Here is a 57,671-nt window from a genome sequence, read left to right as displayed (position 1 = left end):
TGAAAAATTTTATGAAAGCAAAGTTGAAAAAGAAGTTTTTTTAGAATCCTATAATGCTTTCAAAAAGATTGTTCCCTCAAAAATGCAAGAAAAACAGCTTGGACGTGATTTTGAACTAAGCAGTGGTTACTCACTTTATCATGCAGTCAAGGAGGTAAAAGCTAGTGGAAAACGATTTGTCAGTGCTGACAAGGCTTGAATTAGCTAAAGATTGGGTAAGAGATGCTGGAAATTTCTTAAAAGAAAATATAGCTGCTCCGTTGGAAATTACTGAAAAGACTCGCTATGATGACTTAGTGACAAATTTTGACAAAGAAGTCCAAGAGCAAATAGTAGCCAATATTCTCCATCATTTCCCGGAAGATAAAATTTTAGCCGAAGAAGACGAAGAAAAAATAAAGTTCGATTCAGAAATTCCGCATCTATGGGTCTTAGACCCCATTGATGGAACAACAAATTTTATTGTTCAAAAAGATAATTTTGCCGTGATGCTTGCTTATTATGAGTATGGTGTTGGTAAATTTGGTCTGATACTAGATGTAATGAAGGATAAACTTTATTGGTGTGATAGCCACAAAGCCTTTTGTAATCAAAAAGAATTGGAACTCAAAGAAAGACCTTTGGCTCAAAGTTTGCTTGGAGTGAATAGTTATATGTATAGATCCAATAGTGGAGGCTTGTTAGATTTAAGCCATCAAACTTTAGGAGTTCGTATCATTGGTAGTGCAGGTATCAGCTATGGTCAGCTTCTGGAAGGAAAGATAATTAGCTATTTCAGTAATCTTCAACCGTGGGATTATGCAGCTGGAAGTATTATTGCTGAAAGAATTGGCTATGTTACATTGACCATATCGGGTGAAAGTCCCCATTTTAACTGTAGAGAGCGAGTATTCACTGCTCCCTCATACTTAATTTTGCAAATACAAAAATACATCAAAAAATAAACAGAGTGAAATATTTCAGAAAAATGGAAGGTGCTTTTGTGTTATAATCTAAAAATATAAAATAAAATTTAGAGGAAAAATAGGATTTAAATGATGGATAAAATAATTGTAAAAGGTGGGCAAACAAAACTTCAAGGTGAAGTTGAAATTGAAGGAGCAAAGAACGCTGTTCTTCCTCTTCTTGCAGCGACATTACTCGCTAGTGAGGGTGAAGTTGTACTTACTAATGTCCCTATTTTAAGTGACGTTTTTATGATGAATAATTTGGTAAATCATCTTGGGACTGCGATTAGCTTTGACCAAGAAGCAAAGAAAATTATTGCTAAATCAAATTCAGAAATAAAAACAACTGCACCATATGAGTATGTCAGCAAAATGCGTGCCTCAATCGTTGTTATGGGACCAATCTTAGCCCGCAACGGACAAGCACGCGTATCAATGCCAGGTGGATGTTCCATTGGGTCTCGACCAATTGATTTACATTTACGCGGTTTTGAACAAATGGGAGCAACGATTACTCAAAACGCTGGTTATATTGAAGCTAAGGCTGATAAATTAAAAGGAGCTCATATTTATCTTGATTTTCCATCAGTAGGAGCTACTCAAAATCTTATTCTTGCTGCGACACTAGCTGACGGGACAACAACACTTGAAAATGCAGCACGTGAACCAGAAATTGTTGACTTAGCAAACCTCCTAAATAAAATGGGAGCAAATGTTAAGGGAGCCGGAACAGATACAATAATTATTAAAGGTGTTGAAAAAATGCGTGGGGCAAACCATTCAGTTGTTCAAGACCGAATTGAAGCAGGAACTTTCATGGTTGCGGCCGCAATGACACAAGGTGATGTTTTAATCAAAGATGCGATTGCTGAACATAACCGTCCATTGATTTCAAAACTTAGCGAAATGGGTGTTAATTTTACCCAAGAAGAATCTGGACTTCGAGTTGTTGGGCCTGAAAAACTAAAAGCAACAAGCGTTAAGACTTTACCACACCCAGGATTTCCTACAGATATGCAATCACAAATGACAGCTGCTCAGGCCGTTGCCGTGGGAGAATCAGTGATGGTAGAGACAGTATTTGAAAATCGTTTCCAACATTTGGAAGAAATGCGTCGTATGGGATTGGAAGTTGACATTACTAGAAATACAGCGCTTATTCAAGGAAATTCAAATTTACAAGGTGCTGCGGTAAAATCAACAGATTTACGTGCAAGTGCCGCATTGATTCTTTTGGGATTGGTTGCCAAAGGGCAAACAACTGTTAGAAGATTAAGTCATTTAGACCGAGGCTACTATAAATTCCATGAAAAATTAAAAGCTCTGGGAGCTGATATTATTCGTGTAGAAGACGAAGACGGAGAAGGAGAAGGCTAATGTTTAAGAAAACCATAAAATTTTTAGGACTAAGACTCTCTATTATTATTTTTGTTATAGTTCTACTAGTTCTTGCCGCCGTTTTAGGACTTATGGTTGGTTATGGTTTTCTAGGTGGAGGAAATCCCTCCAACGTTTTCAACCATAATTTATGGAAAGAAGTTATGGATAAACTTAGCCCTGCAAAATAATAAAAGACTTGATTCGGAAGAATCAGGCCTTTTGTTTTGTTAAAAAAATACGATTTATAAGTCAAAAAAGCTAGTCTTTCTTGAAATATAGCCGATTTTATGCTATTCTTGAAAGGTATGAATTTCTGAGCTCAGGCTCAAAATAAGGAGAAAAAAATGACTGTAAGTTTTGAAAAAACTAGTGATACTAAAGGTACACTCTCATTTTCAATTGACCAAGAAACAATTAAAACTGGGCTTGACAAAGCCTTTAATAAAGTAAAAGCTAACATTAGCGTTCCTGGTTTCCGTAAAGGTAAAATCAGCCGTCAAATGTTTAATAAAATGTACGGTGAAGAAGCACTTTTTGAAGAAGCTTTAAACGCTGTTCTTCCAACTGCTTATGATGCAGCTGTAAAAGAAGCTGGTATCGAACCAGTTGCACAACCAAAAATTGATGTTGCAAAAATGGAAAAAGGTTCTGACTGGGAATTGACTGCAGAAGTTGTTGTAAAACCAACAGTTTCACTTGGTGACTACAAAGACCTTACAGTTGAAGTAGAAGCAACAAAAGAAGTTTCTGACGAAGAAGTTGAAACACGCTTGACTAACTCTCAAAACAATTTAGCTGAACTTGTAGTAAAAGAAACTGCTGCTGAAAATGGTGATACTGTTGTTATTGACTTCGTTGGTTCAGTTGATGGTGTTGAATTTGAAGGTGGGAAAGGTTCTAACCACAGTCTTGAACTTGGCTCAGGTCAATTTATTCCAGGATTTGAAGAACAACTTGTTGGAACTAAAGCTGGTGAAACTGTAGAAGTTAAAGTTACATTCCCAGAAAACTATCAAGCTGAAGACCTTGCTGGTAAAGAAGCACTCTTTGTTACAACTGTTAATGAAGTAAAAGCAAAAGAATTACCAGAACTTGATGATGAACTTGCTAAAGATATTGACGAAGAAGTTGAAACTTTGGATGAGCTTAAAGCTAAATTCCGTAAAGAACTTGAAGAATCAAAAGCAGAAGCTTATAATGATGCTGTAGAAACTGCTGCAATCGAAGCTGCTGTTGCAAATGCTGAAATCAAAGAAATTCCAGAAGAAATGATTCACGAAGAAGTTCATCGCGCTATGAACGAATTTCTTGGTGGAATGCAACAACAAGGAATCTCTCCAGAAATGTACTTCCAAATTACTGGAACTTCTGAAGATGATCTTCATAAACAATATGAAGCAGACGCTGATAAACGCGTGCGTACAAACTTGGTAATCGAAGCAATCGCTGCTGCTGAAAACTTTACAACTTCAGATGAAGAAGTAAAAGCAGAAATTGAAGATCTTGCTGGTCAATACAACATGCCTGTTGAACAAGTTGAAAAACTTCTTCCAGTTGATATGCTTAAACACGATATTGCAATGAAAAAAGCAGTAGAAGTTATTGCTACAACTGCAAAAGTAAAATAATTTCATATAATAATGATAAAAAAATAAGTGTCAGTAACTACTGGTACTTATTTTTTTATCATTAATTCAAATTTTGAGTGAGATTTAGTTCATGGATTTATCATAATAAGTGAAAAATCGATCAAATTATGAATATAAGTTATAAAAACTGTACATCAGAGAACATGACAACCGTGGGGTTTTCCGGATGTAAGATAAAAAAAGTCGTAAAAGTCACAGTTAATTCTTGACAAGTTTAGTTAGGTTTGATAGAATATAATAGTTGTCGCAAGAGACGAGAGTCTTGAAGCGATAAGCTAGACCATTGAAAACTGAATAAAGAAGAATGACTCATGTGATGTAGTAAGATACATCAAAAATCTGTCAATCAATAATGAAAGACAAGCCAGTCACTAAGGTGACTTAAATACTTTATTTGAGAGTTTGATCCTGGCTCAGGACGAACGCTGGCGGCGTGCCTAATACATGCAAGTTGAGCGCTGAAGGTTGGTACTTGTACCGACTGGATGAGCAGCGAACGGGTGAGTAACGCGTGGGGAATCTGCCTTTGAGCGGGGGACAACATTTGGAAACGAATGCTAATACCGCATAAAAACTTTAAACACAAGTTTTAAGTTTGAAAGATGCAATTGCATCACTCAAAGATGATCCCGCGTTGTATTAGCTAGTTGGTGAGGTAAAGGCTCACCAAGGCGATGATACATAGCCGACCTGAGAGGGTGATCGGCCACATTGGGACTGAGACACGGCCCAAACTCCTACGGGAGGCAGCAGTAGGGAATCTTCGGCAATGGACGAAAGTCTGACCGAGCAACGCCGCGTGAGTGAAGAAGGTTTTCGGATCGTAAAACTCTGTTGGTAGAGAAGAACGTTGGTGAGAGTGGAAAGCTCATCAAGTGACGGTAACTACCCAGAAAGGGACGGCTAACTACGTGCCAGCAGCCGCGGTAATACGTAGGTCCCGAGCGTTGTCCGGATTTATTGGGCGTAAAGCGAGCGCAGGTGGTTTATTAAGTCTGGTGTAAAAGGCAGTGGCTCAACCATTGTATGCATTGGAAACTGGTAGACTTGAGTGCAGGAGAGGAGAGTGGAATTCCATGTGTAGCGGTGAAATGCGTAGATATATGGAGGAACACCGGTGGCGAAAGCGGCTCTCTGGCCTGTAACTGACACTGAGGCTCGAAAGCGTGGGGAGCAAACAGGATTAGATACCCTGGTAGTCCACGCCGTAAACGATGAGTGCTAGATGTAGGGAGCTATAAGTTCTCTGTATCGCAGCTAACGCAATAAGCACTCCGCCTGGGGAGTACGACCGCAAGGTTGAAACTCAAAGGAATTGACGGGGGCCCGCACAAGCGGTGGAGCATGTGGTTTAATTCGAAGCAACGCGAAGAACCTTACCAGGTCTTGACATACTCGTGCTATTCCTAGAGATAGGAAGTTCCTTCGGGACACGGGATACAGGTGGTGCATGGTTGTCGTCAGCTCGTGTCGTGAGATGTTGGGTTAAGTCCCGCAACGAGCGCAACCCCTATTGTTAGTTGCCATCATTAAGTTGGGCACTCTAACGAGACTGCCGGTGATAAACCGGAGGAAGGTGGGGATGACGTCAAATCATCATGCCCCTTATGACCTGGGCTACACACGTGCTACAATGGATGGTACAACGAGTCGCGAGACAGTGATGTTTAGCTAATCTCTTAAAACCATTCTCAGTTCGGATTGTAGGCTGCAACTCGCCTACATGAAGTCGGAATCGCTAGTAATCGCGGATCAGCACGCCGCGGTGAATACGTTCCCGGGCCTTGTACACACCGCCCGTCACACCACGGGAGTTGGGAGTACCCGAAGTAGGTTGCCTAACCGCAAGGAGGGCGCTTCCTAAGGTAAGACCGATGACTGGGGTGAAGTCGTAACAAGGTAGCCGTATCGGAAGGTGCGGCTGGATCACCTCCTTTCTAAGGAATATATACAAAGACGTGAGCATTCAACTTTATTCAGTTTTGAGGGGTTTAGTCATAAACCTAAGCAAGAATCAAATTCTTGATTGTGGGGCCTTAGCTCAGCTGGGAGAGCGCCTGCTTTGCACGCAGGAGGTCAGCGGTTCGATCCCGCTAGGCTCCATTGTCAGACAAGACGTTAAAATCACTTGAACATTGAAAACTAAATAACAATATCTAATAACGATAAATAAACCAAAAGCTGTGAATTTTAAAGAATTTACAAACTTATACTTGAAAAACGATGATTATAAATCATCATGGCAAAGTTAATAAGGGCGCACGGTGGATGCCTTGGCACTAAGAGCCGATGAAGGACGTGACTAACGACGATATTCTAGGGGGAGCAGTAAGTACGCATTGATCCCTAGGTCTCCGAATGGGGAAACCCAGCTGCTACTAGCAGTTATTCATGAGTGAATACATAGCTCATGTAAAGGTAACGCAGAGAACTGAAACATCTAAGTACCTGCAGGAAGAGAAAGTAAAAACGATTTCGTAAGTAGCGGCGAGCGAACGCGAAGAAGGGCAAACCAAGAAGCTTGCTTCTTGGGGTTGTAGGACTGCAACGTGGACTTAAGCATTATAGTCGAATAACCTGGGAAGGTTAATCAAAGAGGGTAATAATCCCGTAGACGAAATAGCGCTTATACCTAGCAGTATCCTGAGTAGGGCTGGACACGCGAAATCCAGTTTGAATCCGGGAGGACCATCTCCCAACCCTAAATACTCCTTAGTGACCGATAGTGAACCAGTACCGTGAGGGAAAGGTGAAAAGAACCCCGAGAGGGGAGTGAAATAGCACCTGAAACCGTGTGCCTACAAGAAGTTCGAGCCCGTTAATGGGTGAGAGCGTGCCTTTTGTAGAATGAACCGGCGAGTTACGTTATGATGCGAGGTTAAGTTGAAGAGACGGAGCCGTAGGGAAACCGAGTCTGAATAGGGCGACTTAGTATCATGATGTAGACCCGAAACCTAGTGACCTATCCATGAGCAGGGTGAAGGTGTGGTAAGACGCACTGGAGGCCCGAACCAGGACACGTTGAAAAGTGTTTGGATGACTTGTGGATAGCGGAGAAATTCCAAACGAACTGGGAGATAGCTGGTTCTCTCCGAAATAGCTTTAGGGCTAGCGTCGAAATGTAAGTGTATTGGAGGTAGAGCACTGTTTGGGTGAGGGGTCCGTCTAGGATTACCAATCTCAGATAAACTCCGAATGCTAATACACATGTTCGGCAGTCAGACTGCGAGTGCTAAGATCCGTAGTCGAAAGGGAAACAGCCCAGACCAACAGCTAAGGTCCCAAAATATATGTTAAGTGGAAAAGGATGTGGGGTTGCACAGACAACTAGGATGTTAGCTCAGAAGCAGCTATCATTCAAAGAGTGCGTAATAGCTCACTAGTCGAGTGACCCTGCGCCGAAAATGTACCGGGGCTAAACATATTACCGAAGCTTTGGATTTAATTTAATTAAATGGTAGGAGAGCGTTCTTAACCGCGATGAAGGTATACCGTGAGGAGTGCTGGAGCGTTAAGAAGTGAGAATGCCGGTATGAGTAGCGCAAGATAAGTGAGAATCTTATCCACCGTAAGACTAAGGTTTCCAGGGGAAGGCTCGTCCGCCCTGGGTTAGTCGGGACCTAAGGCGAGGCCGAAAGGCGTAGTCGATGGACAACTGGTTGATATTCCAGTACTAGATATGATCGTGATGGAGGGACGCAGTAGGCTAAGAGATGCCAGTTAATGGATTCTGGTCTAAGCAGTGAGGTGTGAGATGTGTCAAATGCATTTCTCTTTAACATTGAGCTGTGATGGGGAAGCAACTACGGTTGCGAACTCTCTGATGTCACACTGCCAAGAAAAGCTTCTAGCGTAAAGTCATATCTACCCGTACCGCAAACCGACACAGGTAGTCGAGGCGAGTAGCCTCAGGTGATCGAGAGAACTCTCGTTAAGGAACTCGGCAAAATAGCCCCGTAACTTCGGGAGAAGGGGTGCTGGTGTAAAAGCCAGCCGCAGTGAATAGGCCCAAGCAACTGTTTATCAAAAACACAGCTCTCTGCTAAACCGCAAGGTGATGTATAGGGGGTGACGCCTGCCCGGTGCTGGAAGGTTAAGAGGAGTGCTTAGACGTAAGTCGAAGGTATGAATTGAAGCCCCAGTAAACGGCGGCCGTAACTATAACGGTCCTAAGGTAGCGAAATTCCTTGTCGGGTAAGTTCCGACCCGCACGAAAGGCGTAATGATTTGGGCACTGTCTCAACGAGAGACTCGGTGAAATTTTAGTACCTGTGAAGATGCAGGTTACCCGCGACAGGACGGAAAGACCCCATGGAGCTTTACTGTAGTTTGATATTGAGTACCTGTAAGTCATGTACAGGATAGGTAGGAGCCATTGAAATAGGGACGCTAGTTTCTATTGAGGCGTTGTTGGGATACTACCCTTGACTTATGGTTACTCTAACCCGCTGGCATAATCGGCCAGGGAGACAGTGTCTGACGGACAGTTTGACTGGGGCGGTCGCCTCCTAAAGAGTAACGGAGGCGCTCAAAGGTTGGCTCAGATTGGTTGGAAATCAATCGTAGAGTGTAAAGGTAAAAGCCAGCTTGACTGCGAGAGCTACAACTCGAGCAGGTAGGAAACTAGGACTTAGTGATCCGGTGGTACCGCATGGAAGGGCCATCGCTCAACGGATAAAAGCTACCCTGGGGATAACAGGCTTATCTCCCCCAAGAGTTCACATCGACGGGGAGGTTTGGCACCTCGATGTCGGCTCGTCGCATCCTGGGGCTGTAGTCGGTCCCAAGGGTTGGGCTGTTCGCCCATTAAAGCGGCACGCGAGCTGGGTTCAGAACGTCGTGAGACAGTTCGGTCCCTATCCGTCGCGGGCGTAGGTAATTTGAGAGGATCTGTCCTTAGTACGAGAGGACCGGGATGGACTTACCGCTGGTGTACCAGTTGTTCCGCCAGGAGCACGGCTGGATAGCTATGTAGGGAAGGGATAAGCGCTGAAAGCATCTAAGTGCGAAGCCCACCTCAAGATGAGATTACCCATTCGTAAGAATTAAGAGCCCAGAGAGATGATCTGGTAGATAGGCTGGAAGTGGAAGAGTTGCGAGACTTGGAGCGGACCAGTACTAATCGCTCGAGGACTTTACCAAAAGAGTCAAATATAATATGCTTATGGTTTAAAAGTTAGAAGAATTGTTATTTAGTTTTGAATGTTCAAGGTAACATTTAATGATTTGGTCATCATTGCGATGGAGATACACCTGTTCCCATGTCGAACACAGAAGTTAAGTCCATCTACGGCGGAAGTACTTGGGGGTTGCCCCCTGGGAGATAGGCGAGTGGCCAAGTTTTGGGAGTTTAGCTCAGCTGGGAGAGCATCTGCCTTACAAGCAGAGGGTCAGCGGTTCGATCCCGTTAACTCCCATTGGTTGTTTCAGCCATTAAGTGAATAAAGGTTCTGTAGTGTAGCGGTTATCACGTCGCCCTGTCACGGCGAAGATCGCGGGTTCGATTCCCGTCAGAACCGTTAGTAGAAATACTAATGACTCGTTAGCTCAGTTGGTAGAGCATTTGACTTTTAATCAAAGGGTCGCTGGTTCGAGCCCAGCACGGGTCATAATCCTAGCGGATGTGGCGGAATTGGCAGACGCACTAGATTTAGGATCTAGCGCTTAACGGCGTGGGGGTTCAAGTCCCTTCATCCGCATACTAGGTATTAGCCGACTTAGCTCAGTTGGTAGAGCATCTGATTTGTAATCAGAGGGTCGCGTGTTCGAATCATGTAGTCGGCATTGTCGTAAGACACAAAGTTTAAGTGCGAACGTAGTTCAGGGGTAGAACACAACCTTGCCATGGTTGGGGTCGCGAGTTCGAATCTCGTCGTTCGCTTACTAGTATTATTACTAGTTATTTATAAAAATGTTATTTGCAGGCGTGGCTCAACTGGATAGAGTACCTGACTACGAATCAGGCGGTTGTAGGTTCGAATCCTACCGCTTGCATATAACGGGAAGTAGCTCAGCTTGGTAGAGTACTTGGTTTGGGACCAAGGTGTCGCAGGTTCGAATCCTGTCTTCCCGATTGATGTTTTTACATCAATTTGACTTATGTCAAAAATGGCGGTGTAGCTCAGCTGGCTAGAGCGTTCGGTTCATACCCGAGAGGTCGGGGGTTCGATCCCCTTCGCCGCTATATTTATCAGCTGGATCTTTAGCTCAGTTGGTTAGAGCTATCGGCTCATAACCGATCGGTCGCTGGTTCGAATCCAGCAAGATCCATATCTTTGGCTCGGTAGCTCAGTTGGTAGAGCAATGGATTGAAGCTCCATGTGTCGGCGGTTCGATTCCGTCTCGCGCCATTCTTTGTTAGCGGATGTAGTTTAATGGTAGAACCCCAGCCTTCCAAGCTGGCTACGCGAGTTCGATTCTCGTCATCCGCTTAGTTTTCAATTGAAAACAATAAATTGGGAGTTTAGCTCAGTTGGTTAGAGCACTGTGTTGATAACGCAGGGGTCCCAGGTTCGAATCCTGGAATTCCCATAATGGATATGTAAGGTATCTATTCATTGTTAATAAGCCTATGGGGGGTTACTCAAGAGGCTGAAGAGGACGGTTTGCTAAATCGTTAGGTCGGGAAACCGGCGCGAGGGTTCGAATCCCTTACCCCCCTTTGTTCGACGTCTATTCTTTAATAGGCGTCTTTTAGACTTTAAAGCCATAAAATCAGTAAGATTTCGTAAGTTATATTTATTTTAGAAAATGAATGATGATTAAGAACCTTTCTGAAGTGTTATACTTATTTTATGAGATTACTTTTATGATTAATCGTAGGGATGAAGGGGGAGATTATGGTTTCACTTGACACTGAGGTTGTTAATGATTTAAAGTCAAAAGTTAATATTGCTGATTTAATTTCACAGTATGTTGCTTTAAGTCGTACAGGTAAGAATTATATTGGTTTATGCCCTTTTCATGGTGAGAAAACTCCTTCCTTTAATGTAAATGCTGAAAAAGGTTTTTATCATTGTTTTGGTTGTGGGCGCTCTGGTGATGCGATTGAGTTTTTAAAAGAATACAATCAAGTTGGATTCGTTGATGCTGTTAAGGAACTGGCTGATTTTGCAGGAGTTACTCTTAACATTTCTGATGATAGAGAAGAAAAAAATAATCCAAATGCACCATTGTTTGAAATCAATAACCAGGCTGCTCGTTTATACAATATTCTATTGATGTCAACGGAGTTGGGTGAACGGGCTAGGAAATATCTTGAGGAGCGGGGGATTACTGATGATGTAATCAAGAGATTTAATATTGGTTTAGCTCCTGAAGAAAATGATTTTATTTTTAAAAATTTATCAAATAAGTTTGATGAAGAAATTATGGCAAAGTCTGGTTTATTTCATTTCTCAAATAATAAAGTTTTTGATGCTTTTACGAACCGAATCATGTTTCCAATCACCAACGAATATGGACAGACAATTGGTTTTTCTGGACGTAAATGGCAGGAAAATGATGATTCTAAAGCCAAATATATTAATACTTCAGCAACAACTATATTTGATAAATCTTATGAACTTTGGAATTTAGATAAAGCAAAACCAACAATTTCAAAGCAGCATGAAGTCTATTTAATGGAAGGTTTTATGGATGTTATTGCGTCTTATAAAGCTGGAATAAATAATGTTGTTGCCTCAATGGGGACGGCATTAACCGAAAAACACGTCCGCCGTTTGAAACAAATGGCAAAAAAATTCGTATTAGTTTATGATGGAGATTCTGCTGGGCAAAATGCAATTTATAAGGCCATTGATTTGATTGGTGAATCTGCTGTACAGATTGTAAAGGTTCCAGAAGGACTTGATCCAGATGAGTATTCTAAAAATTATGGTTTGAAGGGATTATCTGCCTTAATGGAAACGGGGCGTATTCAACCCATTGAATTTTTAATTGATTATTTGAGACCTGAAAACCTTGCTAATTTACAAACGCAACTTGATTTTATTGAACAGATTTCACCAATGATTGCAAAGCTTCCATCGATTACGGCTCAGGATGCCTATATAAGAAAATTAGTTGAGATTTTGCCTGATTTCGAGTATAATCAAGTGGAGCAGGCTGTAAATTTACGGCGTGAAAATATGAAAATTACTGACCATCCTGTCAGTAATTTAGATGCTTCAAGTTTGACCGAAAGTTTTACTGACGAAAATGATTATTCTAGTCTTGAATCGGTCATGCCTGTAGATTTTGAGGAGACTTATTATGAGAATAATGTTAAAACTCAACAAACTTACAGAAGAAGTGAATCGGCTCAAGTTGTTCAACCATCTGTTCAGGTTCCTAAGTTATCACGTTCGGAAAAAGCCGAAGAAATGCTACTCCATCGAATGATTTATCATTCATCAGTTTTGAAAAAATTTTCTCAAGATGAAAATTTTAGATTCGTCCATAAACGTTATCAAGATTTATTTGATAAAATCTTGCTTGAAGCAATGGTTTATGAACAAATTGATGAATCACACTTAGCAAGTGAGCTGTCAGACGAAGAACGTAGTCTGTTTTACCAGATTATAAGTTTAGATTTGCCTGATACAGCATCAAGTCAGGAAATCAATGACTTAGTTTCCATTTTTTCTAATGAAATGGAACAAATAAAATTTGAAGAACTCATTCAACAGTTGGCAACTGCTGAGAAAGCAGGAAACAAAGAACGTGTCTTAGAGTTAACCCTTCAGATTATTAACCAAAAGAAAAAATTATGATAATTTTTTACTGACAATTGGCTAGTCTATTTAATGACAGTTTTGTCAGTAGTTTTACCCAAAGAGGAGGAGCGAATTGGCAGCAAATAAAAAAAGAATAAGTCAAATTTCAAAAGAAACTGGCGTTCAAAACCGTGTTTTGGTTGAGAAGGCTCAAGAAATTGGCTTACTTGTAAAATCACATTCAAGTTCAGTTGGACCTGGTGAAGAACGTCGTCTTCTTGAAGCATTAAATGTTAAACCTGTTGTTGTTGAAAAGATGGATAGTCCTAAGACATTAGCAAGAGTTGAAGTCAAAGAAAATGGTGATACTTTTAACGTAAAAGCTTATGAAAAAGCAGTTAAAAGCTATATTACCAAACGTAAACCTTTGGGTGAAGCGCTTGATGAAGAAATCATGGATGAACTTTCTGTTAAATTTGGGATTGTTGATGATGCGCTTGAAGACTTGTTTAAACAAATTCAAGATGCAGGAATTTCAATTGTGGATAAAGATGGAAATCCAAGTCCTTTGGCTCTTGTCACTGATGAAATTGAAAAAGAAGAAGTTTCAGATACTGCAATGGATGAAATTGTTACGAATGTTCGTATCGATGATCCTGTTCGCATGTATCTTAAAGAAATCGGTCGTTATCCATTGATTTCTCTTGATGAAGAAACAAAACTTGCTGAAGCAATTATTGCTGGTGGTGAAGGGGCAGAATTTGCGAAACAAATGCTTGCCGAAGCCAACTTGCGTTTGGTTGTTTCAATTGCAAAACGTTATTCTGGACGTGGAATGCAATTTTTGGACTTGATTCAAGAAGGAAATATGGGCTTGATGAAGGCTGTGGATAAATTTGACCATACAAAAGGATTCAAGTTCTCGACTTATGCCACATGGTGGATTCGCCAAGCAATTACACGTGCGATTGCTGACCAAGCCCGCACGATTCGTATTCCAGTGCATATGGTTGAAACAATCAATAAATTGATTCGTGTTCAACGTAATCTTTTGCAAGAACTCGGACGCGATCCTTCACCAGAAGAAATTGGTAAAGAGTTGCACATGGCGCCAGATAAAGTTCGTGAAGTTCTGAAAATTGCTCAAGAACCAGTCTCACTCGAAACACCTATCGGTGAAGAAGATGATTCACATCTTGGTGACTTCATTGAAGATGATGTAATCGAATCACCTGTTGATTATACAAACCGTATTCTTTTACGTGAACAGTTAGATGAAGTCATGGATACTTTGACTGACCGTGAAGAAAATGTTTTGAGAATGCGTTTTGGTCTTGATGATGGACGCATGCATACTTTGGAAGATGTTGGTAAACAATTCAAAGTGACACGTGAACGTATTCGTCAGATTGAAGCAAAAGCAATCAAAAAACTTCGTCACCCACGTCGTTCTAAACCGTTGCGTGACTTTATGTAATTTAAAAACTTACTGATGAAACTGTCAGTAAGTTTTTTTATATTTTTTTAGAGATAGTATGTATTATGATTCAGTTTGTATTATATAAAATTATTTTTTATTCAGAGGAGTTTTATGAACCATTTAACTAGTGTCGAAATTTATATTTGGAATTATTTAGAAGAAAATAAAGCAAAAATAATTCAAATGACGGTTGCTCAAATTGCTGAATCTGCCCATGTCAGTCCTTCATCAATTATTCGAACTTTGAAAAAGAAAAATTTTTCTGGTTTTTCTGAATACAAAAATATGGAAAAACAAAAATTAAATAGACATGATTGGATTTATGGGCTGACAAAAGATGCAAATCAAGTTGTCTCTGAAAATATTGAAGAATTATTAATGACAGTAAGGCTGCTAGAGAGTGAAAACTTAGCTAAAGTTGTTGAAAATATTTTTCATGCAGCTTCAGTCGTGATTATTTCAAGAGGATTATCTGTTCGGATAGCTGACTCATTTGCGAGAGATTTGCAATTTTTAGATGTTAAAGCTGTCAGCTTATATCAAGATAATATGCAAGCATATCTTGAAAAATTGCCTAGAAATACATTTGTAATTGGTCTTAGTTTATCAGGTGAAACAGATTTGATTGTGGCAACAGCACAGAAGGCCAAAAGAGATGGAAAAAAGGTTTTAGCTATTACTGGTAACTATAAGAGTAGGCTGGTTGAACAAAGTGATTTGCTTTTGCTTGCTTATCAAAAGAACCTGTCAGGGAAAATCCTTGTTGATTATAATAATATGCTCCCCTTAGAATTAATTATTCACCTTTTAATCCAACTTTACAAACAGTATAAAGAATACGGTGCAATTGTTTGAGTGCTAGAGATTTACTGACAGATTGTAATGTAAGCTGACGATTATATTCTGTCAGTAAATTTTTTTGATTTAAAAATAAATTCCTGAAATTATGGCTTAATCAGGAATTTATTTCAAATGGGAGTGGGTTATAATTAATTCATCAAAATGAAAGGGGATTCAAAATGTTTGGATTCTTAAAACCCGCTCCAGATGCGGAGCAAAAAATATCAGAGGAAAAAGTTCCCCGGTTGTATAAAATGTGGCAAACTCGAGTTTTAATTTCGACAGTAATCGTTTATATTGGTTATTATATTATTCGATTGATCTTTACCGTTCAACAAAATGATATTTCCAAGGCTTATGGTTTTTCGATGGGACAAATTGGGACAATTCTCTCCATGTTTGGGATTGGCTATGGAATTTCAAAGCTGATTATGGGGACTTTAGCTGACCGGGCAATCCAAACCGTTATGTGGCGACAGGATTGATTGTGTCAGCGATTATCAATGCGCTTTATGGAGCAACCCAAAGTTTTGGGATGATTGTCTTTCTGATGTTGCTTAACTCGGTTATGCAAGGTATGGGAGCTGCGGCTTGTCAGCGTTTAGTCGGTTTATGGTTTGGCCGAAAAGCAAAAGGTTCGATTATGGCGCGTGGGACAGCATTTTCAATCTGGTCATCAGCTCATAATGCTGGAGCTTGCATGTGTGTGGCTGTTATTAATTTATCTGCTTTCTTTTTCGGCGCTTCGCTTCAATGGAGTTTTTGGACAGCATCAATTGTTTCGATTGTCATTGCTATTATCGTTTTATTTCTGGGTTCTGACCGTCCAACGACGAAAGGATTACCGACAATTGAAGAATATTCTGGCGACAAAGTGGTTATTAAAGACGGAGAAATTGTTGAAGGCGATGTTTCTAATGACAATGTTTTTAAAATATTTTTTGAATACATTGTCAAAAATAAACTCGTGTGGGCGATCATTTTGACCTCATTGTCAATCTATGTCGTTCGTTATGGAATTATGAGTTGGATTCCAAACTATCTGGTTAATGTCAAAGAATTTGATAATTCAACAGCAAAATGGCTGACAGGAATTTTTGAACTTGCAGCTGTACCTGGTGTTATTATCATCGGATTTATCACTGATTTACTTAAAGGCCGTCGGGCCATTATGGTTTTGGTTTCATTGATTGCCATGCTTGCCTGTCTGATTACTTATTTTGCAGCGACCAATCATACTTTGATTATTATTGTGTTATTAATTATGGGAACTTTCATTTATGCTCCAGCAACGATTGTCGGGCTGATGGTCAATGAAGCTGTCCCCAAATTTGCCAATGGAATGTCAACGGGTACGATGGGGTTCTGTCAGTACATTATTGGTGAAGTGACAGCAACTCTGGTTATTGGTTGGCTTGTTCAAGCATACGGCTGGTCAGCAGGAAATATCATTGTTTATATTTTTGCCGGCATTGCCATTCTTGCTTCAATTTATATCTTGGTTCATCAAAATCGATTATATAAGAAAATTGATGATGCAGGCTAACTGACAAAATAAAAAAATTACTGACAAATCTATGAAGGAAAAGCTAAATTTTTTATATTATATTTTGGCTCTACTGACAGCTTTGTCAGTATTTTTTATTAAAAATTTATTTATAAAGTTCAAAAGACTTGCTAAATTTTCCTAAAATGATTATAATAAATTTATCAATGGTCAAATATGGTCAAACTTTTTATTTTAAAAGGGAGAAATGATTTATTGATTTTTTAAATTTGATGTAAAATGAAAGTAACCGTTATCACTTAAATTATAAATAAGGAGAGAAAATGACGACTACTGTCTATTTTGAAAAAAATGGTGGCATTGATATTGAACTTAGAGGGGCAAGAAAAGTTCTTTCTTTAAGAAAACATATCAAGATTGACCCGGAAAATTTGGAATCTGTTCAACTTGTTTCTGATATGAAAAAACCAAAATTCTATAAAAAAGTAGCAGGAACTAACGCTTGGTACTATGGCGGTTGGTTCAGAGAAAACGGTGAAAATGAGTTTTGGGATGTCCGAAATAATGAGCGAGTTCTAGTCATCACCACAAGAAATTTCAAATATAAAAAACTTTACATCGAAGTTGGTCCTGATTTTAGATTAACTCCTTCCAAACCGTGAAGGGAAAATTAGTTTAAAATTAATTACTGAGAATTAAGAGGAGGAAAGCGATGCTTTGTCAAAATTGTAATATTAATGAAGCGACGATTCACCTTTACACAAGTGTAAATGGTCAGAAAAAACAAATTGATTTGTGCCAAAACTGTTATCAAATTATGAAATCTGGTGGTCAAGAAGCTTTATTTGGCGCAGGAAATGCCTCAAATGGAAATTCTGATGAACCATTTAATCCATTTAATGATATCTTTAGTGCTTTGCACGGTCAAGATTTTAATGGAGCAGCAAGCACTCAAACTCCACCAACACAAACAGGTGGACGTGGTCCGCGCGGTCCACAAAATCCTCGGGCAAAACAACCTAAAGGAATGTTAGAAGAATTTGGAATTAACATCACAGAGTCAGCTCGTCGTGGCGAAATTGACCCAGTGATTGGGCGTGATGAAGAAATTAAACGTGTCATTGAGATTTTAAATCGTAGGACTAAGAATAATCCTGTATTAATTGGTGAACCTGGTGTTGGTAAAACAGCAGTTGTTGAAGGTTTAGCGCAAAAAATTGTGGACGGAGATGTGCCGCAAAAACTACAAAATAAAGAAGTGATTCGTCTTGATGTTGTTTCTCTTGTTCAAGGAACAGGAATTCGTGGACAATTTGAAGAACGGATGCAAAAATTAATGGATGAAATCAGAAAACGTAATGATGTGATTATGTTTATTGATGAAATTCATGAAATTGTTGGTGCTGGTTCTGCCGGTGATGGCAATATGGATGCAGGAAATATCCTAAAACCTGCGCTTGCGCGTGGTGAGCTTCAATTGGTCGGAGCAACAACGCTCAATGAATATCGCATCATTGAAAAAGATGCTGCGCTTGAACGCCGGATGCAACCAGTTAAAGTCGATGAACCATCAGTTGATGAAACAATTACTATTTTGCGAGGCATTCAAGCACGTTATGAAGATTATCATCACGTGAAATACACTGATGAGGCTATTGAAGCAGCCGCTCATTTGTCAAATCGTTACATTCAAGACCGTTTCTTACCAGATAAAGCCATTGACCTTTTGGATGAGTCTGGTTCTAAGAAAAATCTAACCTTGAAATTTGTTGATCCTGAAGATATTAATCGTCGGATTGCGGATGCAGAAACGAAGAAAAATGAAGCAACACAGGCTGAAGATTTTGAAAAAGCCGCTCATTTCCGTGACCAAATCACTAAACTTCGTGAATTACAAAATCATGAAGTTTCAGATGATGAAATTCCTGTCATCACTGAAAAAGATATTGAACAAATTGTTGAGCAAAAAACACATATTCCAGTTGGTGATTTGAAAGAAAAAGAACAAACCCAATTGATTAATTTGGCTGATGATTTGAAAGCACATGTGATTGGTCAGGATGAAGCAGTGGATAAGATTGCTAAAGCTATCCGTCGTTCTCGTGTGGGACTTGGTAAACCTAATCGTCCAATTGGTTCTTTCCTTTTCGTTGGTCCAACAGGTGTTGGTAAAACAGAACTTGCTAAACAATTGGCTAAAGAATTATTTGGCTCAAGTGAAAGTATGATTCGTTTTGACATGTCGGAATACATGGAAAAACATTCGGTGGCCAAATTGATTGGAGCCCCTCCAGGATATGTGGGTTATGAAGAAGCTGGTCAATTGACTGAACGTGTTCGTCGTAATCCCTACAGTTTGATTTTATTAGATGAAATCGAAAAAGCACATCCAGATGTGATGCACATGTTCTTGCAAATTCTTGAAGATGGACGTCTGACAGACGCACAAGGACGGACAGTATCCTTTAAAGATAGTTTGATTATTATGACTTCTAATGCCGGAACTGGTAAAGTTGAAGCCTCTGTCGGATTTGGTGCTGCTCGTGAGGGACGAACTAAATCAGTGCTTGGTCAGCTTGGCGATTTCTTTAGCCCCGAATTCATGAACCGTTTTGACGGAATTATTGAATTCTCTGCTTTGAGCAAAGAAAATCTCCTTAAAATTGTTGATTTGATGCTTGATGAAGTCAACGAACAAATTGGACGTAATGATATTCATCTTAGTGTCACTCAAGCAGCAAAAGAAAAATTAGTTGATCTAGGTTACAATCCAGCAATGGGTGCAAGACCACTTCGTAGAACAATTCAAGAAAATATCGAAGATTCAATTGCTGACTTCTATATTGAACACCCTGAATACAAAGAATTGGTTGCTGATTTGATTGATGATAAAATTGTTATCTCTAATCAAGCTCAAGAAGCAGCAGAAACGACTGATGAAGAAGTTCCTGCTGAATAAAAAATGTCTGTCAGTAAAATTTTTAGTGATAGAAAAAATAAAATAATGAAATAATGAAATAATGAAATAATGAAAAATTGCTGACATGAATCTTGTCAGCAATTTTTCTATCTACAACTTCAATGCTCTCCTTGGTCGCATTGAACTGACATGAATCTTGTCAGCAATTTTTTTTATCCCCAACTTCATTGCTCCCCTTGGTCGCATTGAACTGACGTGAATCTCGTCAGTAATTTTTCTATTTGTAACTTCATTGTTCGTAATGAATTGCAGCTCTGTCAGAAAATCCTTTAATCCATTTCATCAATCCACTCATCAAGATAACCAAGATTATAATTATATTGAGTTTCGTCAGCAACTTGGGCTAGTGAAACATTTGATAGTGTTCTGACAAGCGTATTTTCAATTTCATCAAGAGCGCTTGTAATGGCACAACGCTTTGCTTTGCCAGACTCTGAACCAATAAAATTTTGCAAAAGACCTTGACTTTGAAAAATTCGACCCCGTCCTTCGATGGCCAAAAAGACATCGTAAAAACTAATATCATGAAGGTCTTTATTGAGTGAAAAACCGCCATTTTTCCCTGGAGTAGAGCGTAAAAGTCCCTCATCAACTAAAGATTTAATAATTTTTTTGAGATATGAAGGCGAAACTTTGAGACGATTTGCAAGTGCAATTGATGACATGGTCCGATTTTCAGGAAGTCTTGCCAAAATAAGTAATACATAAACAGATTGTTCCCAACCAGATGATAATTTCATGATGAAGCTCCTTAAACATTTTAAATTAAAAAAGATTGACACTAGGGTAAAAAAGTAGTATCATCTATATTAGAGATAAGAGATATCTCTAATAACTATAATTATTTATTTCTATTATAGCAAAAAAAGAGAAGAATCTCATCATCTAAATAAAAAAACGGAGGACTACATCATGGTAGTTAAAGTTGGTATTAACGGTTTTGGTCGTATTGGACGTTTGGCATTACGTCGAATTCAAGAAGTCGAAGGAGTTGAAGTTGCGCATATCAACGATTTGACAGACCCAGCAATGCTTGCACATTTGCTAAAATATGATACAACTCAAGGACGTTTTAAAGGGACTGTTGAAGTCAAAGAAGATGGTTTTGATGTCAACGGAAAATTTGTGAAAGTTACTGCCGAACGTAATCCGGAAGACATTCAATGGGCTGATTCTGGTGTTGAAATTGTGCTTGAAGCCACAGGTTTCTTTGCGACTAAAGAAAAAGCTGAAAAACATTTGCATCCTGGTGGAGCTAAGAAAGTTTTGATTACGGCACCTGGTGGAAATGATGTTAAAACTGTTGTCTTCAATACAAACCACACAATTCTTGATGGAACTGAAACAGTTATTTCTGCCGGTTCTTGTACTACAAATAGTTTAGCACCAATGGCGGATGCCTTAAATAAAAACTTTGGTGTTAAAGGTGGAACAATGACTACTGTTCACTCTTATACTGGTGACCAAATGACCCTTGATGGTCCACATCGTGGTGGAGACTTCCGTCGTGCGCGTGCTGCTGCCGAAAACATTGTTCCAGCATCAAGTGGAGCGGCTAAAGCAATTGGTCTTGTTTTGCCTGAACTTTCTGGTTTGATGAAAGGTCATGCTCAACGTGTTTCAACTCCAACAGGCTCAATTACCGAACTTGTTACTGTACTTGAAAAACACGTTACAGTTGACGAAATCAATGAAGCAATGAAAGCTGCCGCTGATGAAAGCTTTGGCTATAATGTTGATGAAATTGTTTCATCTGATATTATCGGTATGGCTCACGGTTCACTTTTTGATGCTACATTAACTGAAGTGACTGACCTAAAAGACGGTGGACAATTAGTTAAAACAGCTGCTTGGTATGATAATGAAATGAGTTTCACTGCTCAATTGATTCGTACTCTTGAATATTTTGCAAAAATTGCTAAATAATAATTTACCTTTATCATTTTCTAAAAACTTGTCAGTAACTTTTACTGACAAGAATTAAAAAGTAGAAAATGAAATAAAAAATTACTGACGGGAATTCTGTCAGTAATTTTTCTATTCATAAATTCATCAGTAAATTTGGCGATTATTTAACAATAATCATACCGTCTTTAATTTCCCAAGGGTCATTCATATTGATGTGGTCATAGAACATAACACCATTAGTGTGATCAATCTCATGTTGAACACAAATTGCTGGGAAATCTTTTAAGCGAATTTTTTTCTTTTCGCCTTCCTTGTTGTAGTATTCCACAGTTACACGAGCATGGCGAACGACGTAACCTGGAACTTCACGGTCAACAGAAAGACAACCTTCGCCACCTTCAACAGCCGCATCTTGAACAGAGTGACTAACCACTTTTGCATTATACATGATTTCGCGCATTTTGTAAGCTTCTTTAGGTGGAATTTCATTTCCATCTTCATCAACTTCAGGTTCATTTGGAATCAAAACGGCGATGACTTTTTTGAGCAAGCCAAGTTGGTTTGCTGCAAGTCCAACTCCACCACGGAGTCCCATTTTTTCAGCCATGACAGGATCTTGAGAATTATGTAAGAATTGCAACATTTTTTCTCCTAAGATAATGTCTTCATCTGACAATGGCAAGGTTACATCATTTGCCACTTCACGTAAAGTTGGATAACCTTCACGAATAATATCGTCCATGCTAATCATGTGACTTGCTTTGATTAAATTTGCTTGAATTTCATCACGATTCATTATTAATAAAACTTCCTTATCTTTTTTTGAATATAGATTAATTATAGCATATTTTTAGCGATGAAAATGGTAAAATTGTATTAGAAGATTAATAATAAGACAAATTTTACATCTATAGAATTCAGTAAACCTAATACTAAAAAGAGGATAAAAATGAAAGAATACAGACAAAATGTTGCAGCCATTATTCTCAATAAAGAAAACAAAATTTGGCTAGGTAAACGAGCAGACGGGATGAGCTGGGGCTTCCCACAAGGTGGAATTGAAGCTGGTGAAAAACCAGAGACAGCCATTATTCGAGAACTCTCAGAAGAAATTGGCACAAAAGAGTTTGAAATCATTGGACAATATCCAGGAACTTTAAAATATGATTTTCCTAAAGAGATGAAATTTCCAACTTGGACTTATGCTGGCCAAGAACAACATTATTTTCTTGTCCGATTGCATGAAGAAGCAAAAATTAATCTTGAAAGCCATCCTGAAGAAATTGAATTTTCAACTTATCAATTTTTAGGACTTTCTGAAATTCGTAAAATGGATTTTGGCTTTAAAAATGATGTTTATCATCAAGCATTAGATTATTTTTCAAAGATAATAGAAAAGAATTAAAGGAAAAAGAATGGCTATAGAAAGAATAACAGATAATAAATTTGAACTTGTTTCAAAATATGAGCCAGCCGGTGACCAAGGTGAGGCGATTGCTGAGTTAGTAGATAATATTGAGAATGGGGAAAAAGCTCAAATTTTACGTGGAGCAACAGGAACAGGGAAAACTTACACCATGAGTCAAGTGATTGCACGGACAGGTAAACCTACTCTTGTTATGGCTCATAATAAAACACTGGCTGGTCAATTATACAGTGAATTTAAAGAGTTTTTTCCAAATAATGCAGTTGAGTATTTCGTATCCTACTATGATTATTATCAACCCGAAGCCTATGTTCCAAGTTCTGACACCTATATTGAAAAAGACAGTTCGGTCAATGATGAAATTGATAAATTGCGTCATAGTGCGACCTCAAGCTTATTGGAACGTAATGATGTGATTGTTGTGGCCTCAGTTTCTTGTATTTATGGATTGGGTTCACCCAAAGAGTATCAAGATTCGGTGGTTTCATTGCGCCCAGGTCAAGAAATTTCTCGTGACCAACTTTTAAATGATTTGGTAGGAATTCAATTTGAGCGAAATGATATTGACTTTCAACGGGGCTGTTTCCGAGTTCGCGGGGATGTTGTAGAAGTTTTTCCAGCCTCTCGTGATGAACATGCCTTTCGTGTTGAATTTTTCGGTGATGAAATTGACCGTATCCGTGAAATTGAAGTTTTGACCGGACAAGTTTTAGGTGAAGTAGACCATTTGGCAATTTTCCCAGCGACACATTTCATGACAAATGATGACCGTATGGAAGAATCAATTGCCAAGATAGAAGCAGAATTAGAAGAACAATTAAAAGTTTTCCGCTCAGAAGGAAAACTTCTTGAGGCTCAACGTTTAGAACAAAGAACCAACTACGATATCGAAATGCTCCGTGAAATGGGTTATTGTAATGGGGTCGAAAACTATTCACGTCATATGGATGGGCGCGAGGAAGGCGAACCTCCATATACTTTGCTTGATTTCTTTCCTGATGATTTCATGATTATGATTGATGAATCACACATGACAATGGGGCAAGTAAAAGGGATGTATAACGGTGACAGAGCCCGTAAAGAAATGCTTTGTAATTACGGATTCCGCCTGCCTTCAGCCCTCGATAACCGTCCGTTAAAAAGAGAAGAATTTGAAAGTCATGTGCATCAAATTGTTTATGTTTCAGCAACCCCTGGGGATTATGAGATGGAGCAGACCGATACCATTGTTGAACAAATTATTCGTCCAACAGGTCTATTAGATCCTGTCGTAGAAGTTCGACCAATGATGGGACAAATCGATGATTTAGTTGGTGAAATTCATAAACGAGCTGAGAAAAACGAACGAGTATTTGTTACGACTTTGACTAAAAAGATGTCAGAAGATTTGACTGCCTATTTCAAGGAAATGGGGATAAAAGTTAAATATATGCACTCGGATATCAAAACATTAGAACGAACCGAAATTATTCGGGATTTGCGTTTAGGAGTCTTTGATGTTCTGGTGGGAATTAATTTGCTTCGTGAAGGGATAGACGTGCCAGAAGTTTCTTTAGTAGCAATTTTGGATGCTGATAAAGAAGGATTTTTACGTAATGAGCGTGGCTTGATTCAGACCATTGGTCGTGCAGCACGTAATAGTGAAGGCCATGTTATTCTTTATTCTGATATGGCTAAAGCCCTTGATGAAAATGATCCTGCGGATAAAGAAATCTTAGATAGTGGTTATTATACAGAATACGAGGGTCAAAAGTATAAAATAACGCGTTCAATGAAACATGCGATGGATGAAACGGCCCGCCGGCGTGAAATTCAAATGGCTTATAATGAAGAACATGGAATCACACCTCAAACGATCAAAAAAGAAATTCGTGATTTGATTGCCATTACTAAGAAAACTGATTCTGGTGAGATTGAAGAAGTCGATGCAAGTGCGATGACTAAGAAAGAACGTAAAGCATTAGTCAAAAAACTTGAAAAAGAAATGCAACAAGCGGCTAGCGCCCTCGACTTTGAAGGAGCTGCTCAGTTACGTGATATGGTATTAGAATTACGTGCAATGGATTGATTAATAATTAATAAAAATTCACTCAATGAGTGAATTTTTATTTTTACTTAAGTATAAAAGTACATTTTTTATCTGAAAATCTTTGTTTTTTAAATAATTATAATATAAATATGCAAAAATCCTTGACAAAATAATTTTAAAATGTATAATTATACTTATTCTATTTATAAAAGAGGTTTAAGGATGAACAAGAAGATGAAAAAATTAGCATTGGGAATGGTCGGTTTGGCCGCAGTAGCAACATTAGCAGCTTGCGGAAATGGAAAATCGGCTACTAATCAAGTGGATAAAGTAAAAAAAGCTGGCGTATTGAAAGTTGCTTTATCTCCAGATTATCCACCCTTTGAATTTCAAATTATTAAAGATGGCAAGAATACAATCGTGGGTTCTGATGTTGATTTGGCCAATGCTATTGGTAAAAAACTAGGGGTTAAAGTGAAAATTGAAAGCATGGACTTTAACAATGTTTTAGCTAGTTTAAATACAGGAAAAGCAGATATTGCGATTTCAGGAATTTCAAAAGAACCTAGTCGTGAAAAATCTGTCAATTTCTCAGATGTATATTATACAGCAAGTAATTATTTAGTTGTGAAAAAATCTGATTTAAGTAAATATCGTTCAGTAGAAGATTTCAAAGGTAAAAAAGTAGCGGCACAAAAAGGGTCAACTCAAGAAGGCATTGTAACCAGTCAATTCAAAGGAGCAACAGAGATTGCCTTGCCACAAATTGGCGATGAAATCAATGAAGTCAAAGGGGGGCAGGTTCAAGGAGCCGTGATTGAAAATCTTATTGCTAAGAGTTACGTCGCAGCTAATTCAGATTTAGCGATTGCTAATGTGGACGTAAAAACGCCAAAAGATAGTTATGGTTCAGCGGTTGCACTTCCTAAAGGTTCAGATGAATTAACAAAGGTTGTCAATTCTGTCATTAAAGAAGAATTGAAGAACGGACAAATTAATAAAGATATTCAAAAGAACTACACGCTTTCTGAAAATAATAAATAGTTTGGTGGAAATTTATGGAAAAAGCTGTAGACTTATTAAAAAGTTTGGTTAATATTCCGTCAAGTTCAGGAAATGAAGAAGAGATTTTAATATTTCTTGAAAAATGGTTTATTGAGAAGCAATTTGATTTTGTTATTCGCAAAGAAACTTTTGTCGCCGGACAAATTAAAGCAAAAGGTAAAAAAGAACAAAAAAAAGAAGCCATTATCTTAACTGGGCATGTTGATACTGTCGTTTCAGGTCATTTAGCTGACTGGAAATTTTCGCCTACCGATGCAAGAGTAGAAGAGGGAAAACTCTTTGGACTTGGTGCGAGTGATATGAAAGGTGGCGATGTTGGAAACTTACTTGCTGCTGCAAGTTTTATTGGTAAAGATTTAAGTCAAGATATTTGGGTCGTGGGGACGGCTAACGAAGAACTTGATGGTAAGGGTTCAGAAGATTTTGCTCGTTATTTTAGTGAAAATTGGAGCTATGACTCAGCTTGTTGCATTATTGCAGAACCAACTGATTTAGAGAAGATTTATATTGGGCAACGTGGAAATCATTTTATGAAGCTACATTTTTCTGGGAAGGCTGGTCATGCTTCGGTACAAGAACATTTTCAGCAAAGCGCTTTAGGGGCGGTTACTTATTTTCTAGAAAATATTGAGCAAATCGTTGAAGACTTGAAAATTTACAAAAATAGTCAGCTTGGTCTGCCAACTTTTGTAGTGACATCAATTCTCTCTGGGGATGAAAATTCTCCTAATAAAACAGCCGACTTCGCTGAACTTGTGGTTGACTGTCGTTTAACTCCTGAATTGGAAGAGGTATTTGAGCAAGTCATGAGTGAGTTAGCTGTGCAGTATCATTTTACTTATGAAGATATTGTGACACCTGTTTTATCAACTTTGACCGATAATCAAGCTCCATTCATTCAGTTACTGACAGACTTATCTGGCGCGAAAACAACGGCGGCTTCGGGTTCTAATGATCAAGGATTTTTTGAAAATGTTGGGATTAGAACGGTTGTTTTTGGACCAGGACAGCATGAACAATGCCACATTGCAAATGAATCTATTATTCTTGAAAAGTTGGAAGAACATATTGAAATTTTACAATCCTTTATTAAAAAAATGCAGGAGAGTTAAGATATTTACTGACAAATCCTGTATATAATAAAAAAATTTACTGACAAAGACTGTCAGTAAATTTTTTTTAGTTTGTTTGTTCAGCTGCTTCATCAACGATGAAAGTGAACTGACAAGTGGTTACTTTTTTACCATCAACATAAGCTGCGGCATCAGCAGTTCCTACTTTTCCACGGAATTTTGTAATTTCAAATTCAAGTTTCATTACATCACCAGGAGTGACTTTTTGACGGAATTTTGCTTTATCAATTCCACCAATATAAGCCATTTTTCCTTGAAATTCTTCTTTTTTGAGAATCAAAATTGAACCAGCTTGAGCGAGTGATTCAAGAATCAAAACACCAGGGAAAGTTGGATTACCAGGGAAATGTCCATTAAAAACTTCTTCGTTAATCGTTACATTTTTCGTTGCAACAATTTTATTTTCAGAAATTTCATCAACGTAGTCAATAAACATGATAGGATAGCGGTTCGGAATAACTTCCATCACTTCTGTAGCAGTCATAGCGTATTTTTTAGTCATTTTTTATTCCTTTTCTTATTAAAAATTAATGAAAAGCCCGAGTAATCAGGGAAAAAGAGCCATCACTCTAACTTGACAGTTCAACATTTTTAAGTTAAAATTTTATGTATCAAGTATTTTGATATACAAAACCTTTTACAATTAATATTATCAATTTCTTGTGAGAGTGTCAACTTTTTTATATGACTTGTAAAGGTAAAGTGATTAAATTTATTTTTTTTTATTTGCTAGTCGCTTAAACCTGATTATTTTAAAGAAAAGGACTTATTTTATTTATGTTTTTAGAAGGTAAAAAAATTGTTATCATGGGTGTTGCTAACAATAAATCTATTGCTCGGGGCTGTGCTAAAGCAATGAAAGATCAAGGTGCAACATTAATTTATACTTACCAAAATGAACGAATGGAAAAACAATTAGCTAAATTGGCTGAACCAGAAGATTTGCTCATTGAATGTGATGTAACTTCTGATGAATCTATTCGCCGTGCTTTTGGTACAATTGAGGCACGTGTCGGTAAAATTGACGGACTTGTTCATGCCATTGCTTACTCTAAAAAAGAAGAGCTTGGTGGGAATGTTACAGATATCTCTCGCGATGGTTATGCCCTTGCTCAAGATATTTCAGCTTACAGCTTGCTTGCTGTTGCTAAAGCAGCAAAACCATTGCTTAAAAAAGGTTCTGGTATCGTAACTTTGACTTACATGGGTTCAGTTCGTGCCATTCCTAACTACAATGTTATGGGAATTGCTAAAGCAGCTCTTGAATCTACAGTTCGTTATCTTGCTGCTGAAATGGCACATGTAGGTGTTCATGTGAACGGAATTTCTGCAGGAGCAATTAAAACACTTGCGGTTTCTGGAGTTTCAGGTTACAAAGATTTGATTAAAGAATCTGACAGCCGTACAGCTGATGGTGTTGGTGTAACAATTGATGAAGTTGGTCAAACTGCCGCTTTCCTTGTTAGCCCGCTTGCCTCAGGGGTCATTGGTGATATTGTTTATGTTGATAAAGGTGTTCATTTAACATAAGAATAAAGAGAAAAATACTGATTATTTTTATCGAGATTGATAAAAATAATCAGTATTTTTTTGACCTCAAGTAATACAAAAGAAACTTAATGTTAACAAAAAATATATTGAAGCAAATCAATTAAAGCGCTATCATTATCTTAACGAATGATTGTTATTATCCAGAATATTTTTGAATATAGTGGATTATCTCTTGCTTTTGTAGAAAAATTGGATTAAAGAAGAAATGTCAATTTAATTATTTAATATGGAGGTATAAATATGAAACTCATGAAGAAAACTCTTGTAACTCTCGCAGTCACCCTGGGAATATCAGGTGCTCTAAGTCCGGCTGTAAATGCGGCAACTAAAACAACTAATGCTTCTATTTCTGTTTTAAATATTATCACAATGGCGGATCGTGTCTATTTTCAGTATAATGGAAAAGCGATTAGTACAGCTACAGCTTTTCAGAGTGCTCATAGCTTTACTCCGACAAACTGGGTCACTCAAAATGGAATTTCACTTATTAATAAAAATGGTTCTTGGGGACGAATTTATCAAGGAAAATATACTGTGGGCTCAGGTATAAATGCTGGAAAATTTGGACATGTGGGAGTTAGTTTTAATAAGTATATACGGACAACTATTCTTGGAAATGGTCAATGGACCTATTCTACATTTAATTGATAATATTAGTGAAAATATGTACATGATTAAAATTTAGTTGTGTACATATTTTTTATAAAGGAGAATAAATGGAAATTGACATTCAAAATTTATCTTTTAATTTCAAAACACAAAATATTTTTGAGAATACAACGGTTTCTTTCACAGAGGGTAAAATCTCGTTTATTATGGCACCAAACGGTAGAGGGAAGACAACACTATTGAAACTTATTTTAGGAAGTCTGCATGCGAGCCAAGGCCTTATAAATAATTCAGCTAAAAATAATGATACATATGTCCTATTTGATAATTTAGAACTCTATAAAAATCTAACTGGAATGGACAATATTCTTTTTTTTACAAATTTTAGATATTCTAAATTGACAATTGAAAAGAGAGCTCAACGGTATCTTTCAGAAGAAAGACTGTCAAAACGGGTATCAACCTATTCTCTTGGTGAAGGGAAAAGATTATCATTGATTATATGGAACTTATTAGAACCTTCTTTAACGATGATGGATGAAGTGACAAATGGATTGGATTATGAGAGTTTAAATATTCTTAAGGAAGACCTTATCAGGTCAAAAAACGAGAAAATTATTTTATTAACAGGTCATCAATTTGAGTTTTATGAAGAGATTATTGATGATTTATATGTGATAAAAAATAAAAAAATTTTAAAGGTGGATAAAGGAGGTTTGAAAAAAATTTATGAAAATAACTTTAATTAAAGAGCTTTTCTATCTTACCAAATCCAAAATTTATCTAGTAATTTTTGGAATAATAATCGGCTTATTGATTTTAGGCACATTCCAAGCAATCCTTAATTTAAAAGGAGCTGAGAGTCTTTTTATGGAGGACAAACAATCAGATATTAATTTTCAAAAAAATATTCATAAAGATTATTCTATTTCTAATAATGGCAATCAATCTATACTTAATAATGCCACTCGCTATGATTATGAGCAATTAAATCAAGCCAACCAAGCAATCAGTTTTGTGGGATTTCCACAATTCATATTTAAAGCTTATGGTATGACAATTATTTCTTTACTTGCTGGTTTCTTTGGAGTACTTGTTGCAAACTATGATTATAAATTTGGAACCTTCAAAAGGAGACTTGGGCAACAGAGTTGGAAGATAATTTTATTAGGAAAATCTGTTGGATTAGTTGTATCATTAATTGTAATGTATTTGCTTATTTTTAGTTTGGCAGCTTGTTCTGGTGAAATTTTACACTTATTCTTTAAGTCTGAAAATGCTGGAGAATATGGGCAATCATTGTATCCCCTTATTAATTCAGATAGTTTTTATTTACTATTTTTTAGCTTTATGATTGGATTAGCATTAGCAATGATGTGTTTTGCGTTAACTTTAGCCAGTAAACGAGCAAACCTGATAGGGAGTGCTTTTATGATTTATTTATTTATCTTACCAAATACTGGTTGCTTCGATTGGAGTAATATGACATTAAATATTTTTGCACCATTTGGTAACCATCTAGGTGTGCCACCTCTTTCAATGACCCAAATCTCTCCTTTATTTATTTTAGTGCTATTTGTGACTTATCTTTTAATTATTCTTACTGGAGGAATGTTGATATTTTTTAAGCATACACGCTATAATATATAAGAAAAGTTACTGACAGAACTCTCATTTTAATCTGAACAAGAAATTATTGATTCAATAAATAAAAAAATCACTGACAGAAATTTTATCAGTGACTTTTTATTTTTTTATATCTTGTCAGTAAAAATTACTTACGATTTTGTTTACCAGCATTTCGTCCGCCAGATTTACGTTCCTTTTCATTGCGTTCACTTGTGATTTCTTTGAAATTTTCTTGAACAGAAGTAGGTGTAACATCTTTGAGACCTTCATTATTGATTTTTGGAGGATTTTTTGTAAATTCTTCATCAATACGACGGCGCATTCTTGGTTTCATGATGAAGGTAATGATGATTTGTTGGATAACAATAACAAAACCACCAACTGCCCAATAAAGTGCTACTCCAGCAGGTGACATGAATGAGAAGACAACAATCATTGCCGGACTCATAATCAACATTGCCATTCCTGATTTCTTTTGTTCAGGGGTCATTGACAAAGTTGAAATCCAGGTTTGGATGAAGTAAAGCACCCCAGAGATAATAACCAAGACCACACTTGGATGTCCTAAAGGAATCCCATAAAATGTTGAACTTGAAATTCCCGTTGTATAGGCTGCAGCATTATAAAGAGCGATAAAGAAAGGCCATTGAATCAACATTGGTAAGCAACCAATTGATGAAAGCATGTTAATTCCATTATCTTTTTGGGCTGCCATCAATGCTTGTTGAGCTGCCATTTTTTCTTCAGGAGTTTGTGCTTTTTTGAGTCGTTCTTGCAAAGGAGCAAATCCAGGAGCAAGATAAGCCATTTTTTCTTGCATATAAGTTGATTTGTAGGCTTGATTCAAACCTAAAGGCAAGATGAGAAAACGGATAATCAGAGTAACAAAAATAATTCCCCAACCATAACCCATGTGCAAGTTATTAGCGAATAAGTCAACAAAAGCAGACATTGGACGAACCAAAAAATTATAGGTAATTCCATGAGTAGCTGCTTCGGTTGGAACGCGGACTCCATCAACAACGTGTGTTTGAACACAGCCAGATAGGAATAACAATCCGGCTGTCATTAAACCAGTCAATGTTAATTTCTTTTTCAAATTTTTCAATATAAGTTCACCTTCTATAAATTAAACATACTCATCTATTTTACCTAAAATTCAGATGAATTTCAATAGGACTAAAGGATGAAAAGCCATTCTGTAGTTTAAAATCTTCAATAATATTTTCTGTCAGCAAAAGAAAAAAGCTGTCAGTAGTGACAGCTTTTTATCAGTGGAAAATTAAGCTTCTTCCATCGCAATAATTGCTTTTAGAATAGCTGCAGTTTCTTTCCAGTCACGAACAGTGATTGTTTCAATTCCCATTTGAACAACAGGGTAATCATTTCCGCCAGGTTGAGTCATGTCACCAAAGTAAAGAATTTCTTCTTTAGTAACATTAAGTTCTTCCATCAAATGATTCATCCCAAATTCTTTATTTTGACCTGGAACAAAACCGTTAATAGTTGTTGTTCCAGCAACTTCAAATTCAAATTCTGGAGCATATTGACTAGCCAATTTAGCAATTTCATTACGTTTTGTCATGTCTGGGTCCCAAGCTTGTTTAGCTTCAACACCAGCTTTTTGACCGATTGCTGAGTAAGCAATCATCGATTCACGATTTTCATTAATTTCATCACCAGGGGCAAGAACAGATTCATCCCAATGTCCAAGCTCTTTAGCAGCTTTTTCAAGTGCACCCATAATTGCGTTAGCTTGTTCATCAGTTAAAGCGTAATTGAAGACCTGTTTCCATTCGCCATCTTTGTGAGCATAATATTGAGTCCCTTGGGCAACAAACAAATGGAAATTATCCAGATTTGCAGATTCAGGCAAATTATTAATAATTTGAATCAAAAATTGATCATATTTTTGACCAGAAATTGGTGCAATGATATATTTTTGAGACAAAGTAGCCAACAATTCAGCCATCTCAGGGAAAATCGGCATTTTTGGTTCATTGAGTGTGTTGTCAATGTCGAAACTTAATATTTTTTTCATAAGTTTTCTCCTATTTTTTTCTTATCAACGCTTACATTATAACATTTTTTTAATAAAAAAAACAATCTAATAAAAATAGATTGTTTTTTTTTCAATTATGAATTGCCTCTTGCTTTACTTAAAGCAGGGACAATTGCCATTGTTAAAATCACAGCGATGATCACTTCTGCAATAGAATTTCCTGTGATAATTGAAGCAAGCAAAGCTCCGAAGGTTTGTTTGGTTACATCATGAAAGAAGAGGAAGATGAAACTTAAAACCAGAAGTGTATTAGTTGCTGTTCCAACAAAAGCGGCTAAACCAGCTCCAAAACGATTTTGTGCCAAACGATAAACGAGGGCAGGAAGAATTCCGACTAGAACACGCGGAACGATGGCAATAACCAATGCCCAGATAGAACCATGATTTGTTCCAGGAACAGGCTGTAAGGGACTAAACATAAAGCTAGAAGGTAGGGTTACGATTGTTGAATTAATAACACTAATCAATCCCATCACTAGACCCAGAAATGCTCCTTTACGAACTCCAAGAACAATTGAACCAATGATTACTGGAATATGGAGCAAAGTTGGAACGATTGGTAAAGGCCAAACGCTATAGATAATTTGACTCAAAAGTTGGACAACGACCATAATTGCAATAAAAATGGACAAGATTGCCACATCAGACGCTTTTGATTTTTTCATAAATACCTCATTTATTTTATAAAGAATTTTTTAAATCCGATAGAATATCAGGTAAGTCGGCGAGTGCTCCCTCACCAAAATCTCCACAAGCGAGCAAAGATTTTTTCGGTTGAATCATATTATAATCTATTTTCTTAAGAATCTCAATGTTTTTTTGCGTCAAAGGATGTTGATACATTTTAGTATTCATTGCAGGGGCAAAATATTTTGGTACAGAAGGTTCAAGAGCAAGGGCTACAGAAGTGACAATATCATCAGCTCGGCCCTGCGCCAAACGGCTAATTGTATCAGCAGTTGCAGGTGCCACAAGGAAAAGCTCAGTATTTTTAGCTAAATCAATATGATTAACCAATTCAGGACGTTCTTCGTCCATAATATCCAAGTGAACCTTATTTTTGGACAAAACTTGTAGAGTTAAAGGAGTGATGAACTGAGTAGCGCTTTTTGTCATTAAAACTGTCACATCATGTCCCTCTTTTGTCAGTAAAGAAGTTAAATCTGCTGCTTTGTAAGCTGCAATTGAACCTGTTACCGCAAGTGTAATTTTAGTCATTTTTTAATTCCTCCGAGGTTTTTAAAAGTCTGTCAGCAATTTCAGCCTTTGTTTTTAAAGTAATTTCATGATTTTTACTGACCAAAAATGCTTGATGATCATTTCCATGAATATTTTCTAAATCATTCGCTAAAATAAAATCAGCATGATTTGTCAGTAACTTTTCTCTGGCCACAGAAAGAAGCTCAGATTTTTCTACACCAACCAATAATTTAAAACCAAAAAGTAAAACATTTGGATTCCATTCTTTAATATAAGAAATAATTTTTGGTGTTTTTTCTAGGAGCATGATTTGATAATCAGATTTTGAAGAAATTTTCCCAACTTTTTCAGGACGAAAATTTAAAAGCTCCTCTTTAGAAAACTTGTCAGTAAAATTTTCAAGACCTGTCATATAAATAGGACGATAATCACTGACAGCCATACTATGGATAACAACATCCATGTCAGGGACTAAGTTTTTCATCTGTTCATAAAGGTCATGAGTTCCTTCAATCGGAATATAGGTCAGTCTGTCAGTAAATTCAGGAAGTTTAGCCTGAAGTCCAGCTAATAAATAGACTTCATGACCAGCATTTAAAAAATTTTCAGCAGTCACTTTTCCGAGACTTCCTGTTGCAAAATTACTGATGCCACGAACGTTGTCAATAGGTTCCGTTGTTCCACCAGAAGTAATCAAAACTTTCATTTTTCACCAGTTTCTTTTAGAGTTGCTTTCATTTTATCCTAATAAAAATATTTTTTCAAGAGAAGTTTATTTACTAAAAATTTACTGACAGCTTAAATAAAAAAGCCATCAATTACTGACAGCTTTGATTGGCTCAAATGAAAACTTATTTCTTCTTTTTCATTTCTCCGCCTTGATAGAGCATTCCTTCTGGAAGGTCATTAAAGATGACATGAATTGCTGAAGTAGGTGCTCCAGCATGTTTAGAAATTGATTCAGTAATTTCTTTAGCAATTATAGCTTTTTGCTCAACTGTACGACCTTCAAAAAGTTCAACATGGACATATGGCATAATAAATTCTCTTTTCTATATGATTATGAGCATATTTTATCATATTTAAATAGAAAAAAGTTTAACGAATCAAAAATAACATTTTTACCGTTTGCAGGACTTCTCAGAACTATGTTAAGATAGAACAAAGTATTCTTAAAAATACTATATAATTGAAATCAAAAATTGAAATTGAGAAGAAATAGAGAGTAAAAAATATGTCTTTAAAAGGATTAACAAGTTTTGAGGTTGAAGAACGGATTCGCCAAGGGAAGATAAATAAAAATATAGATGAGACGGATCGTCCTGTTTGGGAAATTGTAAAACGAAATACTTTTACATTTTTCAACTTAATATTTGCAGTCATTGCGATTCTAATCAGTTTAGTTCAAGCATGGAATCAGCTTATTTTCCTTCCAATAATTGTCATTAATACAATTGTCGGAATTTATCAAGAAATCAAAGCCAAACGATATTTGGACCAAATGACTCTCCTGCACGCTCCGCAATCCACAGTGATAAGGAATGGTCAACAAGAAAAAATTGCTTCAAATGATTTGGTTGAAGAAGATATTATTATTCTTAAAACAGGAAATCAAATTGTCGCTGACGCTCGCATTGTCGAAGGAAGTATTTTTGTCAATGAATCACTTTTGACAGGTGAAGCTGACGAAATTGAAAAAAATGTTGATAACAAACTTCTGTCAGGAAGTTTTGTTGTGTCAGGAGAAGCCAAAGTCATTTTGGAAAAAGTCGGAAAAGATTCCTACATTTCCAAATTAACAGAACAAGCCAAATTGGTTGACCATGGCGAAGACTCTGAGATGTTACGGGCCCTCAATAAATTATTAAAGTGGGTCAGCTTTATTATTCTTCCGATAGCAGTCATTTTATTTACCCAAAATTACTTTGTCAATCATAATACACTTCAAACCAGTGTTGTAGCAATGGTGGCAGCGGTTATCGGAATGATTCCAGAGGGGTTGTATCTTTTAACAACCATTGCCTTAACGCTCAGTAGTGTGAAATTGGCTCGTAATCAAGTGCTATTGCACAATATGAAAAGTATTGAGTCCTTAGCGCGTGTAGACGTTCTATGTGTTGATAAAACAGGAACAATCACAGAACCCAGAATGTCAGTTGAGCAAGTATTTGTTAGCCCAAGTAGTAACATAAGCGAAGCGAAATTTATGTCTCTTTTATCTGACTACATCTCAGCAAATACTGATGACAATGATACCATGAAGGCAATTCGAGAGTTTATGCTTGCAAAAGGTGACCTTCAAAATCAAATGACCGGCGTTAAAAAAATTATTCCATTTTCATCAAAAGTAAAATATAGTGCTGTTTGTTTTGAAAATGAAAGTTATCTTTTAGGAGCACCAGAAATTGTTTTAGGGAAAACTTATGAAAAAATTAGCTCTGAAATCAATCATCTCTTAGAAGAAGGCTTTCGTGTCCTAGTTTTAGCGGGAACAAAAGAAAAAATTTATGACCAACTTAATTTGGGGGCTTACGCACTTGGCTACGTTGTGTTAGCCAATCCCATCAGAGAAAATGCTAAATCGACCTTTAACTACTTTGCAGAGCAAGGAGTCAATATCAAAGTTATTTCAGGTGATAACCCTCAAACCGTGTCGGCAGTTGCAAAAAGAGCAGGAATTACTGGAGCTGAACGTTTCATTGATGCAAATTTATTGAAAACGAAAGAAGATTTAGACCAAGCGGTTGAATCATATACTGTTTTTGGGCGTGTGACACCTGACCAAAAACGCCGTCTCGTTCAAGCCCTCAAACGTAAAGATCATACTGTCGCAATGACCGGAGATGGTGTTAATGATATTTTAGCCATGAAAAGTGCTGATTGTAGCATTGCCATGGCTTCCGGAAGTGATGCCGCGACCCAAGTTGCACAAGTTGTCTTATTAGATTCAGATTTTGGGCATATGACACAAGTAGTCACAGAAGGACGTCGAGTCGTCAATAACGTCCAACGTTCAGCCATTCTTTTCCTTGTAAAAAATCTCTTTTCAATCATCTTGGCAATTATCTCAGCAATCTTTGTCTTCACCTATCCCTTACAAGCTTCACAACTTTCACTTATCAGTTTATTCACCATTGGGATTCCGGGATTCTTACTCTCTTTAGAAGAAAATGACAAACGAATTGAAAAAGATTTTATTAAAAATGTTATCTTAAAAGCATTACCAGCCAGCTTGACTGAAATTACGGCCGTTTTAGGAGTCGTTATTGCTGGAGCTGCCTTCAAATTGACGGCATCAGAAATTTCAACTTCAGCAGTTATCTTACTAGCTGTTGTTGGATTTATGATTTTAACTAAAATCAGTGCACCACTCAACCGTTTTAAAATGGGAATTATCATTTTTAATATTGTTGGGATAATTATCTCAGGTTTCATGTTCAATTCCCTCTTCTCTATCAGCAAAATTTCTTTGGATAGTTTTGTTCTGGTTGCCTTACTCTCACTATTTTCAGAATCACTATTTAGAAATTTTGATTCACTATTAAAAAAGTTTTTCAAATAAGAAAGGATTAAAATGAAAGAAATAAATAAAGATATGAGAAATAAAGAACTCATAGAAGAATTGATAAGTTTATGGGAAAATTCAGTTAAAGAAACACATTCTTTTCTGTCAGTTAAAGAAATTGAAGATATAAAACAATATGTCCCGCAAGCTCTTAAAGCTATCGAACATTTAATTGTGGAATTTGACGATAATGAAAAACCAATTGCTTTTATGGGAATTGTTGGTGAGAAACTTGAAATGTTGTTTATTAGCCCTAATCGCATGAAAAAAGGACTCGGTAGAAAGTTGCTTGAAGAAGCAATAAAAAACTATTCGGTAAATGAACTTGTAGTGAATGAGCAAAATCCGCAAGCCAAAGGATTTTATGAGCATTTAGGCTTTAAAGTTTATAAAAGAAATCCAATTGACGAACAAGGAAATCAATATCCAATTCTTTTTATGCATTTGGGTTAATAATCAAAAATCTCACATTTGAACAGTAGGATTTTTTTAATACACGTGAAGAGATTAGGATAGAAGGCTATGTTATAATAGAATAGATTAAACCCAAGGAGTTTGAATGGCTTTTTTAATAATTTCCCTGATTATCATGCTAATTGGCCTGCTAAGATTAAAAATCAATAAACGAAGTATAATAGGAGGAATTTTTTTAGCCTCAGGTTTGATATTGAGCCTAGCCTCTCTGTTTTTTGAATTATTATACCTTATTTATCTTTATCTTCCGTCGGGTGATTTTGCAACCTTGATCATTGCTTATGGAATCCTTCCCTTAATATTTTTATTGGTCTGTGGATATTTCATTTTTAACTCAAAAACAATGAGAACTAAAGAAGGTAAAAGTGCCACTGCAAAATTATCTGCTCTATTTGGCTTAAATTTGCTTATTGCCTTTCCAGCACTCTTTATGTTATTCACATTTTCAACAAAAACAATACCACAAATAATCTGGTACATTCTTCTTTATATTTTACTTATTGATATAATTCTCTGTTTTTTGTTTGCAGCCTATATTTTATATTCATGGATGAGCCAAATGATTCCTTTACAAAAAAAGATAGATTATATTATCATTTTGGGTTCAGGTGTTAGAAGTGAAGAAGTTCCACCCTTGTTAAAGAGTCGATTGGACAAAGGAATTGAATATTACCAGAAAAATCCTACAGCCAAATTTGTTGTTAGTGGCGGACAGGGGGCGGATGAGCCTGTATCAGAAGCCTTCGCCATGCGAAAATACCTCCACTCACAAAACATTCCTAATCATCAAATTCTTTTTGAAGATAAATCCACCACTACTTATGAGAACATGTTATTTTCTAAAAGGATAATTAATGAGGATTGGTCAGATAAAGAAATGCCCCCTTCAATCATTTTTTCAACCAATAATTATCATGTTCTCAGAGGAAGTTTATATGCGCAAAGAGTAAAATTAAAAGCCCAAGGAGTAGGGGCACCCACAGCACTTTATTTCTTACCTACGGCCTTAATTCGTGAATATATCGCATTACTTCTACATAGAAAAATTATTCTTTTTAGTGTATTGGGAGGTGTCTTACTATTCATCATTATTTCCCTTCTTCCTATTTAAAAAAGTTAGCAAACCTCAAGAAAGAATCTCTTTCTTGAGGTTTTTAGTACTCATTTTTTCATTACAAAAATGTAAGAAGGAGGCATCGGACTTGATGTTAGAATGAAGGAGTAGCTAAATTGTAAAAAGAAAAAAAGGAAAGATATAGAATGAAGAAAATACTAATAGCGCTAATTATCATAGTACCAATTGCCATTACCGGATTTCTCGGTTATGACTTTTTCAAAAAAAATTTTGCTCATGTTCACGGTATAATCATGTATAGTGATAATAAGGATGAAGCAGATACTATATTAGAGAATAATAAAAAATATATTGATAAAAGTTTAACTGTAGAAGGTAAATACAGTTCAAAATCAGATGTCTTAGTCTTGAATACTCAAGCTGCTAATAAATTAATAAATGAAAAAGTTTTTAATAACGTAACCAAAAAAGGAGACAAGTTTAAATTTAAGACAGTAGAAAACTTATCAGCCGAGCCAGCTTTGTGGACAGGAAAGGAAGATAAAACAATAACTGATGATAAAGGACAGTCAGTGAAACCTAAAAGTACAAAATATATTGTTCTAGGAGAATACAGTGCTACTTCTAAGCTATTGATTCTTAATGATGAAGATTATCAAAAATTTGATGCAAAAGCTAAATTTGTAAGTGTAATAAAAGAAAAACGAGATGCTGATAAAGTCCTTAAAAGCTACATTACGAGTGGTTCAATTCCCTCACAGATATTCCCTTACAAATAATAAAAACTACTAAAAATAACTCTTATAAAATGTTACTGGAAATTTTTCCAGTGACATTTTTATTTTTTAACAAATTAAAGATGATTATACTAAGTTATAAAGTTATCAAGCGAATAAGACAGCTTGACTCACTATTTATGTAATAATATAAGTATAGTAATCAAAAGAACTCATGTATATTAAAAGGGAGAGAAATTATGACTAGTAAAAAACTAAAAGCATTGGGACAACTAATATTATTTATTGTAGGAATTGAACTAATTGGTGGCCTATCTGGCCTCTTGGCGGGGGATATCAAGGGGATTTATAATAATCTTAAACTCCCACCCCTAGCTCCACCAGACTATCTTTTTGGGATTGTTTGGCCTGTATTATATGCTCTTATCGCCATTTCCGCCTATTTGATTTTTTATAAGCTGAAAACTCAAAGAAGTGAGGGACAAAATGCTTTATTCTATTTTGGAATACAACTTATCTTAAACTTTATTTGGAGTATTATTTTTTTCAAAGGCTATTTTTGGTTAGGAGTTATTATTATTCTCTTACTAGATTTTATTGTTTATCTCTGCGTCATTAAATTTTCAAAAATTAATAAGTGGTCTGCATTCCTTCTAATTCCTTATTTTATTTGGATTATTTTCGCAACATATTTGAGTATATCAGTTGCTATCTTGAACTAAATAATTTGAGGAGAATCTGATGGTTTGGGCAATAAATAATGATTATATAACATAAAAATTTTGATATTTATAAGTATATACATCTGTAAAACTGAAAGCTATAGATTGGAGAAGAATAATGAATTTTATTAAACCCTTTATTATAAGTGGAGTAATTTTTTTAATTTTAGATATTTGCTGGCTCTTTTTTGCAAATAAAAAAATCTATCAGCCAAATATTGGTAACTTGATGGGAGATTTTAAAGTTATTCCGGCCATTATCTTCTATATTATTTATCTAGGAGCACTAACATTTTTTGTATTAATGCCCGGACTTGAAAAAAATAGTATAACTTACGTCTTACTGAGTGGTGCTCTACTAGGATTAGTATGTTATTCTACATACGATTTAACAAATTTGGCATCAATTAAAGACTGGTCACTAATGGTAACAATAATTGATATTATTTGGGGGACTTTTGTAAGCTCTTTGAGTGCAAGTCTTTCATTTCTTGTGATTACAAAGTTTATGGAAGGATAAAGAATGGAAAAGGTAAAATCTGAAGACCGTCTACTAGAAAGTATCATAGCAGGAGCGCAAAAGGTTATTAACGGAAAGGATGAACTAAACAAAATAAATGTATTTCCAGTTGCCGATGGGGATACAGGGAGTAATTTAGCATCTTTAATGCAAACCATTATTGATAATTTATCTAATAATAATTATTCAACGAACCTTTTATTTGATGAAGTAGCTTCGGCAGCACTCATTGGGGCTCGGGGAAATTCTGGAATTATTTTTGCCCAGTACTTAAATGCCGTTTCAGATTATTATAGTGTATATGAAACTAACTTAGAGATACTTGTTTTAGCTTTCAACAGAGCAGTAAAGAGCGCCTATGATTCTTTGATTGAGCCCAAAGAAGGAACGATTTTATCAGTTATGAAAAGATGGGCAGAAGTATTACTGATTACTTTTAAAGAAAGTACATCTTTTGAAAAAGCCTTGCTAGAAGCAAAAGGAGAAGCTTGGAAAGCTCTTAAGGAAACACAATTTCAGATGTTAATTTTAAAAAAGAATAAACTCGTTGACTCTGGAGCGAAGGGTTTTTACTACTTTATATCTGGTTTTACTGACGCTTACTGTGGAGAAAAAGTAAGTAAGATACAAGAAGGACTTATCCCCAGCATAAAAGAATTAAATACAGAAGATATTAAAGAACACTTTATATCTGAAGCACCTAAAAATAGGTATTGTTCAGAATTTATTATCAAAGAACCCCTAAAACAAGAAAAGGACTTAAAAGAATCACTAAGGAAATGGGGAGATTCTTTAGTTATTGCTGGAAATAAAAAACAAATAAAGATTCATATCCATACTAACCATCCGGAAAATATATTAGCACTGTTAGAAAAAACAGGAACAATTATCTATCAAAAAGTTGATGATATGCAATTACAATATGAAATATCACAAAATAGAAAATCATCCATTGCTATTGTCACAGATTCTGTTGCCGATCTATCTGCTGATTTTATACTTGAAAATCAAATTTTTGTTTTACCTTTGAATGTTTCAGTAGGTGAGCAAGCCTTTTTAGATAAACTTACAATCAATCCTCAAATTTTTTCAGAAAAGTATAATAAGAATTTAAAAATGACAACTTCTCAACCAAGCATTCAATCTGTTGATTCGCTTTTCTCCTTTTTAGAAGGAAAATATGAACATATCATCGTGATTTCAGTTTCTTCAAAACTAAGTGGCACTTATCAACTTCTCAACCAAAGAATTACAGCAAAGAAATCCTTAGAAAACCGAGTACATCTTATAGATTCCAAATTAAATTCAGTGGCTCAAGGACTACTAGTTAAACAAGTTGCCAAATTGATTAGTGAAGAGCGTTCTATTGAATCAGTACTTAATGAAACAGAAAAAATAACTGACCGGATATTTATTTATGTGGCAGTAGAAGATTTATCGCCAATGATAAATTCGGGAAGAATTCCAAAAATTTTGGGAGAAACCGCACAAAAACTTTCAATGCATCCAATTATTAGTCTTGATAAAAGAGGAAACGGAAAGCTGATTGGTGCTTCTTTTAGTCAAAATAAGAGTATGGATAAAATTTTGAAAAAAATTAACCTATTGTCAAAAGAAGGACAAATCGAAGAATTAGCTTTGACACATGTTTTATCCAAAGAATCAGCCTTAAAGATAAATGAACTATTGAAAGAAAAAACTACTAAAAACTGTGAAATTATAGACAGTTCAGCAGCAATTGGAATTTCTGCAGGGATTGGAAGTTTAGCAATTGCCGGACTATTAAAGGAGGTCAAATGAATTATATAGCCGTTTTGGTAACTTTATTACTTTATTTCATCTGTTGGTTTCTTATTGCGACATCTAAGAAGAATTACGGATTGATAGATATTGCTTGGGGCGGAGGATTTGTTCTTACAGCTGTGGTCTCTTATTTATTTTCTCCGAGAATTACGATTCAAAATAGCCTAATCTTAGTATTAGTCATATTATGGGGAGTACGTTTAGCAATTCATTTAGGAAGACGAAATTGGAATAAACCCGAGGATTATCGCTATACAAATATGCGTAAAAGGTGGGGCAATAATTTTCCAAAATTGAAAGCTTTTCTAACGGTATTTATGGTGCAATATCTTTTGTTAATCATTATTTCACTCCCAATTATTCAAGTCAATTCAAATGTTAATTCTCAATTTTATTGGTGGCAAATTTTAGGTATAATAATTTGGATATTTGGCTTTATCTTTGAAGTTTTTGGAGATCGTCAGTTAGAAGTCTTTAAAAAACTACCCCAAAATAAAGGAAAACTATTGACTAGTGGCCTGTGGTCACTAACACGACATCCTAATTATTTTGGCGAGTCAATGTGTTGGTGGGGAATATTCTTAATCTCTTTGACGACTTTATCAACGCTTTGGTTGGTTATTAGTCCACTATTGATTACTAGTCTCCTTTTATTTGTATCTGGTGTACCAATTCTTGAAAAAAAATATAAGAATCGTGAAGATTTTAAAGAATATGCAAAAACTACCCCGAAGTTTGTTCCTTTTATTGGTAAAAAGGGCTTGTAGACTAAGTTCTCAATCATAAAGGCCCATAATTTTAGTAATTTCCTTTTTATTCTTATATAAAACAACATTCGTATGCTTTCAAAATTGTAAGCTTATTAATCCAGCTCCTTGATATAATAAGGGTATAAAATAAAGGAGAATATATTGTGAAGAAAGTATTAGTAGGATTGTTAGCTATTATGGTTATGATAATCGCTTCTGGATATACATATTATAAAATGAATTATGGTGGGGAAAGTTACTATGTTCAAATATTAGTTAATGGTGAGCGGGAAGAGACGACTGCTGATGATCATACACCAATGGTAATTTATCACTACAAACTTGATTCTTTCAATTCAAAAGGAGATAAAAAGTTAGTAAAGTTTATGGCTAGTCATAATTTAAGAAACCAAGCCTATTTAGAACTGACTTATAACAAGCATAAAGGTGTAACAAACTGGAATGAGGTCCAAGAGAAAGAAATACCAAAACCTGCATTAAAAGAGCTACAAAGCTTAGAAAACTAATTTCTATTTTCCTTATCTAGATAAAGAATTTGTAAGCTAGGGAGCTAAAAGAAGTTAGTGGATAGATTAAATATTTTAGCGATATAATGATAGTGTTAAAGGAAAAAAGGAAAATAAATATGGCTTTTAATATCTGTGTAAATCTTTATGTAAAAGAAGTAGAAAAAGAAGTAGATTTTTTCAGGTCAATCGGTTTTTTAGAAATTGAAAGACATAAGATGGAAAACTCAGATTCAGTTGTAATTGCACCGCTATCAGATGGCAATGCTTTTTTACAAATTTGGGATATCGAGTTTATAAAAAAAGTCTCACCCGAAGTTGCGAATGATAAACCTTCATTACTATTCACAGTAGATAATATAGAAGAGATGAATGAAAAATTAAAGAAAATTACTCCTACAACAAGCGACTTGATGGATGCTAACGGGAAAAAAGCATTTAATTTCCAAAGCCCTTCGGGTAACTATTATGCTTTTATGGAAATTTAATCATATCTAATTTTATAATAGTACTTAAAAACTGTCATTAAAGGCAGTTCTTTTTATTTAAATGAAAAAATAAAGAAATCATATAAATTTTTATTCTGTGTAATCTAAAATATTTGCAAAAACAAGTAAAATATTTTATTATATGACTTATCAATCATTGACTCGTCAAGTATTTATTTTTCCAAAAATTGAAAAATAAACATTAATAAATAAAAAGGAATAAAAATTATGATTATTGTAAATGCTAAATTTTATATTAAAGAAGATAAAAAATCTCAATTCTTAAAAGAGATAGAAGGTCTGATTTCAGCTTCCAAAAAGGATGAAGGATGTCTGGAATACTCTCTTTATGAATCTACGGATAATCAGCTAGAATTTGTGATGATAGAAAATTGGGAATCACAGGAAGCGATCGAAAAACATAACACTAATCCCCTTTTGCTAGCATTCGCTAAGAACTTAAGCACTTATAGTTCAAAGAAACCAGTTCTACAAATTGCGGAAACAAAGTAAAAAATAATTAACAATATAAAAAGATAGAGCAAGAAAAATATTGCTCTATCTTTTTATATTATAGGGAAAGAAATTAGTGAAGAATCTTCTAAGGTTTAGAAGGTAAAACTGGGAAAGGAAAAGTAATCGCTCAACTATATTTTAGATATGGAAATATTACTGGATTCCTTTATAACAATGCATTATAGAAACTAAAATAAAATTTAGTGGGCAAAATTTAAAATACATAAAACAACAAGATACCATTGAAAAATGAGGATTGTCGCCATCCCTACAGTTACATAAAGGCTTAACTTATTCAAAACCTCACGTTTCAAATCTAAAGCAATAAGATTTATTTGTTCATATTAGTTTGAATACTAGGATATAAGAGGTTAAGAAGTTCTGTGATGGTCAAAAAAGGTTCACCAATAGATGTATAATTGGTCAGAATATCCGTAACTTCAATTTTATAATCCAAATATAGCTCATTTTATGTATAACTATTTGACGTTAGTCTACTCATTTTGGAAACTTTGGAATAGAGCTAACTACTTTGATAAAGTTTGTTAATTGTTCTTTGAGTTCTGATCTTTTATCCTGATTATTTCTTCGGCTATCCAATTTGAAGTATTAAAGCATTTACAGAATTCTAAGGATTTTCGACAATCATTCATTACAGCAAGTGCACCTTCGTCGCCTATCTTATAATTATAGCGTGCAGTATTATAGACTAAAGTAAATTTTTCAAACATATAGTTATCGTTAATTTTAATGTTTTCAAGATATTTTATAAATTTTCTAGCTGGAGTGTATAACCCTGCATCTACAAAAATATTAATTATATTAAGAACAGTTTGAATTATAGCTTGCTTTACATAGGGAATGTTGATGGAATTTTGTGAAGGATTGATCATTCGATCGGATAGTTCTATAAGATGAATAAAATCTAAAAATTGTGCACATTGTCCCAAAATTGCTATATCATATTGTCCCCATTCTTTAAGATTATAAAGGTAGTTTTCTAAAAAAGTTATTTCACTTTTTGTAAGGAAATAAGATGAATTGATGTTATCCTTAAATCTTAGAGTCACTATTGTATAATTTAGACAAAGGACAAAAACATGCAAAAACGCTACTCAAAAGAATTTAAAGAAACCCTTATCGCCTTCTATCATTCTGGTCAATCCGTCACCCAGCTGTCTAAAGAATACGACGTGGCCCCTGCAACAATTTATAAATGGATAGACCTCTACTCTAAATCTAATGAAAGCTCCGTCTCTAAAGCTGATTTTCTAGAATTAAAAAGACAACTGGCTAAAGTTAAGGAAGAACGAGACATCTTAAAAAAAGTATTGACCATATTCGCCGAGAAAAAGAAGTGAGTGCTGCGGATATGGCTCTAACCATACAAACTTTAGCACTCAATGTCAGACTAAGCTGTCAACTCCTTGATGTTCCTGAATCAAGTTATTATGAACGAATTAACCGACATCCATCTAAAACTCAATTAAGGAGACAATACCTGTCACTCAAAATTTCTCAACTCTTCAATGCTAACCGAGGAATCTATGGTGCTCCTAAAATTCATCATCTTCTATTTAAACAAGGGGAAAAAGTCGGGTTAAAAATGGTACAGAAGCTAATGAAGCAACTTCAACTCAAGTCTGTAGTCATTAAGAAATTTAAGCCTGGATACTCACTAAGTGATCACATCAATCGAAAAAATCTCATACAGACTGAACCTACAAAGAAAAATAAGGTTTGGTCAACCGACATTACTTATATTCCTACTCAACAAGGATGGGCTTATCTCTCAACCATTATGGATCGTTATACTAAAAAAGTCATTGCTTGGGATTTGGGCAAGCGAATGACTGTAGAATTAGTGCAAAGAACTTTAAATAAGGCCATTAAATCACAAGACTATCCAGAAGCTGTTATTCTTCATTCTGACCAAGGAAGCCAGTATACGAGTCTAGAGTATGAAGAGTAGCTTAAGTATTATGGGATGACTCACTCTTTCAGTCGAAGGGGATACCCTTATCATAATGCCAGTCTTGAATCTTGGCATGGACATTTAAAAAGAGAGTGGGTGTATCAATTTAAATATAAGAACTTTGAAGAAGCCTATCAGAGTATTTTCTGGTACATCGAAGCCTTTTATAATTCAAAACGAATCCATCAAAGTTTAGGGTATCTTACACCTAATCAATTTGAAAAGGTAAGTGCTTAAAATAAATAGATTAAAATTCTACGTTTGTTACTCTAAAAACTTGACTTAACGTCAATGATTATTCAAAATCACTCGTAAATATGGGAATTACAACAATTTTTGAAGCTGTAACCGCTCTGATCCTATTTCCCTTCATCGGGTATACAGTTGATAGATTTAATTTAAAAAAAATACTAATTGTATCTGAGATAGTGCAGTTTATAACTCTTTTATTTTTTTGGTGGAATATTCAATACTTTGGAACTTACCAAATTGTTTATCTGGTAGCGATTCTAATATCAGGGACATCTCAGATTATTCGTAACTCAACCTTCAAATTGACTCCGATAATATTTCGAGATTTAAAGAAGGGTAATTCACAGATTTCTTTAATCTCTACAATAGGTGATTTTGGTGGTCCAGTTATAGCAACAGCACTAATTGCAGTTACCGGAGTTGACAGTTTAATTCTATTTTCTTCAGTATTTGCACTTGTTGTAACCATTTTATATTATGTGGTCTTTGATTTTCAAGCTAAAGATGGATTTATAAACAATAAAATCAATACTGTAGAAACCAAAACTGAGGATGTTTGGAGAGAGCTAATAAGCGGAATAAAGTATGTAAAAGAGAGTAAATTATTAATTAATTTAATGATTATCAGTGCGTTTTCGGCATTAGCAGATAATGGTCTAGTTAATATTTTAATTTATACAATGAGGAGCATTTATAAATTTTCGAATTCGTCTGTTAGTATGGTATTTATGTTAGCTTCCTTTGCTACCTTTCTAGGAAGTATTTATGTTAATAAATTAAAAATTGATGAAGGAAAAATTTATATAATGGCACTGCTTGCAAATAATATTGGAATAGTTTTATTACTAATAAAACTTCCTTTTATTATTCCATTAGCTTTAATAACTACAAGTTTTTTTGGAATAATGTTCTATATTATTCAGAACACTTTGATTCAACGGATAGTTCCTGCAAATATATTAGGAAGAGTTAATAGTTTTTTTAGAGTATCTACCTACTCACTGAGACCTTTCTCTATAATCATATTAACCTTCATGTCTGAAAAATTTGGATACTATTCATCATTTATTTTGAGTTCTATATTCGTTGGAATTGTTTCATTACTAGTATTAAAAATGAAACCATTTTTAAGCAGGTTATCAGAAGGATAAGGAGAAATTATATATAAAAGTCACTTTTAAGAAAACAAAAAGACACCCTCGCTATGATAAACTTGTTTACCAAGTTATAAAATCATATGGAGAATGTATAACTATTTTATAATTTTTGTCTTGAAATATTCAAATATGGTTAACGAACAAAATATTGCATAGACAAGTTAAAGAATATAAAGAATAGAACTAAGATTACCATAACTCAGCTTCATTTGTATCCCTTGCTATTATTCCTATATTTTATACTTAATTAGAGAATTATGAGGAGCTTTGCAACAGGATCTGAAAAGTGGTATTATTATAAAAAATTTTTTGAGTATGTTAGATCTAAAAAAGTACTATATAAAGAAAAAACATAAAGCAAGGAGCAAAGGAGATTTATAATGACAGTAAGCATCGAGTTGAATGACCAAATGAAAGTTAGGCGTGAAAAGATGGAAGAGTTGCGTGAAAAGGGGATTAGTCCTTTTGGGAAAAAGTTTATACGCACGACAGATTCAGGAGAATTACATCAAAATTTCGACGCAGACAGTAAAGAAGATTTGGAAGCAAAAGCTTTAACAGCAATGATTGCTGGGCGTATGATGACCAAGCGTGGCAAAGGTAAAGTTGGCTTTGCCAACCTTCAAGACCGAGAGGGGCAAATCCAGATTTACGTGCGTAAAGATATTGTGGGTGAGGAAAATTACGATATTTTTAAAAAATCGGATTTGGGAGACATTCTAGGTGTTGAAGGCGACGTTATGAAAACTGACACTGGTGAAGTCACTGTTAAAGCTACTCGTTTAACGCATCTATCAAAAGCTTTGCGCCCACTTCCTGAAAAATGGCACGGCCTCACTGATACAGAAACTCGTTATCGTAAACGCTACTTAGATTTGATTTCTAATCATGAAAGTTTAGAACGCTTTAGGATGAGAAGCAATATTATCAGCTCAGTGAGAAAGTATTTGGATGATAGAGGATACCTCGAAGTAGAAACTCCAGTTTTGGAAAATCAAGCTGGCGGCGCTTCAGCAAAACCATTTACTACTCATCATAATGCTTTAGATATAGATATGACACTTCGAATTGCTACGGAGTTGCATTTGAAGAGGTTAATTGTTGGTGGAATGGAAAAAGTATATGAAATAGGAAGAGACTTTCGTAATGAGGGGATGGATAATACTCATAATCCTGAATTTACCATGTTAGAATGTTATGAAGCTTATTCTGATCTTAGAGATATTATGAATTTAACAGAAGGTATTTTTAAAAGTGCAGCATTATCCGTTGCTTCAAGTACAGTAGTTGAGGTAGAGTTATCAGGAAAGAAAACCTCAATAGATTTATCTAAGAATTTTAAAAGATTACATATGGTTGATGCAATAAAAGAAAAAATAGGGATCGATTTTAGAAAACAGATGACCTTTGAAGAGGCAGTAAATATTGCTGTTAATCATGGTATTGAGGTACAAAGACATTTTACAATTGGGCATATCATTAATGAATTCTTTGAAAAATTTGTTGAGGAAACTTTGATTCAACCCACGTTTATTTTTGGCCACCCAAAAGAAATAACACCTCTTGCTAAAATGAGTAAAGAAGATCCAAGGTTTACTGAGAGATTCGAATTGTTTATCGGTGGGCATGAATATGCTAATGCATATTCTGAATTGAATGATCCGATAGATCAGTTAGAAAGATTTAAAAATCAAGCAAGAGATAAAGAATTAGGTGATGAAGAAGCGACTGGTATAGATTATGATTATGTAGAGGCTTTAGAGTATGGAATGCCCCCTACTGGAGGATTAGGGATTGGGATTGACCGACTTGTTATGCTCTTAACTAATACAACAACTATTAGAGATGTGCTCCTCTTTCCCACTATGAAGCCATAAAATGGTTCTATTTCGAAGTTTAAAACAGAGTAAGTTAGTCCGAAATTTGACTATGCTTTTATACCCAATTGAACTTAGATTTCCGTCGATATTTAAAAGTCCAAGAGGTTCCAAAGCTTTGGCTTTTCGGTCTCTACGAAAATCACAGTATTATTAGAAATACAAGCTTAAGATAATCAAGTGCCAGAAATTTTGTTTTTATTTATATTTTAGTTTATATAATGATATTTCAGTTCGTGGCATTTCAATAAATAAAAAGATTTGAATGTATTAGAATAACTAAAGAATGTTCAAAACCAATTTAAGATATAGAATTATTACTGAATGTTAGTGTAGCAATATACGATAGAAACTAAAATAAAATTTAGTGTGAAAATAGTGTGCAAAATTTAAAATACATAAAACAACAAGATATTATTGAAAAATAAGGAAATTTATAAAATAAAAAGCCACTAAAGTTTAGTGACTTTTTATTTATCCTTTACTTGGTATGAATGGAATGATTGACTGTGCGAGGGCTTCAACATTTCTACTTTGAATCAGGATTTTTCCCTTACCTCGAAATTTATTAACTAACCCTTCTCCTGTCTTAAAACCAAATGTTCCGGAAGCAACTTCAATTGAATAACTCAAAGATTCAGTCCATGCTAAAACATGTTGATTATCAACTACAAAATCTTCTGTTCCATCAAGAGCTATTTCTACAATATCCCCGTAACCGCTGATTAACATCTTTCCGCTGCCCTGTGTTTTCATCACAAAAAGACCACCAGTTCCTCCAAATAATGCTCCATCTAATTTTTGACGTTCCATTATGTAATGGACACCACCCTCACTAACGAGGAATGCCCCTGTGTTAAGATTCCACTGTTCTTGACCGACAAGAATTTCCTTGATTGAACCAAGGCTAGCAGGAGCAAGCGAAATTTTACCATTTGCACCTATTGCGCTTGCCTTAGTAATAAAGAAACTTTCTCCACTTGTAATTGAACGACCAAGAGCTTTTAAAGCACCTCCAAGTCCTCCTTTTCCATTGCTGTTCATTTTTCCTTCAAGTTTAACAGCAGCGTTATGATAGACCATCGCTCCAGACTCAATTTGAATCTCTTCATTATTGTCAAGACTAATCTCCACTAGTGGTGCCATTGATGTTGAACTTAGTTGATATTCCATAAATCTTCTCCTTTTGAACTTATTCTTTAAACAATTATATCATGAGATGTCATCTGAATAAATATTAAAAATTATTCTTATTTATGAAATTATTGTATTCAAAGAAGCTATAGTAATAAAAAAGCATGTTTGGACATAACATGCTTTTTTCATTAATTATGAAATATTTATAATTTTTTCGATAGATATGAGGTGAATTTTATCTGTGGATTTTATTCTAACTTGATTATTGATAAATTCTGATACAAAACCAAAAACTTCAGTTATTTTATCCTTAGATTGATATTTAATTTTGACTTGTACTTGATTAGTAAATGACTGGTTGAGAAGATGAAGTATAATGTGATGTGATAAAGGTTGTAAGATTTTATCACTATTTTGCTCTTTAACAAATGCATTTTGGGCCTCGGTCAACTCTCCGGTCGCAAATGATCCCCATTTCATCATTCCTCTATCCTGATATGCTCGAATGACTTCATAGGAACTATAAGAACGGTCAACTGACATCTTTATCCTCCTTATTTTGACTTGCTGCATGACCTCCAATAAGTTTATTTCGATAAATCACACGTGAACCTTCGGATAAACTACTTGCTTTTTGAATGGATAGAAAATCGAATTTTTCTCTGATTTCGTCAATGGCTTTTTGAAGGGATTCCTGCTTTTCGTTGGATTGATTTTCTTCAACAGTTTCAAATAAAGAAAGTTGTTTGACCGAATTATCAGAGAGTTGATTGCCACTTATTCCTATTTGCCTTACTGCTCCACCTTGATATTTTTCACGAAATAAACGAATTGCGAGGTCTTGCAGTTCCTTTGTATTTTGTGTTGCTTCAATATTGCGTGAAATTTTAATAGAAGAGTGTTCAGAGCTTTCTGCAGCACCCACATAAAGTGAAAGATTGCTTGCCATTCTTCCTCCCTTTCTTAGCCTTATCGCTAAGTTTTCAGCCATTTCTTTAATCACAAGTTCTATTTCTTTTTGTTTATGGTAGTCACGAGGTAGAATTTGAGAATTGCTGAAGCTAGAAGATTTAGGAATATATTTTTCCCTTACATTACTTTCATCAATTCCATTTGCATGGAAAAAATGTTGGAGTCCAATTGTGCCTAATTTTTGTTTAAGGAGAAGAGGGTCAGCATTTGCAAGCTCTTTAATAGAACTGATTCCTAACTTGTTCAAACGTTTCTCAGTTCGTTTTCCAATTCCCCAGAAGTCAGTCATCTTAGGAAGAGTCCAGAGTTTACTAGGCACATCTTCATACCGTATTAATGCTCTCATATTCTGATTATGTTTGGTATAGTTATCCATGGCAAGTTTTGCAAGTAGAGGATTATCACCCATCCCTACAGTTACATAAAGCCCTAACTTATCCAAAATCTCACGTTGTAAATCTAAAGCAATCAGATTCATTTGCTCATATCGGTTTCTAATATCAGGATAGAAGAAGTTAAGAGATTCTGTGATATCTAAAAATGATTCATCAATTGAGTAAGAGTGAATTTCTTCAATTGATGTGTAATTGGTTAGAATTTCAGTAACTTTGATTTTATAATCTACATAGAGCTGCATTTGAGGCGGAACAAGCCATGTTCGTTTTGCCCAGGATTCGATGAAAGCGACATGCTGCAAAGTTGGTTCAGTCCGTTGTCCGTAAATATCCGTATGTGTTCGATACCATTGTGGGAAATTGAATTTCCTTGTTTCAATAATAAAGGGTAAATCACTGGCACGACTTATGTTTTTCATTCCAAAGACTTTTTTAAAAGTAGGACTAGAGGCAAGCGTTAAACCTTTAGTGTTATCTGCACGACTCATGACGCAAAGAGAAGTTGTCAAAGGGTTAAGATTTCGTTGAACGCACTCAATAGAAGCGTAATTTGATTTGACATCTTCAAAAAGGATAGCTCTGCTAGGTTCAAGTGAGTAGTCAAAAAAGTTATTTAATTTATGTTTATCCATCTCTCCCCTTCAGTAACATATTTAATACAAAACATCTGTTTATCTGATATTATACTCTAAAAAAAACCATTAATCAATGGATAATATCAGAAAAAATAGTAAAAAGATAAAAAATATCTCAGTTTGTTCCTTCCCCCAAAAAAAGAGATTATTTTCTGCTATAGTTAGATTTAGAGAAGGGCAAAGAAGTTCTGTATTTGATTCATTATTTAAAAAATATCTATCAAAATTTTGAATATAGTAATGGTGACTTAAATATTGAAGCAAACGACCACAAACACCAGAAGATAAAAATATTTAAGAATAATTGATGTAAGTTTTAGGAAAACTCCAATTTTTAAGAAAGATATTTAATCAGTTCAAATATGCAAATATTACTGGTCCTCTTTGTAGCAATGAATTTAAAGAAATCATAATAAAATTTAATGGGTAGAATTTAAAATAAATTAAAAAATATTGTTAAAAAAGAAAATTTATAAAATAAAAAACCACTAAAAAAATAGTGGTTTTTACTTATTTTTATATTTTTAATTATTTAATACAAAATTCATAAAATACGCAATCGTCCCATCCTTTGTTAGCAAAGCTCTTGAGATTGGTTCTCCCGCGAAATACAAATTGATGTTTTTCATAAAGTTTCTGTGCAGGTGTATTTTTAAAATTAGTATCTAATCTAATAGTTACCATACTATTACTTTTGCCAAAATCTTTAATAAAGTTGATCATGGCACTTGCAATTCCTTGATTTAATTTTTTAGGATCTATAATTAAAGTATGGATTACCAATATTTGATTAGGATCAAGCTCTGGAGTGCTCCAGGTAATATTTTCATACTCTTTATCTGATTGATTATTTAGAATCACAGTCCCTGAAACAATATCATTTGAATCATAACAAACAAAGAGCTGAGATAAGTCAATTGCTTTTAGAGCTGTATCAATTGAGGGATAAATATTTTTTATCCAACTCGTTTGTTTTTCATCAATCAATGGTAAAGAATTATCATAGAATTTAGCAACTGCGGGTTTATCTTGCTCTGTAGCAAGGCGTACAAAGTATTTCATCTTACATTCTCCTATTTTAAGATTGAGAAATTATAGCATAAAAAAATAATCATAGCAAACACCAATTTTGCAATAGTCTTTAATGCGTGTATTGATATCAAATCATTAGCGGATAATTATTGGACAGGACAATGATCAAGCATTGCGAGAAGTTCAAGATATTCGAGCAAAATCTGATCAGGCTGTAAAAGATGTATAATAAATAAAAAATATTTAAATCTCTGTTTTCAAACTTTTATTTAAAGTAAGTAATTGCGAGAGAAGTAAGTCATAATTAATATTCTCGTTGCAAGAAACTAAACTGTCACCAATTTCAAGAGAGATAGAAGGTAATTCCTTTTTAACTTGTGCTCCCTTATCTGTGAGAAATAACTCAACACTTCTTTCATCTTTATCAGAACGTTTTCTTATAATGTATCCTTTTGCTTCCAATCTTTTTAGTAGAGGGCTTAATGTACCAGAATCTAAAGAGAGTTCATCGCCTAATTTATTTATTGTCATCTCGTTTTCAATTGCTAACATAGCGATAAATCCAGTATAAGTAAGCGAATATCTATTTAAATAAGAATTATATTTTTTTATAATTTCCTTTGAAGCAATGTATAATTGAAAGCATAATTCCTTACTAAGAATATTGTCTGTCATATTTTCTCCCATCATTTCATTATATCTGAATCTATATATTTGTCAAACGTGATTGTATTTAGTACAATTATATTGTAAACAATACAAAAGGGGGATTTCAATGAAAAAAATATTTTCTACAAAAATGATAAATACTGGCGGTCGAAATGGCGAAGTCCATTCTCCAGATAAAAGTTTTAATTTAGATATTATTGCACCAGGCAGAAAGGTTGAAGGAGCGACAAATCCAGAGCAATTATTTGCTGCAGGATATAGCGCTTGTTTTAATAGTGCTTTAGACTATATTAAAAAATCAAAAAATATAGAGGGTGAATCAACTATTGAAGTTACAGTTTCTCTCTATAATTTAAGTCAAAATGAAATTCCAGATGTAGTATTAGGAGTTGATATTACAGGACATATCGAAGGAGTGAGTGCTGAAGAAACAGAAGAACTCTTGAAACTAACACATAAAACTTGCCCATATTCCCGCGCTACTCAAGGTAATATTGAAGTAACGATAAAGGCTATCTAAAAGATTTTTCTAAAATCAGTTTTCCAAGATTAAACTTTTTACTAAGTTTAGGGAGCACAAAACTCTTATTATTTTTTGTTTTGATGATATACTGAAAATAAAAGATAACAATAGTTAATGCAGGATTTAAAATACAAAAATCAGCGAGGAGCTTATTAGAAATTTTAAAAGTAAAAAAGCCAATAACAAAAATATTGGTTTTTTTATTTTAAGAAATTCCAGAATAGGTGTTTTCATCTCGAGTGCAAGAAAAAAATAAAAAAATAGATAAAAGGACCTTATTGCTAAGAAATTATAAAGATATACATTAAATGAAGTAACCTTTCCAATCTTTGAAGGTTTAATAAAGCAGAGAGAAGGGTTAAAATATAAATGAAATATGATATAATTTAAGTTGTGTTTTAATTTGACCTCATTGAGTAAAAATTAGAGAAATCGAGAAAGTTTATGAAGTAATCTTTAAAGATTTTGAAGTACAGAACTTTTGATATCAATGGTATAGAAGCTAAAAAATAAAAGGAAAAGTAATGGCGCAATTATATTTCAAATATGGGACGATGAATTCAGGGAAATCAATTGAGATTTTGAAAGTGGCTTATAATTATGAGGAACAGGGTAAGCCTGTTTTATTAATGACTTCTAGTCTAGATACACGCGCAGGGGTTGGGACAGTTGCTAGTCGAATCGGGATGAAAGCTGAAGCTGTCGCAATTGATGAGGAAATGTCTGTTTTTGATTATGTGAACAGCCTGCCAGCTAAACCTTTTTGTGTGCTGATTGACGAGGCACAATTTTTAAATAAAAAACATGTCTATGATTTTGCGCGTGTTGTGGATGAACTAAATGTTCCAGTCATGGCTTTTGGTTTGAAAAATGATTTTCGTAATGAGCTTTTTGAAGGCTCAAAATATTTACTTTTGCTTGCGGACAAAATCGAAGAAATTAAAACAATTTGTTGGTATTGTAGTAAAAAGGCAACAATGGTGATTCGGACAATTGATGGAAAACCAGTTTATGAAGGTGAACAGTTGCAGATTGGTGGAAACGAAACCTATATTCCTGTTTGTCGTAAACATTATTTTAAGCCAGAAATTTAAAAAATAAGATTAGAATTTTACACGAACAGACTTTATATCAAGAGGGAGGAACTCGATGTTTTATCATTTTAAAGGAACGATTACTGGTGAGGATTATCAAAGAATTCTTGGTCAAATGACCAAGCGGATGATGCTTGTTTTTTCAGGAATTATGCTTATTTTTTTGGTTATTAATTTATTTATGAGTAAGGGGCAATGGCTTTGGCCGGTTGTTTCTGCTTTACTTGTTCTTGTTTTAGGAAATCTTTTTTTACATTGGCAATTGAAAAGTCGTTTTTTGAAAAATTTTAAGCCACAAGAACTTGATATGTATGTGACAGAGGAACAAATTAAAGCTCAAATGAATGTACGTAATGTCGAAATTTTTTCAGATCGTGTGCACTTTTTTCAAGGTAGAAATCAAGTGATGATTTTTAAAAAAGACATGCTGCAAGATGTGACACAATGGGATTCGTTTGTCAATATGGCCAAAAATTTACCATTACAAACTAAAAAATAATTAAAGGAAATAGAGAAATGTTTGATCAGTTAGAATCAATAGTTGGAAGATATGAAGAATTGGGTGAGTTATTGTCTGACCCTGAGGTGGTTTCGGATACAAAGCGTTTTATGGAATTATCGCGTGAAGAAGCAGATTTACGTGATAAAGTAGCGACTTATAATGAATACAAAAAAGTTCTTGAAAC

At 35.2% G+C, this 57,671-nt stretch carries 50 protein-coding genes, 15 tRNA genes, 3 rRNA genes and 3 pseudogenes (2 of these 71 cut by a window edge); 56 read left to right on the top strand and 15 right to left on the bottom strand.

The genetic code is table 11. From position 1 onward, the window contains the following. From PYW37_RS10015 to PYW37_RS09875, 29 genes and pseudogenes are all read left to right on the top strand, one after another. Nucleotides 1-199: the 3' portion of a UPF0223 family protein gene (locus PYW37_RS10015; RefSeq protein WP_003131743.1), read on the top strand. Its footprint begins 83 nt before the window's first position; the window shows 199 of its 282 coding nt (coding positions 84-282); its start codon lies off the left edge, out of view; its stop codon occupies nt 197-199. After that, nucleotides 165-944, top strand: a complete 780-nt coding sequence (locus tag PYW37_RS10010) for an inositol monophosphatase family protein (protein WP_032943467.1) — start codon at nt 165-167, stop codon at nt 942-944. The genes PYW37_RS10015 and PYW37_RS10010 overlap by 35 nt, the downstream gene beginning before the upstream one ends. A 93-nt stretch (nt 945-1,037) precedes the next feature. Beyond that, the gene (gene murA, locus PYW37_RS10005; protein ID WP_025016910.1) at nt 1,038-2,324 is read left to right on the top strand and encodes a UDP-N-acetylglucosamine 1-carboxyvinyltransferase; all 1,287 of its coding nucleotides are present in this window, start codon (nt 1,038-1,040) and stop codon (nt 2,322-2,324) included. After that, nucleotides 2,324-2,515 carry a DNA-directed RNA polymerase subunit beta gene (locus PYW37_RS10000; RefSeq protein WP_003131739.1) on the top strand — a complete coding sequence of 64 codons (192 nt, stop codon included), beginning with the start codon at nt 2,324-2,326 and terminating at the stop codon, nt 2,513-2,515. Before murA ends, PYW37_RS10000 begins: the two co-directional genes overlap by 1 nt. 156 nt (nt 2,516-2,671) lie before the next feature. After that, nucleotides 2,672-3,955 carry a trigger factor gene (tig, locus tag PYW37_RS09995; RefSeq protein WP_003131738.1) on the top strand — a complete coding sequence of 428 codons (1,284 nt, stop codon included), beginning with the start codon at nt 2,672-2,674 and terminating at the stop codon, nt 3,953-3,955. A gap of 411 nt (nt 3,956-4,366) precedes the next feature. Then, a 16S ribosomal RNA gene (locus PYW37_RS09990) occupies nt 4,367-5,913 on the top strand. 93 nt (nt 5,914-6,006) lie between these two features. Further along, nucleotides 6,007-6,079, top strand: a tRNA-Ala gene (locus tag PYW37_RS09985). Nucleotides 6,080-6,217: 138 nt separating this feature from the next. Then, a 23S ribosomal RNA gene (locus PYW37_RS09980) occupies nt 6,218-9,118 on the top strand. A gap of 83 nt (nt 9,119-9,201) precedes the next feature. Continuing rightward, nucleotides 9,202-9,317, top strand: a 5S ribosomal RNA gene (rrf, locus tag PYW37_RS09975). The 16S, 23S and 5S rRNA genes sit together here with 15 tRNA genes alongside, the layout of an rRNA operon. A gap of 3 nt (nt 9,318-9,320) precedes the next feature. Continuing rightward, a tRNA-Val gene (locus tag PYW37_RS09970) sits at nt 9,321-9,393 on the top strand. A 29-nt stretch (nt 9,394-9,422) separates the two neighbouring features. Then, nucleotides 9,423-9,495 (top strand) — tRNA-Asp (locus PYW37_RS09965). A gap of 17 nt (nt 9,496-9,512) precedes the next feature. After that, nucleotides 9,513-9,585, top strand: a tRNA-Lys gene (locus PYW37_RS09960). An 8-nt stretch (nt 9,586-9,593) separates the two neighbouring features. After that, nucleotides 9,594-9,675 (top strand) — tRNA-Leu (locus tag PYW37_RS09955). A gap of 12 nt (nt 9,676-9,687) precedes the next feature. Beyond that, nucleotides 9,688-9,760, top strand: a tRNA-Thr gene (locus PYW37_RS09950). Between the two features lie 25 nt (nt 9,761-9,785). Continuing rightward, a tRNA-Gly gene (locus PYW37_RS09945) sits at nt 9,786-9,857 on the top strand. A gap of 39 nt (nt 9,858-9,896) precedes the next feature. After that, nucleotides 9,897-9,970, top strand: a tRNA-Arg gene (locus PYW37_RS09940). Between the two features lie 5 nt (nt 9,971-9,975). Then, nucleotides 9,976-10,049: transfer RNA gene (locus PYW37_RS09935), tRNA-Pro, on the top strand. Between the two features lie 37 nt (nt 10,050-10,086). Then, nucleotides 10,087-10,160, top strand: a tRNA-Met gene (locus PYW37_RS09930). Between the two features lie 12 nt (nt 10,161-10,172). After that, a tRNA-Ile gene (locus PYW37_RS09925) sits at nt 10,173-10,246 on the top strand. Between the two features lie 7 nt (nt 10,247-10,253). After that, nucleotides 10,254-10,326: transfer RNA gene (locus PYW37_RS09920), tRNA-Phe, on the top strand. A 10-nt stretch (nt 10,327-10,336) separates the two neighbouring features. Beyond that, nucleotides 10,337-10,407, top strand: a tRNA-Gly gene (locus PYW37_RS09915). Between the two features lie 26 nt (nt 10,408-10,433). Further along, nucleotides 10,434-10,507: transfer RNA gene (locus PYW37_RS09910), tRNA-Ile, on the top strand. Between the two features lie 42 nt (nt 10,508-10,549). Continuing rightward, a tRNA-Ser gene (locus tag PYW37_RS09905) sits at nt 10,550-10,637 on the top strand. Nucleotides 10,638-10,815: 178 nt separating this feature from the next. Continuing rightward, entirely contained in the window at nt 10,816-12,729 is a 1,914-nt protein-coding gene (gene dnaG / locus PYW37_RS09900) for a DNA primase (RefSeq protein ID WP_025017195.1), read from the top strand. A gap of 76 nt (nt 12,730-12,805) precedes the next feature. Continuing rightward, nucleotides 12,806-14,149 (top strand): RNA polymerase sigma factor RpoD, encoded by a 1,344-nt coding sequence (gene rpoD / locus PYW37_RS09895; protein ID WP_003130829.1) that lies wholly within the window; start codon nt 12,806-12,808, stop codon nt 14,147-14,149. Nucleotides 14,150-14,263: 114 nt separating this feature from the next. Beyond that, a complete protein-coding gene (locus PYW37_RS09890; protein ID WP_010905438.1) occupies nt 14,264-15,007 on the top strand; it encodes a MurR/RpiR family transcriptional regulator in 744 nt (247 codons plus the stop codon). 164 nt (nt 15,008-15,171) lie between these two features. Then, nucleotides 15,172-16,538 (top strand): annotated as a pseudogene (locus tag PYW37_RS09885) (MFS transporter). A 284-nt stretch (nt 16,539-16,822) separates the two neighbouring features. Beyond that, the gene (locus PYW37_RS09880) at nt 16,823-17,161 is read left to right on the top strand and encodes a hypothetical protein (protein ID WP_021723450.1); all 339 of its coding nucleotides are present in this window, start codon (nt 16,823-16,825) and stop codon (nt 17,159-17,161) included. A gap of 50 nt (nt 17,162-17,211) precedes the next feature. Then, a complete protein-coding gene (locus tag PYW37_RS09875; RefSeq protein WP_012897283.1) occupies nt 17,212-19,458 on the top strand; it encodes an ATP-dependent Clp protease ATP-binding subunit in 2,247 nt (748 codons plus the stop codon). Nucleotides 19,459-19,748: 290 nt separating this feature from the next. On the opposite strand, the gene PYW37_RS09870 is transcribed toward PYW37_RS09875, so the two are convergent. After that, nucleotides 19,749-20,219 (bottom strand): Rrf2 family transcriptional regulator, encoded by a 471-nt coding sequence (locus tag PYW37_RS09870; RefSeq protein WP_003130820.1) that lies wholly within the window; start codon nt 20,217-20,219, stop codon nt 19,749-19,751. Nucleotides 20,220-20,391: 172 nt separating this feature from the next. Here PYW37_RS09870 and gap point away from each other — a divergent pair, with 172 nt between their 5' ends. Continuing rightward, entirely contained in the window at nt 20,392-21,405 is a 1,014-nt protein-coding gene (gap, locus tag PYW37_RS09865; RefSeq protein WP_023189445.1) for a type I glyceraldehyde-3-phosphate dehydrogenase, read from the top strand. Between the two features lie 142 nt (nt 21,406-21,547). On the opposite strand, the gene def is transcribed toward gap, so the two are convergent. Further along, nucleotides 21,548-22,183, bottom strand: a complete 636-nt coding sequence (def, locus tag PYW37_RS09860) for a peptide deformylase (RefSeq protein WP_003130816.1) — start codon at nt 22,181-22,183, stop codon at nt 21,548-21,550. A gap of 147 nt (nt 22,184-22,330) precedes the next feature. Here def and PYW37_RS09855 point away from each other — a divergent pair, with 147 nt between their 5' ends. The 4 genes from PYW37_RS09855 to PYW37_RS09840 all read left to right on the top strand — a co-directional run bounded on the left by PYW37_RS09855 (nt 22,331) and on the right by PYW37_RS09840 (nt 27,019). Continuing rightward, nucleotides 22,331-22,792 (top strand): RNA pyrophosphohydrolase, encoded by a 462-nt coding sequence (locus PYW37_RS09855; protein WP_306171264.1) that lies wholly within the window; start codon nt 22,331-22,333, stop codon nt 22,790-22,792. Nucleotides 22,793-22,802: 10 nt separating this feature from the next. Beyond that, nucleotides 22,803-24,881, top strand: coding sequence for an excinuclease ABC subunit UvrB (gene uvrB, locus PYW37_RS09850; protein ID WP_023189444.1), 2,079 nt, complete (start codon nt 22,803-22,805; stop codon nt 24,879-24,881). A 195-nt stretch (nt 24,882-25,076) separates the two neighbouring features. Next, a complete protein-coding gene (locus tag PYW37_RS09845) occupies nt 25,077-25,886 on the top strand; it encodes an ABC transporter substrate-binding protein (RefSeq protein ID WP_074453851.1) in 810 nt (269 codons plus the stop codon). 14 nt (nt 25,887-25,900) lie between these two features. Beyond that, nucleotides 25,901-27,019 (top strand): M20 family metallopeptidase, encoded by a 1,119-nt coding sequence (locus PYW37_RS09840; protein ID WP_012897289.1) that lies wholly within the window; start codon nt 25,901-25,903, stop codon nt 27,017-27,019. Between the two features lie 67 nt (nt 27,020-27,086). Here PYW37_RS09840 and fabZ read toward each other — a convergent pair whose 3' ends face one another. Further along, entirely contained in the window at nt 27,087-27,542 is a 456-nt protein-coding gene (gene fabZ / locus PYW37_RS09835; RefSeq protein WP_003130498.1) for a 3-hydroxyacyl-ACP dehydratase FabZ, read from the bottom strand. 275 nt (nt 27,543-27,817) lie between these two features. Between fabZ and fabI the strand changes: the two genes are divergently transcribed. From fabI to PYW37_RS09815, 4 genes are all read left to right on the top strand, one after another. Then, the gene (gene fabI, locus PYW37_RS09830; RefSeq protein WP_025017167.1) at nt 27,818-28,570 is read left to right on the top strand and encodes an enoyl-ACP reductase FabI; all 753 of its coding nucleotides are present in this window, start codon (nt 27,818-27,820) and stop codon (nt 28,568-28,570) included. Between the two features lie 261 nt (nt 28,571-28,831). After that, on the top strand, nt 28,832-29,239 hold the full coding sequence (locus tag PYW37_RS09825; RefSeq protein ID WP_003130500.1) for a hypothetical protein: 408 nt from the start codon (nt 28,832-28,834) through the stop codon (nt 29,237-29,239). A gap of 68 nt (nt 29,240-29,307) precedes the next feature. Next, nucleotides 29,308-29,949, top strand: a complete 642-nt coding sequence (locus PYW37_RS09820) for an ATP-binding cassette domain-containing protein (protein WP_012897291.1) — start codon at nt 29,308-29,310, stop codon at nt 29,947-29,949. After that, entirely contained in the window at nt 29,930-30,850 is a 921-nt protein-coding gene (locus tag PYW37_RS09815) for an ABC transporter permease (RefSeq protein ID WP_012897292.1), read from the top strand. The genes PYW37_RS09820 and PYW37_RS09815 overlap by 20 nt, the downstream gene beginning before the upstream one ends. Nucleotides 30,851-30,974: 124 nt before the next feature. On the opposite strand, the gene yidC is transcribed toward PYW37_RS09815, so the two are convergent. From yidC to thmT, 6 genes are all read right to left on the bottom strand, one after another. Then, entirely contained in the window at nt 30,975-31,937 is a 963-nt protein-coding gene (yidC, locus tag PYW37_RS09810) for a membrane protein insertase YidC (protein ID WP_023189442.1), read from the bottom strand. Between the two features lie 174 nt (nt 31,938-32,111). After that, a complete protein-coding gene (locus PYW37_RS09805; RefSeq protein WP_003130508.1) occupies nt 32,112-32,870 on the bottom strand; it encodes an HAD-IIB family hydrolase in 759 nt (252 codons plus the stop codon). Between the two features lie 95 nt (nt 32,871-32,965). Continuing rightward, a complete protein-coding gene (locus PYW37_RS09800) occupies nt 32,966-33,556 on the bottom strand; it encodes an ECF transporter S component (protein WP_003130510.1) in 591 nt (196 codons plus the stop codon). Between the two features lie 16 nt (nt 33,557-33,572). Beyond that, entirely contained in the window at nt 33,573-34,109 is a 537-nt protein-coding gene (gene coaC / locus PYW37_RS09795) for a phosphopantothenoylcysteine decarboxylase (protein ID WP_003130511.1), read from the bottom strand. Next, entirely contained in the window at nt 34,102-34,797 is a 696-nt protein-coding gene (locus PYW37_RS09790) for a phosphopantothenate--cysteine ligase (protein WP_003130512.1), read from the bottom strand. The genes coaC and PYW37_RS09790 overlap by 8 nt, the downstream gene beginning before the upstream one ends. A 145-nt stretch (nt 34,798-34,942) precedes the next feature. Continuing rightward, on the bottom strand, nt 34,943-35,128 hold the full coding sequence (thmT, locus tag PYW37_RS09785) for a 2-hydroxymuconate tautomerase (RefSeq protein ID WP_003130513.1): 186 nt from the start codon (nt 35,126-35,128) through the stop codon (nt 34,943-34,945). Between the two features lie 197 nt (nt 35,129-35,325). Here thmT and PYW37_RS09780 point away from each other — a divergent pair, with 197 nt between their 5' ends. The 11 genes from PYW37_RS09780 to PYW37_RS09730 all read left to right on the top strand — a co-directional run bounded on the left by PYW37_RS09780 (nt 35,326) and on the right by PYW37_RS09730 (nt 45,264). Next, nucleotides 35,326-37,653 (top strand): cation-translocating P-type ATPase, encoded by a 2,328-nt coding sequence (locus PYW37_RS09780; protein WP_025017168.1) that lies wholly within the window; start codon nt 35,326-35,328, stop codon nt 37,651-37,653. Between the two features lie 12 nt (nt 37,654-37,665). Beyond that, on the top strand, nt 37,666-38,109 hold the full coding sequence (locus tag PYW37_RS09775; protein WP_003130515.1) for a GNAT family N-acetyltransferase: 444 nt from the start codon (nt 37,666-37,668) through the stop codon (nt 38,107-38,109). A gap of 106 nt (nt 38,110-38,215) precedes the next feature. Continuing rightward, entirely contained in the window at nt 38,216-39,241 is a 1,026-nt protein-coding gene (locus PYW37_RS09770) for a YdcF family protein (RefSeq protein ID WP_017864179.1), read from the top strand. A 149-nt stretch (nt 39,242-39,390) separates the two neighbouring features. Further along, nucleotides 39,391-39,984 (top strand): lipoprotein BA_5634 family protein, encoded by a 594-nt coding sequence (locus PYW37_RS09765; protein ID WP_010905446.1) that lies wholly within the window; start codon nt 39,391-39,393, stop codon nt 39,982-39,984. Between the two features lie 197 nt (nt 39,985-40,181). Next, entirely contained in the window at nt 40,182-40,664 is a 483-nt protein-coding gene (locus PYW37_RS09760; RefSeq protein ID WP_023189439.1) for a TspO/MBR family protein, read from the top strand. A 118-nt stretch (nt 40,665-40,782) separates the two neighbouring features. Next, nucleotides 40,783-41,184: a DUF2177 family protein gene (locus PYW37_RS09755; RefSeq protein WP_003130519.1), complete on the top strand. Its 402-nt coding sequence runs from the start codon at nt 40,783-40,785 to the stop codon at nt 41,182-41,184. Between the two features lie 3 nt (nt 41,185-41,187). Then, nucleotides 41,188-42,984, top strand: coding sequence for a DAK2 domain-containing protein (locus tag PYW37_RS09750; protein ID WP_025017169.1), 1,797 nt, complete (start codon nt 41,188-41,190; stop codon nt 42,982-42,984). Further along, on the top strand, nt 42,981-43,754 hold the full coding sequence (locus tag PYW37_RS09745) for a DUF1295 domain-containing protein (RefSeq protein WP_010905448.1): 774 nt from the start codon (nt 42,981-42,983) through the stop codon (nt 43,752-43,754). Before PYW37_RS09750 ends, PYW37_RS09745 begins: the two co-directional genes overlap by 4 nt. Before the next feature lie 146 nt (nt 43,755-43,900). Then, the gene (locus tag PYW37_RS09740) at nt 43,901-44,263 is read left to right on the top strand and encodes a YxeA family protein (RefSeq protein ID WP_010905449.1); all 363 of its coding nucleotides are present in this window, start codon (nt 43,901-43,903) and stop codon (nt 44,261-44,263) included. Nucleotides 44,264-44,382: 119 nt separating this feature from the next. Beyond that, nucleotides 44,383-44,751, top strand: a complete 369-nt coding sequence (locus PYW37_RS09735; protein ID WP_021723158.1) for a VOC family protein — start codon at nt 44,383-44,385, stop codon at nt 44,749-44,751. 228 nt (nt 44,752-44,979) lie between these two features. After that, on the top strand, nt 44,980-45,264 hold the full coding sequence (locus PYW37_RS09730; protein ID WP_003130528.1) for a putative quinol monooxygenase: 285 nt from the start codon (nt 44,980-44,982) through the stop codon (nt 45,262-45,264). 548 nt (nt 45,265-45,812) lie between these two features. On the opposite strand, the gene PYW37_RS09725 is transcribed toward PYW37_RS09730, so the two are convergent. Further along, the gene (locus tag PYW37_RS09725; protein ID WP_160321463.1) at nt 45,813-46,337 is read right to left on the bottom strand and encodes an Rgg family transcriptional regulator; all 525 of its coding nucleotides are present in this window, start codon (nt 46,335-46,337) and stop codon (nt 45,813-45,815) included. A gap of 30 nt (nt 46,338-46,367) precedes the next feature. Between PYW37_RS09725 and PYW37_RS09720 the strand changes: the two are divergent. From PYW37_RS09720 to lysS, 3 genes and pseudogenes are all read left to right on the top strand, one after another. After that, nucleotides 46,368-47,479: pseudogene (locus tag PYW37_RS09720) on the top strand (IS3-like element IS981 family transposase). Between the two features lie 74 nt (nt 47,480-47,553). Continuing rightward, nucleotides 47,554-48,645, top strand: a pseudogene (locus PYW37_RS09715) (MFS transporter); the annotation flags it as partial. Nucleotides 48,646-49,031: 386 nt separating this feature from the next. Continuing rightward, a complete protein-coding gene (gene lysS, locus PYW37_RS09710) occupies nt 49,032-50,528 on the top strand; it encodes a lysine--tRNA ligase (protein ID WP_023189521.1) in 1,497 nt (498 codons plus the stop codon). A gap of 474 nt (nt 50,529-51,002) precedes the next feature. On the opposite strand, the gene PYW37_RS09705 is transcribed toward lysS, so the two are convergent. The 5 genes from PYW37_RS09705 to PYW37_RS09685 form a co-directional block, all read right to left on the bottom strand. After that, nucleotides 51,003-51,701: a TIGR00266 family protein gene (locus PYW37_RS09705; RefSeq protein ID WP_025017231.1), complete on the bottom strand. Its 699-nt coding sequence runs from the start codon at nt 51,699-51,701 to the stop codon at nt 51,003-51,005. A gap of 156 nt (nt 51,702-51,857) precedes the next feature. Beyond that, on the bottom strand, nt 51,858-52,238 hold the full coding sequence (locus PYW37_RS09700; protein ID WP_012897301.1) for a hypothetical protein: 381 nt from the start codon (nt 52,236-52,238) through the stop codon (nt 51,858-51,860). Continuing rightward, nucleotides 52,198-53,664 carry a Y-family DNA polymerase gene (locus PYW37_RS09695; RefSeq protein ID WP_025017232.1) on the bottom strand — a complete coding sequence of 489 codons (1,467 nt, stop codon included), beginning with the start codon at nt 53,662-53,664 and terminating at the stop codon, nt 52,198-52,200. The genes PYW37_RS09700 and PYW37_RS09695 overlap by 41 nt, the downstream gene beginning before the upstream one ends. 531 nt (nt 53,665-54,195) lie before the next feature. Further along, complete coding sequence (locus PYW37_RS09690; protein WP_023189525.1) at nt 54,196-54,729, bottom strand: GNAT family N-acetyltransferase; 534 nt, start codon at nt 54,727-54,729, stop codon at nt 54,196-54,198. Between the two features lie 213 nt (nt 54,730-54,942). Further along, complete coding sequence (locus PYW37_RS09685) at nt 54,943-55,374, bottom strand: MarR family winged helix-turn-helix transcriptional regulator (protein WP_025016870.1); 432 nt, start codon at nt 55,372-55,374, stop codon at nt 54,943-54,945. Between the two features lie 100 nt (nt 55,375-55,474). Between PYW37_RS09685 and PYW37_RS09680 the strand changes: the two genes are divergently transcribed. From PYW37_RS09680 to prfA, 4 genes are all read left to right on the top strand, one after another. Continuing rightward, nucleotides 55,475-55,888 (top strand): Ohr family peroxiredoxin, encoded by a 414-nt coding sequence (locus tag PYW37_RS09680; protein WP_017864190.1) that lies wholly within the window; start codon nt 55,475-55,477, stop codon nt 55,886-55,888. 527 nt (nt 55,889-56,415) lie between these two features. Further along, complete coding sequence (locus PYW37_RS09675) at nt 56,416-56,985, top strand: thymidine kinase (RefSeq protein ID WP_023189527.1); 570 nt, start codon at nt 56,416-56,418, stop codon at nt 56,983-56,985. Nucleotides 56,986-57,040: 55 nt separating this feature from the next. Next, nucleotides 57,041-57,484, top strand: coding sequence for a hypothetical protein (locus tag PYW37_RS09670; RefSeq protein WP_025016869.1), 444 nt, complete (start codon nt 57,041-57,043; stop codon nt 57,482-57,484). 17 nt (nt 57,485-57,501) lie between these two features. Further along, nucleotides 57,502-57,671, top strand: partial view of a peptide chain release factor 1 gene (gene prfA / locus PYW37_RS09665; protein ID WP_003129495.1) — the 5' end (the start) only. 904 nt of this gene lie beyond the right edge of the window; only the first 170 of its 1,074 coding nucleotides appear in the window; it begins with the start codon at nt 57,502-57,504; its stop codon lies off the right edge, out of view.

It is taken from the genome of Lactococcus lactis, from assembly GCF_029023865.1.
In the GTDB taxonomy this organism is placed as follows: domain Bacteria; phylum Bacillota; class Bacilli; order Lactobacillales; family Streptococcaceae; genus Lactococcus; species Lactococcus lactis.
Note: the sequence above shows the minus strand (reverse complement) of the source record. Positions and strands in the feature narration are given on the sequence as shown.

Excerpts from the sequence above, each read along its gene's own strand:
- murA (WP_025016910.1), top strand. The coding sequence starts at position 1,038 with ATGGATAAAATAATTGTAAAAGGTGGGCAAACAAAACTTCAAGGTGAA.
- PYW37_RS10000 (WP_003131739.1), top strand. The coding sequence starts at position 2,324 with ATGTTTAAGAAAACCATAAAATTTTTAGGACTAAGACTCTCTATTATT.
- tig (WP_003131738.1), top strand. The coding sequence starts at position 2,672 with ATGACTGTAAGTTTTGAAAAAACTAGTGATACTAAAGGTACACTCTCA.
- dnaG (WP_025017195.1), top strand. The coding sequence starts at position 10,816 with ATGGTTTCACTTGACACTGAGGTTGTTAATGATTTAAAGTCAAAAGTT.
- PYW37_RS09890 (WP_010905438.1), top strand. The coding sequence starts at position 14,264 with ATGAACCATTTAACTAGTGTCGAAATTTATATTTGGAATTATTTAGAA.
- PYW37_RS09880 (WP_021723450.1), top strand. The coding sequence starts at position 16,823 with ATGACGACTACTGTCTATTTTGAAAAAAATGGTGGCATTGATATTGAA.
- PYW37_RS09875 (WP_012897283.1), top strand. The coding sequence starts at position 17,212 with ATGCTTTGTCAAAATTGTAATATTAATGAAGCGACGATTCACCTTTAC.
- PYW37_RS09870 (WP_003130820.1), bottom strand. The coding sequence starts at position 20,219 with ATGAAATTATCATCTGGTTGGGAACAATCTGTTTATGTATTACTTATT.
- gap (WP_023189445.1), top strand. The coding sequence starts at position 20,392 with ATGGTAGTTAAAGTTGGTATTAACGGTTTTGGTCGTATTGGACGTTTG.
- def (WP_003130816.1), bottom strand. The coding sequence starts at position 22,183 with ATGAATCGTGATGAAATTCAAGCAAATTTAATCAAAGCAAGTCACATG.
- uvrB (WP_023189444.1), top strand. The coding sequence starts at position 22,803 with ATGGCTATAGAAAGAATAACAGATAATAAATTTGAACTTGTTTCAAAA.
- PYW37_RS09845 (WP_074453851.1), top strand. The coding sequence starts at position 25,077 with ATGAAAAAATTAGCATTGGGAATGGTCGGTTTGGCCGCAGTAGCAACA.
- PYW37_RS09840 (WP_012897289.1), top strand. The coding sequence starts at position 25,901 with ATGGAAAAAGCTGTAGACTTATTAAAAAGTTTGGTTAATATTCCGTCA.
- fabZ (WP_003130498.1), bottom strand. The coding sequence starts at position 27,542 with ATGACTAAAAAATACGCTATGACTGCTACAGAAGTGATGGAAGTTATT.
- fabI (WP_025017167.1), top strand. The coding sequence starts at position 27,818 with ATGTTTTTAGAAGGTAAAAAAATTGTTATCATGGGTGTTGCTAACAAT.
- PYW37_RS09825 (WP_003130500.1), top strand. The coding sequence starts at position 28,832 with ATGAAACTCATGAAGAAAACTCTTGTAACTCTCGCAGTCACCCTGGGA.
- PYW37_RS09820 (WP_012897291.1), top strand. The coding sequence starts at position 29,308 with ATGGAAATTGACATTCAAAATTTATCTTTTAATTTCAAAACACAAAAT.
- PYW37_RS09815 (WP_012897292.1), top strand. The coding sequence starts at position 29,930 with ATGAAAATAACTTTAATTAAAGAGCTTTTCTATCTTACCAAATCCAAA.
- PYW37_RS09805 (WP_003130508.1), bottom strand. The coding sequence starts at position 32,870 with ATGAAAAAAATATTAAGTTTCGACATTGACAACACACTCAATGAACCA.
- PYW37_RS09800 (WP_003130510.1), bottom strand. The coding sequence starts at position 33,556 with ATGAAAAAATCAAAAGCGTCTGATGTGGCAATCTTGTCCATTTTTATT.
- coaC (WP_003130511.1), bottom strand. The coding sequence starts at position 34,109 with ATGACTAAAATTACACTTGCGGTAACAGGTTCAATTGCAGCTTACAAA.
- PYW37_RS09790 (WP_003130512.1), bottom strand. The coding sequence starts at position 34,797 with ATGAAAGTTTTGATTACTTCTGGTGGAACAACGGAACCTATTGACAAC.
- thmT (WP_003130513.1), bottom strand. The coding sequence starts at position 35,128 with ATGCCATATGTCCATGTTGAACTTTTTGAAGGTCGTACAGTTGAGCAA.
- PYW37_RS09780 (WP_025017168.1), top strand. The coding sequence starts at position 35,326 with ATGTCTTTAAAAGGATTAACAAGTTTTGAGGTTGAAGAACGGATTCGC.
- PYW37_RS09775 (WP_003130515.1), top strand. The coding sequence starts at position 37,666 with ATGAAAGAAATAAATAAAGATATGAGAAATAAAGAACTCATAGAAGAA.
- PYW37_RS09770 (WP_017864179.1), top strand. The coding sequence starts at position 38,216 with ATGGCTTTTTTAATAATTTCCCTGATTATCATGCTAATTGGCCTGCTA.
- PYW37_RS09765 (WP_010905446.1), top strand. The coding sequence starts at position 39,391 with ATGAAGAAAATACTAATAGCGCTAATTATCATAGTACCAATTGCCATT.
- PYW37_RS09760 (WP_023189439.1), top strand. The coding sequence starts at position 40,182 with ATGACTAGTAAAAAACTAAAAGCATTGGGACAACTAATATTATTTATT.
- PYW37_RS09755 (WP_003130519.1), top strand. The coding sequence starts at position 40,783 with ATGAATTTTATTAAACCCTTTATTATAAGTGGAGTAATTTTTTTAATT.
- PYW37_RS09750 (WP_025017169.1), top strand. The coding sequence starts at position 41,188 with ATGGAAAAGGTAAAATCTGAAGACCGTCTACTAGAAAGTATCATAGCA.
- PYW37_RS09745 (WP_010905448.1), top strand. The coding sequence starts at position 42,981 with ATGAATTATATAGCCGTTTTGGTAACTTTATTACTTTATTTCATCTGT.
- PYW37_RS09735 (WP_021723158.1), top strand. The coding sequence starts at position 44,383 with ATGGCTTTTAATATCTGTGTAAATCTTTATGTAAAAGAAGTAGAAAAA.
- PYW37_RS09730 (WP_003130528.1), top strand. The coding sequence starts at position 44,980 with ATGATTATTGTAAATGCTAAATTTTATATTAAAGAAGATAAAAAATCT.
- lysS (WP_023189521.1), top strand. The coding sequence starts at position 49,032 with ATGACAGTAAGCATCGAGTTGAATGACCAAATGAAAGTTAGGCGTGAA.
- PYW37_RS09705 (WP_025017231.1), bottom strand. The coding sequence starts at position 51,701 with ATGGAATATCAACTAAGTTCAACATCAATGGCACCACTAGTGGAGATT.
- PYW37_RS09700 (WP_012897301.1), bottom strand. The coding sequence starts at position 52,238 with ATGCAGCAAGTCAAAATAAGGAGGATAAAGATGTCAGTTGACCGTTCT.
- PYW37_RS09695 (WP_025017232.1), bottom strand. The coding sequence starts at position 53,664 with ATGGATAAACATAAATTAAATAACTTTTTTGACTACTCACTTGAACCT.
- PYW37_RS09690 (WP_023189525.1), bottom strand. The coding sequence starts at position 54,729 with ATGAAATACTTTGTACGCCTTGCTACAGAGCAAGATAAACCCGCAGTT.
- PYW37_RS09685 (WP_025016870.1), bottom strand. The coding sequence starts at position 55,374 with ATGACAGACAATATTCTTAGTAAGGAATTATGCTTTCAATTATACATT.
- PYW37_RS09680 (WP_017864190.1), top strand. The coding sequence starts at position 55,475 with ATGAAAAAAATATTTTCTACAAAAATGATAAATACTGGCGGTCGAAAT.
- PYW37_RS09675 (WP_023189527.1), top strand. The coding sequence starts at position 56,416 with ATGGCGCAATTATATTTCAAATATGGGACGATGAATTCAGGGAAATCA.
- PYW37_RS09670 (WP_025016869.1), top strand. The coding sequence starts at position 57,041 with ATGTTTTATCATTTTAAAGGAACGATTACTGGTGAGGATTATCAAAGA.